Raw genomic sequence first — 57,671 nt, forward strand, 5'->3', positions numbered from 1 at the left:
TGCTTAGCTAGCTCTGTTTTTCCCACACCTGATTCACCCGTAATTAACAGAGGCAGATCTGTATCAGCCACTTTTTCCACAAGTTCATAAAGCGTTTGCATCTGACTGCTATGATAGTCCAAAAAATTCGACTTCGTTTCCTCACTAATTTTGGCGTTTAATTCCTTTTGATAATGTTTCGCCGCCGCCTGAGCGGATCGTAATTTTTCGTGAAGTGTTTCCAGTTCCGTAATATCGCGAACATTTGATAGAACACGAATAATTTCTCCCTGCCGATTCTTCAGCGGGGTACTTGATACCATCGTTTCTTTTCCTTGGGGAAACGTAACAAAAGAGCTTTCGCTGTTGCCATATTCTAGTACCCGCATCATGGAACAATAGGGAATTTGTTTATTTTTCGCCAGTTCATAGACGCTTTTCCCGAGAAGGTCTTCTTTATCGAGCCCGGAAACAAGACAAAAAGCTTTATTTAGCGCCCGCACAGTTCCTTCGCCATTCGTAATAAGAATCCCATCATGGGAATTATCAATGAAAGGCTGCAGCCGAATCAAGGAATCTTCTACCTCACACCACAAATGCATCAGATTGCGATACTCATCAGTACTTTTAAATAGCAAATAAAAACAAAGATCGTCCTTCGAACGAATAATGCTCATAAGTAGCTTCCCACTCGGCGATGTCTTCACAACCCTGTCGCTTGTTTTTCCGGTAAGCCATTCACGCCGAAACCATGGCAATAACATCATAATCTTACAATCCAAAGTTAAATTTTTAAAATAAAACTGCGCTTTGTCATTAAACCCACGAATATCATATTTTTCATCTAGTTGAATGACAGCAAAAGCTGTAAAATCAAGTGGATTCAGCATACAAGAACTGTTCACAAACACACCTCCCGCCTTATAGCACCCAACCGTTCGAGCCTTAATATTTCATCCTTATTTGCAATTATTCTGCGGCTATTCCAAAAAAGCCTGTAAATATTAATGGAATTTTCGGTCTTTTTTCTAAAAACGACTGCCTTCTATCGCAAATCATAATGAATTTACAAACATAGAAGGCAATCGTATCGTGTAACTATTCAAGAAAATTTATCGGATTACTTCACGACTAATCATAAATTTCTCAATGGCTGTTTCATTCACTGCATAGCGAATATCGTTCGTTTCATCAGGCACAATCAAAGTACAGCGCGACGTAATATCTACAATAGGCGTTGTAATATCATCAGCAAAATACCGATTGCTTGCGGCAATATCATGGGCGAGGAAAGCAAAGTTTGGCAGACTGGCAAAAGAAATATTTTGAACGCGGCCAATCCCGAGTTCCGTCATACCGCCCACCCAAATTGGAATATTATGCTGCTGGCACAAATCATGAATCTTAATCGATTCATGGAGTCCGCCGCAACGGCTTGATTTAATATTAATGATTTTGCAACTGCCTAGTTGAATCGCTTTGCGGGCCGTTTCGACCGAAACAATACTCTCATCAAGGCAAATTGGCGTTTGAATCGCTTTTTGCAAGACAGCATGATCGACAATGTCATCTTCCCCTAAGGGTTGTTCAATATACTGCAAATTAAATTCATCCATAGCTTTAAACAGCTCTATATCATCTAGGGTATAATCAGAGTTCGCGTCCACAGTAAGGGTAATATCAGGATAGTGGCGGCGCACCTCTTTAAGTACGTCAATATCCTTGCCTGGCTTAATCTTGATCTTGGTCCGATGATAGCCTTCGGCAAGATATTTTTCAATCTTTTTCAACAGTTCCGTTGTTGTCGCCTCAATGCCGAGACTAACGCCGACCTTGACTTCTGTCTGCGTACCGCCAAGTAGCGTTTTTAACGACTTTCCTTCACGCTGCGCGTAAATTTCCCAAAGCGCATTTTCGACGGCTGCTTTCGCTAAACGATTTCCCACAATAAAAGAGACCTTAGCCATAAAATCGGCTGGATCCACAATGTCTTTATGTAAAATCACTGGCGCAATCATATTTTTGATGATGTGAAAACAAGTTCCGTTATCTTCCGGATTATACAAGGGGCCATAAAAAGCCTTACATTCCCCATAGCCGATGAGATCTTCTGAGTAGATCTTGATGAGCAACGCATCTCTTTCTTCAAAGCGGGTAAAGCTCGTTTCAAAGGGATGAATAAAGGGAACTTTTACGCGAATTATATCAATACGGTCAATAATCATAACATGCAGCCTCTCCCTTAAATGAAATTTAATAAAGCTCGATCCATTTTTATGTTACTTTTTACAATTTTATTATATGATTAAAAAATTCGACTTAAAATAGACTCTATTTTGTCTCAAACCCGACAAAAATAAAAAATCCAGAAAACTCCTTTGAGTCTTCTGGATTTTTCACCCATTATAAATTGAAACAATCCGACACTTGATGTAATACGTTAACACCTAGCCGATTACTTTGCGGACCACATCAATGATTGTTCCATCACGATACTCTACCAGAGCTACTACTTCATCACTTGTAGCAATTTTTTTTGGCGTACCGGCAATTTCTTCGGCCAAGTCTTTAAGCTCTTCAATGGAATAAACGGGCAGCCCTTTTTCCAATAAAGCGGCTTTAATCTCTGGTCTACGAGGATTTACAGCAATACCTTGTTCCGTCACAAGTAAATCAACCGTTTCTCCCGGCGTCGTAACCGTCATAATTTGATCACGTACAATCGGTAGCCGACTGCGCAGTAAATTAGCTACAATAACGGTCAAGCCAGCCCCAGCTGCCGCGTCACTATGACCGCCAGAGCCCCCCATAATCATGCCATTCGATCCGGTTGTCACATTCACGTTAAAATGAACATCAATTTCTGTGGCCCCTAATACGACACAATCTAGTTGATTGACCACGCAGCCCTTAGTATGGGGATTCGCATAATAGCTCGCGCTAATCTCTCTATGGTGAGGATTTACTTTTAAAGAGTCAATCGCCCGTTGGTCAAAACATTGTACATCGTAAATTCGTTCGAACAGTCCAGCGTCCAAAAGATCCACTAAATAGCCTGTAATTCCGCCCATAATAAAACTGCCTCGCAGCGACAATCGCTCCATCTTTTGCCGCAAATAATGTGCTACAGCAAGCGAAGCGCCGCCGGCGCCAGTTTGAAAAGAAAAACCCGGTTGCAACACCCCAGCCGCCTCAATCGCATCAGCAGCCAAAGCAGCGATCCGCAATCCTACGGGATCGCGCGTAATCTTGGTCGTACCAGAAACAATGCCGCTAGGATTGCCAATTTCCTGAAGAACTAAAATATAATCAACCTGCGTCATGGGAATAGAAAAATCCGCTAACGGCATTTCTGCCAAATGATCGGTTACAGCAACAACAGTATCAGCATATTCAGCGTCAACCATGGCATATCCGAGCGAACCACATGCCGCTAGTCCATCTTTGCCGGAAATATTACCAAACCGATCCACTAGGGGTGCGGCAATAAAGGCAATATCGATTTTTAGACTACCTTCTTCAATCGCCCGCGGACGACCGCCATGGCTCCGCATAATTACAGGCGTCGACAAGTAGCCGCGGCTTACCGCTTCCGCTACAGGCCCATTCATATAATTTGTATCAATTGCTGTAATTGTACCGTCTTTTATTAGCGCCACAAGTGGTTCATGACAGGGAAAAATACTACTAAGGGCAATCTTTAAATTTTTAAGACCCATTTTTTGAGCGGCAGCCATTATGGTATTCACTACATAATCGCCATTGCGAAAATGATGATGGAAGGAAAAAGTCATACCATCTTTTGCCTGCAATTTTTGCAATAAAGCCTCGGCTGATTCCACAAGTTTCTGCTGTTTTGGCGAAAAACTGACGAGTCGCCGCGTTGCACCTTGCAGCGTCTGATTCCATTTGACCCCTTGAAAAGCTGTAACAGGACCCCAACCTTCGATATAGTCAGGCAACTCTCTGCCATCTACTGTTTTCATAGAAACCTCCTCAAATAAGCCTAGCTGACTTGGCAATATCAAGTAATCGTGTTGCCCGTAGCATAATTGGCAAATCGATCATTTTATTATCTAGCGATACAGCACCTAGACCGCGGGCTTTTCCCGCCTCTAAAGCTTCGACGACTCGCTGCGCCCAAATAATTTCTTGCTGCGAAGGCGTAAATACTGCTTGGATTGCCGCAACCTGCCGTGGATTAATTGCCAGTTTCGCCGTAAATCCCATTTGCTTAGCTAACATAGTATCAGCAATTAAACCTGGTTCATCATTTACATCTGTAAAGGGAGTATCAATCGCCTGTACGCCAGCAGCATAGGCAGCCGTCACAAGTGCCGCACGGGCATAGGCAATTTCAGCGCCTGCTTTGGTCCGTGTTGCATTAATTCCCGCTGTAAAATCTTCTGCGCCCAGAGCTAACGCCTTTACCCGAGAATTTGCCTTGGCAATAGCAAGAGCATTGCTAAGGCCTAGTGGTGTTTCAATCAAGGCAAAGAGAGAAATTTCTTTGTTCAGTTGATGCTCTTGCTCCAAGCGAGAAAGTTCTTGGCTCACTAACTCAATATCGCGAGCTTCCTGCACTTTAGGCAATAAAATCGCGTCAGGTGCAGCCGGGACAATTACAGGAAGATCCTCTTTAGCGTACGTTTCCAAAGGATTAATGCGAACAACGACTTCCGTATGGCCGAATTTGACTCTTTTTAATGCATTGGCTGTTAAAAACCGAGCAGCATCTTTTTCCGTAGGCGCTACAGCATCTTCTAAATCTAAAATCACCGTATCACTGCCTAGAATCCCGGCATTTTGCAACATATTAGGGTTACTCCCCGGAATAAACAGCAACGTGCGTCTCAACATATTCTTCACTCCTTTGAAGCGCGAAACAGCGCTGTCTGCAAGCGGCTCTCTAGCACATAGTCCAGCGCGCCACGATCTTGAATAAACACCCTAAGGTCAGTTACTTTTGCCTGCTGTAAAAACTTTTTCACGGTCGCTTCGATTTGATCGCCATATTGGGCCTGCACGATACTTTGAATTTCGATAATAGTACCACTATTAGGTGACTCAGGCTGAATTTGAACCATGACATCACTTGATTCCAACGTGCCCGCCTGGGCAGTTCTCAATAAATTCATAACGATCCTCCTACTGAATCATTTTCAAAAGAACACACGCGCCAATTACGGTACAACCGCCGCCTAACCGCGTCGATACTTGGGCAAAAGGCATAAGCGACATCCGATTGGCACTGGAAAGAATCGCTACGTCGCCAGTTCCTCCCAGACCGCTATGGCAGGCTGTTACAATCGCAGTTTCAATTGGGTACATATTCATCATTTTGCCAACGAAAAATCCAGAAGATACCATCGTAATCACAGTTGCCACAATCGTAATCACATAAGCTGGCGAAACAGCAGCCACAACATCTTGCCACGGCGTGTAAAGTACACCAACGCCCACTAAAAGCGCCCAGGTTAGCGAGGAAGCTACAAACCGATACAAATGATAGGCGCCTTGCTCCATCGAAGCAGGCATAATACCAATCGCTTTAATAATAGCAGCCGAGAAAATCATAACAATCGGCCCAGGAATATCAATAAACTTATTTACTAATCCGCCAAACACAAAGAAGGTAGTTGCTAAAAGCAGTCCTGCTCCCATTAAAGCAAAGTCAACAGGCTTTTCTTCGGACTGAGCCTTACGCAAAAACTCATCATTTCCTGTTTTAACAAGCATTCCTTCGCCGGAGAATTCCGGTCGTTTTTGGCTTAAACGCTTTAATAATCCCGCCAGAATAATTGCACAAAGGTTACCAAGCATTGCCGCAGGCATAAGCTGCGGAATCAGCTGTGTATTAGACACATTAAGTATCTCAGCATATCCCACGGACAGCGGCAACACACCTTCACCGACACCGCCAGCAAATACAGGAATAATAACAAAAAACAAGGCCTTATAGGCGCCAAGACCCGTAATCGTGCCAACGGCAACCCCAACAAGAGATGCACAAATGGTTCCCACCAACAGCGGTACAAACATCTTCAAAAAACCTTGAATCAAAACAACGCGAAGCATCCCAAGAATACTGCCTGTAACTAAGCAAGAAATATAGAAATACAAAAAGTTAGAACCTTTCATAAATGCTGTAATTGCTTTTAATGAGGCCGGATCAAGCAGTTTATAAAAAACCATAATACTAGGAACAAACACGGATAGAATAGCCGGTCCGCCAATATCGCGCAAAATTGGAACTTTTAACCCAATATCGCCAAGGAGCATTCCCATAACAACCATGACGGCAATCCCGCCAATCATATCGGCAGGCAATTTACCATAATGAGCCCCGGCAAAAATAATCGCTACGACCACCAGGTAGATTGGCAGCGGCATTGGCCCCACTTTATATTTTGTAAATACATTTACGTCCTTTTCGGACATAAAAATCACCTCCGTTTTTATCATAAACGGAGGCGGCCTTTTTCTGTCTATTTTGGAAATTTCGAATATAATTTAGTTCATATTGTTCACAGCTGCATATTTGCAGACAGGCCGTCCGACACTGCCATAAGAAAAGTCTTTTTGTACTTCGTCTCTACTTACGAGATACTCCAAATAGCGACGAGCAGTAATACGAGAAACGCCCAATAAGGCGCCTGCTTCCTCGGCCGTAAAAGGCTCTGTCAGCTGCCCCACCAGTTCTCGTACATGCTCTAAAGTAACTTTATCTAGTCCTTTGGGCATTTCCGGTTCGGTCGGACGATGCAAAAGATAGCGATCAATCGCTTTTTGATCCAGCTCTTCAGTTTTGATAATCCGCCGTCGGCTTTGGTATGTTTCAATTGCTTCACAAACACGAGTATACTCAAAAGGCTTCACTAAATAGTCAACCGCCCCTAACCGCAGCGCTTCTTGAATATGCAGGGAGTCACGGGAAGCGGTAACTACAATCACATCAGTCTTCGCATTATTTTTCCGTAATATCGATAAAAATTGCAATCCATTGGTATCAGGCATATAAATATCAAGCAAAATTAAATCAATCTTTTTACACTGAAGAACTTGCAACGCTTCTTTAACAGATGCCGCCAAAGTAATTGATAAAATTCCTCGCAACTTCATCAGATACCGACGGTTTAACTCTGCCACCATGGGATCATCTTCTACAATCAATACATGAATATCAGACATTATTTACCTCCCAAGTGGACTGTAAAAACACAGCCAAAATCCGTATTGGCAAATTCTAAAACGCCATTATACTTTTTTACAATCTCATCAACTAAAAAGAGGCCCACGCCGCGTTGTCCCCCCTTTGTAGAAAAACCCCAATCAAAAATCCGCTGAGAAACATCAGCTTCAATTCCCTGGCCCGAATCGCAGATTTCTAGCATAAATTCAGTCTCATCACCTTGCAAAAACAAATGAACTTCCCGCTTATCCTGAAACCGTACCGCTTCAATGGCGTTATCAAGCAAGTTTCCTAATATGGTAATTAACTCAGCGTTCACTAAGCAAGTTTTCTCCGCTAGCGTAGATTCTGGATCAATGCAAAGACTTGTTCCCGCCTCGCGCATCGTGGAAAACTTAGCAATGAGTAGTCCAGCAACAGCAGGATTTTTAATGCGAGATATAACAAATTCCGCTTCTGTTTCGGCATGTGATACGATCGAGCGAATATAATCAGTCGCTTCGCTATAACATTCTAGTTTTACCAACCCCCAAACCACATGAAGTTTATTCATAAATTCATGAGCCTGCGCCCGTAAAGCTTCCGTATAGGTGCGAATTCCCGTCAATTCATCAGCCAGTTCTTTCATTTCTGTTATATCGCGAAATGTAGCAACAGCGCCAACCACTTGCCCGCGAACAAGAATTGGAATCCGATTTGTAACAATTCGCTTGCCCTGTAAATCTTGTACTTGGTTATATTCAGGACACCCTGTCTTAATGACCTCATTAAGCCGTGTATTTGGTACAAGCTCTTCTACTGGTTTTCCTAAATAATCGCCTGCGCCTAATAGCTGCAGGCTAGCTTCATTAACTAGGGTAATCAAACCCTCGCGATTAATGGCAATAACGCCTTCCTTAATCCCTTGTAAAACAGCATTCCGTTCTTCTAGTATTTTGGCAATCTGCTCTGGCTCAAGGCCAAATAAGCCTTGTTTAATATTGCGTGCTAAAAAATAGGAACCGATCGCCCCAATCAACAGGCCAAAAATCATTACTGCAAAAACAAATTTACGACTTTGCCAAACTGCCGCTTGCAAATTTTCCATCAAGACACCAACAACGACTCCGCCAATAATCTGCCCATTTTGGCTATGAATGGGCGTAAACGCCCGCAAAGATTCGCCAAAAGTACCAACACTATGAGAAAAATATTCCTGCCCCTGCAAGGCCATACCTTCATCACCGCCTTGAATGGGTTGGCCAACTAATTCTGCCACAGGATGAGAAAACCGAAAGCCCTGCGTATCGAAAATAACAATATATGTCGATCCAGTTGTCGTACGAATCCGTTCTGCCATTTCCTGAACACTTTGCCGATCGCCTAGCTCCATCGCTTCGATAATTGCTTGATTGTTCGCAACCGAACGAGCCACGTTCATACTACTGTTCCCGAGATTTTCTTTAATTGTCCCTTCTATATAATTGGACATGCCAACAGCAGTCACAACTAAAGAAATCGCTACAACAAATGAAACTAGCAGAATAATTTTTGTGGTTAATCGCATGATAAGCTCCTTATACAGGTAGAAGTACAGTGAAATTTAAGTCCAAAAAAGCTCTTACCGCCCCTTTAGGGGGACAATGAGAGCTTCTTACGATTGGATTTCCTGCGGTTGAAATTCTTCAAGATGCTCCGCGCCAAAGCGATGCATCATGGAAAGAATCGAAAGAAACTTCTCGCCTTCTTCCGTCAGGCTATATTCTACTTTTGGCGGAACAACAGGATATACTTTTCGATGAATCAAATGATCCTGCTCTAAGCTTTTTAGCTGCCTTGCCAGCACTTTTTGTGTAACTTGCGGTAATTTTCGCTGTAAATCGCTAAACCGCAAGGTGCTATAGCCTAAATACCATAAAATGAGAATTTTCCATTTTCCTGCTAGCATATTCTGCACAATGATCATAGGACACTCATCATATTTGGCGCATTTATCGCGCATGAAACATTCTTCATGGCGGCTTTTTTCAGTCATCATATAAAGCCCCTCGCTTTTTATAGTGACATTTTAGTCACTATATGACAATAAAGTGCGTTCTTGTGAAAACTTTTTTTCTCCCTTACTATAATAACATACTCATAAAAAATACGCACTTGTTACCAAAGAGCGTATGAATCGGCTTTATTATTTACTTTGAGGGGGCGTTTTACATGACTATGATTCAACCAGATAAACATTATGACCTTTTTATTGACGGACAATGGACCAAAGGCAGTGTTGGTAAAACCTTTACTTCGGTCAACCCTTCAAACGGCGAGCCACTGGCTACCTGTATTGACGCCACGAAAGAAGACGTGGATCAGGCTGTGACCGCCGCCTGGAAAGCTTTTAAAACCTGGAAAGATGTCAGTCCACAAGACCGTTCCAGAATGCTATTAAAAATTGCTGATCTCATTGACGCCAATGCCGAGCGGCTGGCGATCATTGAAACTCTTGATAACGGCAAACCAATTCGTGAAACCAAAAATGCCGACGTACCGCTTAGTTCCGATCATTTCCGGTATTTTGCCAGCGCCATTCGTACCGAAGAAGGCGAAGCTGTTCTGATTGATAAGAACAATCTCAGCCTAGTTCTGCGCGAGCCTATTGGTGTTGTCGGGCAGATTATCCCCTGGAATTTCCCCCTGCTAATGGCAGCGTGGAAAATTGCTCCAGCCTTGGCGGCTGGAAACTGCATCGTTATCAAACCTTCCTCCAGTACTTCACTCAGTCTTCTGGAATTAACGAAACTCCTGGCACAAGTATTGCCGCCAGGTGTTATAAATGTCATTACAGGTAAAGGCTCTGTGTCAGGCAATTATATTTTAGAGCATGAAGGCTTCAGCAAGCTGGCCTTTACTGGCTCTACCGAAGTAGGCTATACCGTATCAGAGGCAGCAGCTAAACGGCTGATTCCTGCCACACTCGAATTAGGCGGAAAATCAGCTAATATTTTCTTTGCCGACGCACCTTGGGAAAAAGCGATTGAAGGCTTCCAGATGGGCATTCTCTTTAATCAAGGGCAGGTTTGCTGCGCTGGATCTCGCGCCTTTGTCCAGGAAGAAATTTACGATAAATTTGTCGCAGCGGCTATTGAAGCTTTCTCTAAAGTCAAAGTAGGCCTTCCTTGGGAAAAAGACACGCAAATGGGCGCTCTCGTAAATCCCGGACAGCTCAAAAAAGTTCTCGGCTACGTAGATATTGGCAAAGCCGAGGGTGCTAAAGTGGCGTTCGGCGGTGAAAAGATTACGAGTCCTGAACTGGAAAAGGGATCCTTTATTCAGCCAACCATTCTGACTGATGTGAATAATAGTATGCGTATTGCCCAAGAAGAAATCTTTGGCCCTGTCATCTCCATCATCAAATTCAAAGATGAAGCAGAAGTGATTCGCTTGGCTAATGATAGTGACTATGGCCTTGGCGGCGCTGTTTGGACCAAAGATATCAACCGGGCCTTCCGTGTTGCCCGTGCTGTAGAAACAGGCCGGATTTGGGTCAATACCTACAATAATCTGCCTGCCCATGCGCCGTTTGGCGGTTATAAAAAATCAGGCATTGGCCGTGAAACGCACAAAATGATGCTTGATCACTATAGCCAAAAGAAAAATATTTTCATCAACTTATCAGACAGCAAAATGGGCCTTTACTAAAAGACCTTAGCAAAGTCTATAAAAAGTAAACCGAAGCAGCGCTTCTCGCTATTGAGAAACGCTGCTTTTTTTATAAACAATTTTCTTGCTTTAGCTAGTCCCGCAATCAGCTGACAAGAAAAATTAACATAATAACAGTTTCGCATATTAAAAACGCTAAAAAATTTACAAAACAGCAGGGAAACAGGAATAAATAGAGTATTAATGGATAGAAAACGTTTACAGAACAGGAGACGATAGAATGGTAAGCGCAATTACACGCCAAGAAGCACTTGATCTACTGAAGACTTATAATAAGGAACCGTTCCATCTTCTTCACGCTCTCACAGTCGAAGGCGTCATGAAGTGGTACGCCACGGAGCTAGGCTATGACGAAGAACTGGACTACTGGGGAACTGTAGGTCTGCTCCACGATATCGATTTTGAGGAGTATCCCGAGGAACACTGTAAAAAGGCGCCCGAATTATTAAAACAAGGCCGCGTAAGTGACGAAATGATCTACTCAATCTGCAGTCATGGCTATGGTCTCTGCACAGATATTGAGCCAAAGCATCAAATGGAGAAAGTTCTATTTGCCGCCGATGAACTGACAGGTTTAATTGGCGCCGCCGCTAGAATGCGCCCCTCGCAAAGCGTAATGGATATGGAACTTTCTAGCCTAAAGAAAAAGTTTAAAGATAAAAAATTTGCCGCCGGCTGTTCTCGTGATGTTATCAAACAAGGCACCGAACGACTCGGCTGGAGCCTTGACGAATTGCTTGAAAAAACGATCTTAGCCATGCGGTCTTGCGAAGAAACAGTAAACAAAGAAATGGAAACTCTCTAAAAACCAGCTTATTGCAAAACAGGAGCAGAGTATTTTCTCTGCTCCTGTTGCTGTCTAACTCCGCTATATTCAATGATGTCCAAAGCGAATCAAGTTTCTGTTTTTATAAATTTCTTTTATTCTAAGTAGCTTTTTCCCAAAGTGTCAGCTGCCAACAAAGCATCATACAGCTGCTCAGGTGTTACATCGCCAAGCATATTATGGATCGATTCGCCCGGAAGGCAAGCTTTTTCAGCCGCAATTTTCACACGGCTAACATCGGAAACTCCCACTTCTGCCAATGTAACAGGCAAGCCGACAGAGAGGCAAAAACCAATAACTTCCGTAATTTCCTCCATTGGCGCATTTTCTAAAATAAGCTGCGCAATTGTGCCGAAAGCGACTAGATTTCCATGCATGGTTGCTTCGCATTCTTCTAAAGCAGTAAAACCATTATAGACAGAATGAGCCACAGCCAGCCCACCATTATCAGCGCCAACACCGCTTAGATAGGTATTTGCTTCAATGATGCTTTCTACGGCTGGTGTAAGCAAGCCTTGTTCAACAGCCAGCTTGGCCTTATAACCATCAGCCAAAAGAGTTTCGTAGCATAATTTACACAAAGCCATTGCGGATTTTGTAATGCCGCCGTTTTCTAAGCTAGGTGAATTCGTCTTTACACAAGCTCTGGCCTCAAAATAAGTGCCAAGCGCATCGCCCATACCAGCTACCAGGAACTTCACTGGCGCTGCGGCAATAATCGAAGAATCAACAATAACCGTTTCCGGATTCTTCGGATAAAAAATATATTTGCAAAACGTGCCATCATCATTGTAAATTACCGAAAGACCTGTGCAAGGAGCATCAGTAGCCGCTACAGTCGGCATAATCACAACAGGACGATTTTCATAATGAGCTGTCGCTTTCGCTGTATCAATGGCGCTACCGCCGCCAATGGCGCCAATCACTTCAATCTTATCGTCCCGAACAATCTGACGCATCCGTTCTATTTCACCAGTCGAACTTATGCCATTAAATACTTCAAACCGTAATGTAGCCGCCGAGTCTTTAAAGCTCTGCTCAATTTTGGGCTTAGCTGTCTTATAACCACTGCGACTGCAAATAAACAAAAAAGATGATCCTAGTTCTTTGGTGTTTTCATATGTTTCTAATAATGCATCCTTTCCCTGAACATATTTTGCAGGCGCTCTCATTAATTTCAACATACACGTAACCCCCCTAGACTCTTTTTGTTAAAAAATTCACATAAACAAAAATTTACCTTTGTCTATGTATAATAAATCTTCTCTGATTTCTGTCAGAATCCTGCCATACAGAAAAATCACCTTTCGCTAAAGTTAAAGGGTAGGGCAATGAAGCTAAGAATCGCTCCGTTGACCTACCCTAACATTTACTCTTTGTGAAAGACTCTATATTAAAAGCTTGAGCCAAGGCTGAAAAAGATCCCGCGCAACTCAACGCGTTTTTTATCATCATCATTCTTCGCGGTTTGCAACCGTTCGGCACGATACCCAACCTTTAACCCCAACTGATTTCCCATCGGAACTTTCATTCCGAATTCATATTGCCAATTGCCGCAGTTTCCCAAAGTCACAGGCAATACTTCTGCAAAATAATTCACACCTCGCGCATTTACACTCTCCCAACCCCAACCGATATTGAGACAATTCAAGGCATCATCAGATGTCCGATTCAAGGCGGCTGTCGTATCGGTTAAACGAGTCTTAATATTACCGTGGTTATACTGGTAAATTGTCGCGATTTTACCACTCTCTGTTACTTTTTCATTGCGAAAACCAAAATGCAGCACATTCACCTTCACTTCGCTATCCACATGATTGCCCTGACCAAAAACCCCGCCGCCATAAGTAAAGTTCTGCGAAAGCTGCTTTGATCCGTTATACTTTACATCTGTATTGCTAAGGAAAAAGCTCTGATGATCCTCATTGCTATACTTCAGGGTCAAACCAGCAAGGCTTTTTTTCTCGGAAAAGCCCAAATCATTTTTCAAATGAATCGTCGATCCCTTGCCTGATCGAATTGTGCTGTTATTCGTTATCGATGGTTGCCAAACATCGGCATCAACAGCAATCGCATTGGCGCCAGCAACCCCCACCGAACTGCAAGATACAATTGCCGCCGAAAAAACAGCAGCGATCTGTTGTAATTGTTTGTCTCGTTTCATTCTTTTTGACTCCTTTGTCTGTTTTTTATGCTTCACTGTAATTACGACAAAGGAGGGCCTTTGGTTCACGGTAACCAATCTTCCATGCGAAAAGCAAAGAAAGACAAAGAGAGCGGCGCTTGTTTTTTAACCTGATCTTGATTGTCTAATTGTGCTGCAAGCGTTTGCTGACAACGAGTCAAAGTTAGCTTTTCCTCTGGACTCCAGGAAACTTGCGCCGTAGTTTTTGCCAAAGCCGTTGAAAACTGCGCCTCTGATAAAGTTCCTGTCTGGTCATAAACAACATAGAGTTCCTGTATAAACGCCTTAAACGCCCCGGAATCTTTTGTCTGCACTGCATCAAGAATCATAAAAACATTATTTGCTACAGGTCCGCTCAATAAAAAAGGCTCTACAAAATCGTCACGAGTCCCCTTGGGATAGGTCTTTTCTTGATGAAGGTTATATAAATAGGCCATAACAGCTTCAGGAATTGAACCACCACGCCACTGACTGCTCTCTGCCGTCATATCATTCTGCCACCAGCGCTGCAGCGCAGCGATAGTATACTTACTTTTTTGAATCTCACGCAAAAATTGGAAAGGCTTATAAATGCCATAGTCATTTTCGCCAATCACTGTTGTTTGATAAAGAGTAAGCTCCTTTATCGGTTGTCCAGCGCTGTTGGAGCCAAAAGATTGCGGTACTTCAATGATGGTACTTGGCAACGCCGCCCCGTCCCCGCCTTTGGCAATCCAGCTGTCATAAAACCAAGATGGCTCAGCAAGTTCCTGTAATGCTTCATTTCTTCGCATCTGATCCCAGGAAAAGGTATACACAGTGACCGGTGTTGCTTGCCCAGGAATCTCAGCTTCAGATTGTACATAGGGACCGGCAATCACAAATAAATTACGTCCCTTGGGCGAGTAAAACCGATAGCTCGTTTGATTCGCTGCCGCTTTAGTCTCTTGACCAACCAAAGGAAGGTTCGTGGCAATAATCAAATCACTGCGATCCATTGTCACGGTTAGCTGAAATGGCACGGCCTCATGGAAAGCAGGCTGCGCCCAAAGCGTCACCTCTTGCTGTTTCGTCCAGGGGTTTTCATAAGTTCCCTGTTTATAAAGCACCTGCTGTCCCGGTATAGGATACCAAGCATAGGCGCTGCGCAGCAACGAAAAATCACTGCTGATTCGGTTAATAACGCCGCGTGGCTGCGCCAACCGATCATTAAAGGACTCATCCACTCTACCGCCATAAACGATGGAAAGCGTCAACTCACCAGTTCCCTTCACTGCAGGCGGTACCTCTATAAAAAGATAGGCTCCCTGCCGCTGCCACGGTAAATCTCTGCCATCACTTGTTTGAACAGTCTGTACTGTTAAATAGGGTCGCAAGGTAAATACAAGTTCTTGCGCTGTCATTTTCATTCGACCGTGCATCGTCGCAGTAGCTGCTAAATGGCCTGCCTTGGTGTCAAGATTAAGCGCTAAATCATAAGACTCTAGCTGTAAGACGGCCTGGTCTTCTGCCGTTACTTCCGTAGCGGCTACTGCCACGGCTTGTCGAAAAGCAGCTTCACTTCGCTCAATAGCCGACCGTGTTTCAAAGCTGCCATAAAGAGCCATGCAACAAATCAACAAAAAGAAGCATCCCAAAATTCTCTCCTGGCGAATTGACTCCTGACGCCGCAGCATAGCCGCCAGAATGACCAGCCAAAGCGACAGAAAAGCTGCTGCAATTTGAGTAACAGCAAGAGAAAATATTAACTGCCAATCTGTAAAGAAGAGGCTCAGCGCCGACGGCGCCGTAGGCAACATCAGGCCAAATCCCCACAAAGCAAACCGTATGCTATAAGGTAAATAGCTGAGATTGTCAGCAAGAATCGTTCCAATGACCCAATAAAAAATAGCCAGTAAATAAAGCCAACCGCTTCTGCCGCCGCAAAGCGACGACAGAAAAAAAACAAACCCGATTGCACAAAAAACCATGATTGCATACTGGAAAGTGAGCAGCGCTAGTGCCATGGTATGCTGCAGAAAAAACTCAGGTCCTAACGGCCATAGGCTAATAACAATAACCATACAGGGCCATAAACATAACAAAAACAAAAATAAGACGGCAACGCGAATCGCAATTAGCTGCCACGCCTTGTAACTGTAAGAGTTTAGTAGAAAGTTTACGCCCTTGCGACGGTCTTCTGTTACACTTTGAATCACGAGTAGCTGCAGTAATAAAATCTCCGTACTGGGAAATAAGATAGCTACTATGGCCAAAACAGCCAGCAAACAGATGAGGCGATTTCGAATCAGCCGTTTATACTCAAAACTAGCTAAATCCTTTAAATATGCCACTTTTTTGCCTCCTGCAAAACAGCTTCATAGCCTTTTTCTAGCAGAAAAGTCCAATGTTCCCAGGAACCTCTTTGCTGTTTCATTCTTACCAAAGCCGTAAGTTCTCCCGCTTTTGCAGCCAATTCAACAACAGTCCCATCAAACCCAATTCGGCCCTCTTGCATTACAAGAACCCGATCTGACAAGAAAGCTGTCTGCACATCACTGTCAGCAATCAAAATAGCCTGCTGTTCCCCGCGCTTTACCAAAATTTTAGCCAATAAATTTCTTTCTTCCGGATCAAGACTCATAAACGGCGCATCGAGAAAAAGTAGTGGCTTACCAACGACTAACGCCTGCCCAACAGCAATTTTTTGGCGCATTCCCGGCGAAAAAGAGCTAAGCCGTTGCCCTTGCCTGCCGCTTATGCCCAATTCAGTTAACAACGCTGTAATGCGTTGCTTTCGTTCCTTGGCAGAAACAACGCCCTGTAAAAGAGCGCTATATTCAAGCATCTCTTCGGCTGAAAAAACATCATACAAGCCGTAATGTTGCGGCAAGTAAGCGCATAAATTCCGCCGTTCCGGTGCAGTTACCGCTTTTCCATCAAAAAAGATTTTTCCCTGCGTCGGCTCGCTTCCGCCTGCCAGTATCTGTAGCAAGCGACTCTTTCCAGCCCCAGGTGGTCCCAAGAGGAGCGTAACTCCTACATCCGCCCGTACCGTTATCGCCGCCTGCCCAACTTGCATCTGCACCTTTTCTAATCGAATTTTCATTACAAACGCGGCCTTTCTCTGCCTCGAATTTCTTGCAGCCAAAAAAAGTAGGCTTTTTCTAGCGACGGGTCAACAGCCTTTATACCTTCGATTGGCGGTTTCTCCCGACCAATAATCGTATATTGACAAATTTCACCGTAATACCGGACCAGACTTGTATCACCATAAACCGATTCCCAAAACAACCAATCTTCTTTTGGCATCGTTCCCGTCCAAACTGCGCCCTGCGCTTTGGCGCAAAAAAGATTGGCAGCGCCGATAAACTCTAAATTACCAGCTACCAAGAGCAAAATTCTGGCTATCGGCAATACATCAAATACATGAGTACTTAAGATCACCAATCTAGTTTCAGCCAGCCGCAGCAAAAGTCCATGAATCTGCATTCTTTCCTGCTCATCTAGTCCAGCATAAGGCTCATCAAGAATCAGAACAGACGGATCATTGAGCAGAGCCTGAGCTAAACCAAGACGCTGGCGTAGCGGCTGCGTCCAAGCAGATACTTTCCGATCCAGCCAAGACTCAAGTGAAAAAAGCTCAGCTACCTCGTTCACTCGTTGCACTACCATAGCTACGGCAAGACCTTTCAGTCTCGCAAAATAGCCTAAGAAGTCTCTTCCCGTCATATGCTCATACACACCAAATATCTGGGGTAAATAGCCCAGCTTTGCTCGATAGAAACGAGCTTGTTTTTCTAGTGAGCGACCATTCCACCAGATCCGCCCCTGCTGCGGTTGCAAAAGTCCGGCCAACAGCCGCAACAAAGTCGTTTTTCCGGCTCCATTGGGCCCTACTAGTATATATAAGCCTCTCTCTAACTCAAAAGACAAATGATCAATACCAAAACCACTCTTAGAAAAACGAAGGCTTACCTGATCCATAACTAACTGCCCAGATAAATACTTAGAATCATTCATTGGCCTCACCTGGCCCCACCAACAAATCACTGCCGCGTCGTAAAGCAGCGACAGCTAAAACAATACCAATAATACAACCTAAGCAATCAGCCCACAAAGCAGCCTGCTGCGGTAATAACAGCCGCAACAAAAACTCGCCTTTTCCAGCCGCTAACTGCCAGACCCAAAGCGCCATCGCTAAAATCATACCGCCAGTAACGCCCCAGCGAAGCGAAGCTGCCAGATTGACTCCTAAAATAAAAAATAATGGTCCTAGCCAGCTAAGTACCGCTTCCCCTACCATAACTCTTTCTCTGGTCGTTATCATTGGCATCGCCAAACAACTAATGATAATGGTATACCCCAAAACGACCACAAGACGGGCTGTTGCAATTTGCGCCGGCGTATAAAGACATACAGCCTCCATTTCAGCCATTTTGTTTTGTCTGGCCCGAAACTCATAAAAAACTGTTAAAATCCCTAATAAAGGTGATCCATTCGTCAAAAAGACAAGTTGATTTCCCGACAAATGACCTGTAAGCCAAAAACATAAGAAGAACAAGACCATCGTGACTAGCATAAAGGGCTTGCTAAGCAGAGCCGCCTGCGGTTGCAATAGACGAAATAGGTCATTAAGCCACTCATAAAACCCGCTTGAATTTACTTCAGATTGTTCCAACTGTTCAGCGGCAAATGTCGGCTTTAAAAAAGCAATTAAGTTCTTTGTATCGGCTTCAGATGGAGCCTGCAGCTTATACCGATCCAGTTGCTCCATCGTCTTGATTAATTCACGATCTAGCGGATCTTCATCTAATTCATGAAGAATTTGCTTCTTTTTATCGAATGGCTGCATCATGAAATATCGTCTCCTTTGCCAGTAAGTCTCTGACGCGATGCAACGCCGTCGACAACCGCGACTTGACGGTTCCCTGCGGTATATTCATCATTTGCGCGATTTCACTGAGTTTTAACTCTTGATAATAGCGTAGTACTAACACCTCTCGATGCATTGGGGCAAGAAAATCCAAGGCCTGTTCCACGATCTGTTTATCCTCCTGAGCTGCGACAAGGTCTTCTAGCTCTGGCTCATAATCAGGGATTGATTCTGCTTCATCAAACAATACGCTGTCGTGACGCACGTAAGCCTTTTTCAAGTAATCTTTAAAGGTATTGGAGGCAATTGTATAAATCCAAGGTCGAAACAGTCGTTGCGTCTCATAAGTATCAAGATTCCGGAAAACCTTAAAAAACACGTCTTGTACCAGATCCTGCGCCCGATGAAAATCGCAGCCCATCCGTACAACATAACTATGAATCGGCCCGTGATAGCGGCTTACGAGAGCCTCAAACGCCGCTTCATCACCATTTCTAATTTTCTGCACTAAAATTTCATCTGATATCATATATCATCACCCGTTCTACTTTTACTACGAGTTCCGATGAAAAAAGGTTCGGATAAGCATAAAAAAACCGCCTCTGCTACTACAAGCATAGTCGGTTTTTCCCCCATTAGCAATTTCTAGTACACTTTCGCTGACGGGGTACCTCCTGTTGTCATAAATCAGAAATTACTCGATTTATTATGATTTCTAAATGTGCAGCAAACCGTTGGTCCTGTTCTTTCGTACGCTTACTAGGCCCTTTAGTGCGACCACCGCCGCGCCGATATTTCGCTTTGATCTCTCGCTCTTCCAGTAAAAAATCAATGGTTTCCGCGCGATATTCTGTGCCGGTCGGACTAATACAAGCCGCCCCTTTCGCCAACACCATCGAAGCCAAGCCCCAGTCCTGAGTCACAATAATATCACCGGATTCCGTTAAATTAATGATTTTCAGATCGGCTTCCTGTGACATACTCCCCACCGTTATATGGTTAGGAGAAACAATATTATGATTAAAGCTCGCGACAGTCATTACATCAATCATATGTTTTTTCCCTGCCGCAAGACAACACTCCAAGACAGGTCGCGGACAAGCATCGGCATCTATTACTATTTTCATGGATTTCCCACCATTCTCACTGCCTAGCGAAAGACAGCATATGTAATAATTCTATCATTTTAATAGTCTGCTATTCTACAAACAACCTTGCTATATTATACCTAAGTTTACACTTCTAGAATACTAATTGCCGGAAATTTACCAAAATAAAGAGACAGCAACGCAATATATTTCGTTGCTGCCTCCACTGTATTGATGATCAATTTAGAACCAGAATCCAACTGTGAGTCCATAGGTTGTATCGAGTTTATCGCTTCCCAATTTTGGCGTTAAGGAACGGTCTGTTACTTGCAACCGTTGATAAGTGAAATTAACAGTCAAATTCTTTACAGGCACAAACTCATAGGCAAGGAGCCAGCCTTTCACATTATCGGTTCCATGTAGATATACATTATAAGGCTGGGATGTATAGGAAACAGCCATTGTATCAAATCCGCCTAATCCTAGCGGCGTGGTGCCTGACTGAACATGCCGATAGTTCACAAGCCAGGCGCTATCGCCAGCCTTGGCGACATTGGTAATTGGCGAATTATTGAAGAACATCTTCGCAGAAGGCCCGGTACCATTACTTAACTGCACAGACCAACCTTTTGGATTGCCCTCCATATTTACAGGTCGTTTCAATGTAGTTCCGATGTATTCACCTAAGAGTGTCACATCATCGAATTTATAGGAACCAAACAAATCATAGCCATGGGAATTTGCATAGGAGGCGCCATTTGTTGCTAATAAAGTTTGTCCCGAAGCGCTCGGGTTACTCGTTCCAGGAATATTCGCCCAGTAATACCCTACGCCGATCTTTGCATTGCTATTAATTTGCCACGCCGCCTGCCCGACAGTGAATTGATTTGATTTGCCAACGTCTGTTCCACTGCCGCTACCAGCGCTGCTGTCACTGTTAGGATTCCCAGTGAAAGCGCTGAACGTTACATCGCCGCTTTTTTTCTCCAGCCAAATCCCATCGACTGCCAAAGGCTTCCCAATGAGGCCATTGCCAGTAGCAAAATTATCCCGCCCTAATTTAATGCTATCTAACCCAATCACATGATTTCCTTTTACATTAAATACATCAAAATAAGCCGTTGAGCCATAAGATGAGTCCGTATTGCCAAAACGGTTACTCCAATTCGTAACAATTCTGGCATTTGCCGTAAATTGATCATTGATCGGACCGGTAATCCGAATACGACCTCTCCAATCAAACTGATCAGAGCCTCTTAATCTAGCTGTTCCTGGTGTTTGAGGATTGTCAGTGTGGAAACGGAATCGCATATCTCCGCCTATTTTCCACTCATTCTTCTTGGCCTCTGGCATAGGCGCCGCAGCGCGAACGCCCATTTTATTCAGCTCCGATGCAAACTCAGCCGATAATTTATCAATTCGCGCCTTGTCAGGATCACTGGCTTTTTCATACTGATCAATCGCATTCGCCACAAGAATTGCCGCTTCATAGCGATTCAAAATTTTATTGGCGCGATAGGAATCAGTCGATAATATTCCGTCTTTTTGCAATTGGGAAAATTCCGGATAAATCCAGTTGCCAGCTGGAACTGTTGCCAATGGCATGGCATAGGCGCTTGTCATAAAAGAAAGTCCAATAATCGTATTCGCAATGGCTCGTTTTGTGCATTTATTCATAATTTTCCAACTCCTTTAATGGTAATTCGGTATATTATGAGTCATCCTTTTAAGCCTTTCGCGGCATCCTGGCAAAAACAAGGGCAATAATTCCAATAAGCGCAATAAGCATATTCAAATAAAACGCCATTTCATAACTTTTAAATGTATCAAAAATTTTACCGCCAATCAGACCGGCTGGTGAACAGAACAGTGCCGATAGCATCATCGTGGTGCCATTGACCTTGGGAAAAGCCACCGGACCGTAAAAGTTCCCAATAATTGTGTTGAGACAAACAAATGTCCAACCAAAACCGATCCCATATAAGGCAGCAGCGATCAAGGCCCAGAAAAAGGTCTGTGAAGTGACTTCAATTGCTAGCAGCGATCCGCCAAAATAGCAACAGATTCCCAGCATAAAAACGTAGCGAGCTGATAATTTATCCATAAGCCAACCGCCTACTAGGCGTCCGCCAATTCCCGCCATCGTAAAAATCCCCATAGCCCACGCAGCATCAGCCGGTGAAATACCAACCCCTTTTAAATGAAGAACCCAATGCGCTGTAAAGAAAAAGAAAGGAAATTGACAAGCTACAGACGCGATCACTACCATCCAATAACTTCTTGTTTTATACGCCTCGGACGGCGTCCAACTCTCGCTAGTTACTAACGAGTTCAACTTTGCCGCCGACCCCTGCCCGTCTTCCTCCATGCCGCCATCCACTTCTTGTCCCAGATCTTCTGGCTTCTCCTTGACAAAGACCATGGCAATCATTCCAGCCAAAATAGCGATCCCGGCTACAATCAGCCAAGCTTGACGCCAATTACCACCGTTCATTGTTAAAATTTGATTCATAACAGGAGCACCCACAAATCCCGCAAAACCAGAAGCAGTCATCGCTAAAGCCATCGCTCTACCGCGATACCGTTTAAACCAGCGTGTTACCGTTGTTGACAGAGGAACTATCGTGCCAAAACCAATTCCCGAACCAATAATAACACCAAACCCCACTAAAAATTGCCAAGCTTCTTTCACAACAAAAGCAAGCCACAAGCTGCCCGCCAAAATCAAGCCTGAGCCGATCGAAAATGCCCCGCGCGTACCCCATTTGGAAATGGCCATAGCAATAAAGACAGAAGGAACGCCAATAAAAAAGTTTAAGAGAGTAAAAGCCATGCCGAAAGTACTGCGACTCATTTCCACTTCTTTTAACATATACGTATTAATGATAGCGCCACCATAAAGCGGAAATCCCATATTCAGCAAATAGAGAAACCACAAAGCCCCTGCTAACTTCCAGCCATAAAAAGACTTGGCTTTTGTCATATCGATAACCCTCCTACCTATATTGATTTACTGGGATCGTTCGGTATGTAAACCGGAAGCGAAGCAACCCCGCTTCCGGTTCGTCCTAGATATCAGCCAACAAGCTTTTCCACAATACTTTTTTCCGGATAGTCTGCTAAACGATCCTGAATGATCGTTCCTTGTACATCCCGGTATAGTCTGGATACAAGCATATCCTCGCTGTAGCCATAGCCGCCTTCTACTTGAATGATATCAATCAAAGCCGTTTGACCAATTTTCCCTGCCGCCAGTTTAACCATAGCTGCCGCCAGACTAAAATCTTCGCCGGCATCGGCAAGACGTCCGGCATAGTAAACAGCAAGGCGAGCCAAATGTATATTGGTAGCGGCCTCGGCTAACATCGTTTGAATGGCCGGAAAGGAACCGATTGGCCGCTTAAACTGTACACGTTGCTGCGAATAAGCTATCGCATCATCAACAGCCATTTGGGCAATTCCCACCATCTGCGCGCCTGCGGCGATAGCGGCAAAAGATGAAATCTCATCTAAAATTCCATAGCCCGCCCCTTCACTGCCTAAAAGGTTTTCCGCCGATACAACGACCCCGTTAAACGAGATTTCGGCCGACGGACAGCCGCGAAGTCCCATCTTTTCAATCTGACGCTCCACTTTCACACCTTCAGTTGTGGCGTCGACAAGGAACATGCTAAAAGCGCCTTGTTTCTTCGCCGCGTTATCAGTCTGCGCTAGTACAAGATATACATCAGCAACGCCGCCGTTGGCGACAAAGGTCTTTGTTCCCGATAAAATATAATGATTTTCATTTTTTACGGCAGTCACTTTCTTATCACTGTCTCCCGATGCGCCCCCCACCTCGCTGACAGCAAGTGCTCCGATTTTTTCTCCAACGCTTAATGCCGTTAAATAGCTTTCTTTTTGCTTCTCACTGCCAAATTTATATAGCCCGTAAGCCGCCTTAGCGCTATGCTCAATGACAATAGATGCAACTGAGCCGCTATAACGAGCCAACTGCTCCACAACAAGTAAGAAACTTACGACTCCCGCTTCTGCTCCGCCCGCTTTTTCCGGCAGATATAAACCCAAAAAACCCTGTTCTGCAATATTTTGAATTAAATCTGCCGGATATTTAGCTGAGCGATCTATTTCATTTGCCACACTTTCAATATACTGCTGAGCAAACTCGCCGGCTGTCTGCTGAATCAATTCCTGCTCTTCTGTAAATGAATGGCCCATTATATACCCTCCTAAAACGTTTGTTTACTTCAATAAAATTCCGGAAATGACAATACGCTGTACTTGATTCGTCCCTTCATAAATTTGAGTCACTTTGGCATCACGCATTAATTTTTCGACTACTGAATCTTTCGAATAGCCTTCCTGCCCCATCATATCAACAGCACTCGCCGCCACTTTCATAAACGTATCGGTACAAAAAGTTTTTGCAATCGCCGCTTCTTTCGTAAACGGTAGTCCCATGCCTTTCAGGCGCAGCGCATTTCTCACAACCTGCCGCGCCGCTTCTACCTGAATCTGCATATCAGCCAGCTTAAACTGAATCGCCTGATTTGCCGCTAAGGGCTTTCCGCCGTCAATATGCGTTTTGGCATACTTTACCGCCTCGTCAAGGGCGCGCTGTGCTCCGCCGACAGCCATGGATGCCACTATGGGACGAGCCATATCAAGCGTCATCATGGCAATTTTCATGCCTTCGCCTTCTTTACCAAGAAGATGGCTTGCCGGAATTCTCACGTCTTTTAGAATGAGTTCAATCGTGTTGGAACTGCGGATTCCCATTTTGTGCTCAACACCGCCGATAATCATACCTGCCCGCTCTTTTTCCACAATGAAAGCACTAAGACCCTTTACGCCTTTAGACGGATCGGTCGAAGCAAACACGACAAAAATAGCAGCATAACTGCCTGTAGTACAAAAGCACTTTGTCCCATTCAATACATATTCATCGCCATCGCGTTTCGCAAGAGTCGCCACGGATCCGGCATCTGATCCAGCATTGGGCTCAGTCAGAGCAAAGGCTCCCATGCCGCCTTCTACAAGACGGCTGAAATACAACTTTTTCTGTTCATCCGTTCCCGCAAGCAATAGCGGGTAAGCGCTCAGACCATTTCCGCCAAGAGTTGTGGCGACACCAGTACAACCATAGCCCCACTGCTCGACCACAACAGATTGTGTCAAAGAATCATAACCAGGACCGCCATATTCTCGCGGTACAGCCATGCAGTTTAAACCGACCTTTTTGTTTTCTTCTAAAATTTCAAGTGGAAAGTCACCGGTACGGTCATACTCACTGGCAACAGGAATAATATGCTTTGCCGTAAAATCCTCGGCTAGCTGCTGTAATCGCTGTTGTTGTTCCGTAAGTGATTTATCAATCATCGCTTCATCAACCTTTCTGTTTTGCTGCTATAATTTGGCCTAACTCTCCCCAAGATTCCTGGAAAATCCCCCGCGGCATTTCTCGTAACGGTTCGGCAATTTCAGGTTTAAAATCCATCTGATCCAAAATATCACGCTTTAAATCCACTCCGGGAGCAATTTCAATGAGAGTCACCTTGCCGTCAATTAATTCAAATACAGCCCGTTCTGTGACGTACGTAACCGCTTGACCGACTTTCGCCGCATATTTACCGCTAAAAGTAACCTGCTCTACATGATCAATAAATTTATGGCCTTTGCCTTCCTGCTCAATCACAAGCTGCCCTTCCTTCGCTGCAACAGCAAGTCCGCCAGCAGTAAAAGTACCACAATACACTACCTTTTTAGAGTTTTGCGTAATATTAATAAAGCCGCCGCATCCCATAGCGCGTCCCTTGAATTTGCTTACATTGACATTTCCCCAAATATCAGTTTGCGCCAAACCGAGAAAAGCCGTATCGACGCCACCGCCGTCATAGAAATCAAACTGCGAATGATGATCGACTGTAGCCTCCCCGTTATAAGATTGTCCGAAATGAGGCAGGCTTGCTGGAACGCCGCCGATACCGCCAGCTTCTGTCGTCAAGGTCATTAAGTGATCAATTTTTTCTTCCGCTGCTACAGCAGCCACATCGCTAGGAATGCCGACGCCAAGATTTACAACTGTATTTGGCAAAAGTTCCATAGCCGCCCGGCGAGCAATAATTTTTCTTTCACTCAATGCCAACGGCGGAATTTTGTCTAAAGACACTTTTAAATCGCCAGAAAAAGCCGGATTGTAATAGGTGCCTTCTGTCTGCCAGCAAGATTCCTGCTTTTTAGCTACTACAATATGATCCACAAGAATACCCGGAACTTTTACTGCCTTCGGATGCAGCGATCCGGTTTTGGCTAAATACTCAACTTGCGCAATCACAATGCCACCGGAATTATGCACCGCTTGCGCCAGTGGCAAAAGCTCCAAAGAAACGCCCTCATTGCCAATCGTTAAGTTGCCTTTTTCATCTGCCGTAGTCGCACGAATTAGCGCAACCTGAATAGGAAAACTCTTATAAAAAAGCCACTCTTCCCCTTCAAAATCCACAACTTTCACAAGGTCTTCCGTTGTTTTGCTATTCATTTTCGCCCCATCAAGACGCGGGTCGACAAATGTTCCTAACCCAACCTTTGTAATGAGTCCAGGACGCTTTGCCGCAATTTCACGATAGAGTTGAATAATAACCCCTTGCGGTAAACAATACCCTTCGATTTTCCCTTCGCCAACCAGTTTTGACATATTCGCCGAAGAGCCGATGTGAGCGCCAATCCAACGCTTAACGAGACCTTCTTTGCCAAGTCGCGTTGTGCCCCGCTCTTTCCAATCACCAATCGCCGATCCATGAATCAACGTAATATCTTTCGGCTGTGATGATTCTAAAAAGCGCTGCTCGATTGCCTGAGCAATTTCTTCCGGCCAACCAGCCAAACCAAATCCAGTAGCTCCAACTGTTGCTCCATCAGGAATTAATGCTGCGGCCTCAGCGGCCGTAATGACTTTTGACATCTCTTCGCCTCCTGAATGATTCTTTTTCATGCGCTTTACTTATTTTGCAAAAGTTATGCCAATATGTAGCCGCGCCTTACGAAGCCAATAGACAAGCGATTTCTTCTTTGCTGACCGCAAAAAGTTGCGAAAAAAATGTATCATTTTATTCTCTATTTTCAGAATAAAAAAAGCTTTCTGACATTCAATGTACTGTTTAAGGTACATTGTGCCAAAAAGCACTTACTTGCAATAAGGATTCTTTATTCCGCGGTATTCTGCCGCAATTCTTTTAACTTTCGATATAAAACAGTTCGATAAATCCCTAGCTTGTCCGCTGTTTTACCAATTTTACCGTCACAAGATGCCAGAACATATTGGATATACTGTTCTTCGATTTGTTTCATCACATCTTTTAATGGCCCATTTAAGCCCATCAATTTAAAAATATCGATTTTGGCCACTTCGTAGGATTGAGTTGCTAAAGCAACACGATCATCAGAAAAATCATGAAGATCACTTACGACAATTCGTTCAACCTCATTACGCAGTTCTCGTACATTTCCTGGCCAGCGATACGCCAAAAGCGCCGACACGGTTTCTGGCTTCAGTTCAACATCCAAATGATACTTCTGATTAAATCCGGCTAAAAACTTTGCTGAAAGAGCAATAATATCTTCTGGTCTTTCACGTAATGGCGCTATCTCTAAAGTAAAAACATTCAGCCGATAATACAAATCTTCGCGAAACAGTCTTTCCTCAACCAGAGCTGCTAAATCACGATGAGACGCCGCAATCAAGCGTATGTCCACTTTGTGATAAGAAGTGCTTCCCAACCGTCGAAGCTCACCTGTCTCCAGCACACGAAGCAACTTAGCCTGCATCGGCAAAGACAATTCTGCAACTTCATCTAAAAATAACGTACCGCCTTTAGCCGCTTCAAACAGACCAAGTTTTCCATCTGTACTAGCTCCAGTGAAAGCACCCTTTTCATAGCCAAAAAGTTCCGATTCGGCCAAAGTATCCGGTAAGGCAGCACAATTTATCGCAATAAATGATTCGTTTGTTCGCTTACTGTGTCTATGAATATATTTTGCCAAAACCTCTTTACCTGTACCCGATTCCCCTTGCAAAACGATAGTACTATCTGTCTGAGCCAGACGATGAGCTTTTAGTAAGACTTGCCGCATGGCTGTACTTTCTGCTACTATTTCATCTGTTTCTAGTACGCGACTGCGTAAATATTCAATCTCTCGTTTATATTGAGATACTTTTTCCCGCTCCTCTGGCGTGGAGCTCTTTTCCAGTTCGCGTAAGGATTTTCCCACAGTAATAACAGCAATCACTTCACCTGTTTCATTAAGAATAGGCGTACTTGTCGACATCATTGTGAAGTTAAGTTTTGTTTGAATGATGCCTTTTACCACACATTTTTTTCTTCCAGCCTGTACGGCATAAGATTCATTATAATAACCAAGCTTGACGACATCATTTAGATTTGACTTCAAAAGCTGATCAAGTGACATGTCCAAAGTCATTGCCGTCGAAGAATTCGACAATAAAACATTTCCATCTTTATCTGTAACAAAAATCGGATCAGGAAAACTATCAACAATTTTTTCTAGCGCACGCTTATTCATTTTAGCCTGGTTTTTGCCGATCGTCATATAACTTCACCTTCTTCTAAGAATCAAACAGTTGTAAATTCGAAGCTATAAAAAAACTGTTTTAAATAAATTTGAAATTTTCTTGAAACATCTTGTACATCCCCTATATTATATTCATCATGAAATGAATTCTGTCAAGTTTTTTCAAGGCTCCGCTCTGGTTATTACCGATTTGTCTGTTTCACTTTGAGTTATAGGAGATTTTTGATCAAAGTCTCTATGTATAAGACAATTGTTAAAACTATGTTAAGCTTCTGTTAAAACAGTCAATTGCCAGCAGGACTTTGTTTAACCTTGTCTAATTATACCTCTCACCGCATTTTTAACTAATTAAATCTATTAAAAGAGAGGTGTTATTCATGAAAGAGAGCTGGCAACGACTCACTAATGAAAGAAAGAAATTCCTCATTCAGTTTTCTATCGGTATTCTAATTTTATATTCCTTTGTTACTTTCTTTAGTGCGCAAACCATGTACCAAAATAAACACCGCTCTGATATGAATCATGCTGCCAGAATGAATCCGACTGGCGCCGAACCGGGAAAAACACCGCCTGATCCGTTGCCAGAAAGCAACAATTATGTAAATGTTACTGTTGGCACCTACATTGAAGATGTTGACAGCTTCTCCATTAAGGACTCCTTCTGGAGCACAAACTTCTACATTTGGTTCCGGTGGAATGGCGATAAGGCTTTAGACCCTGGGGGTAAATTCGTCCTTGTCGACGGAATGATTAATAAAAAAGAGCTCATTGAAGAATACCATGGTCCTGATGGAGTAAACTACCAGCGCTATCGTATTTCCGGGAAAATCATCAAATTCTTTGATACTTCCCGTGTCCCCATCGAAGATCATATGCTAAACATCTATGTGGAAGACGGTGCTCGCGATGGTGGCAAAATTCGCTACATAGCTGATGAAACTTCCAACATCAGTTCAAGATTGAATATCCCGGGATACAAAATTACTAAGTCCAGCAATGTAGTAAAAACTCATAGTTATCGCTCTTCGTACGGTGATCCGAGACTTGACCCCAACACGAAAAAAACGTTCTCACAATATATTGCTGCCGTACAAATCAGCCGAAATGACTATGGTTTTTACATAAAAATCTTCTTGTCACTCTTCGCTGCCATCCTCCTGACACTCTCCAGTTTTTTTATCAAACCCTCTGACATTGGACCACGCTTCTCGCTGCCAACTGGCGCTTATTTCGGCGCTGTGGCCAATTCTTACGTGGCCAATTCCATTTTGCCGCCATCTGGCGCGTTCGGGATTGCTGACCATATTGCCGGCATTGGCCTATTTACCATTGGGTTATCCATCATCTTATCCTTATGTTCCCATTACTACTATGTCCGCAAGGACGAAAAAGACCTCTCCATCGTAATGGATCGCCTAATGTTCTTGATTGTTGGCGGTAGCTGCCTGATCGCGAACATCCTGATTCCCTTGTGCGCTCGCGGTTAATCGTAAATACCACACACCTGTCTGGTATAAAAAGCAGCCCTTGGTTCTTCCGCAAAGAAGAATCAAGGGCTTGCTTTCTGTCTCCATACTATAAAGTCTCAGCGTAATAATTGATTAAACAGCCTGCCAAAAGAATCTTTCGCTCTTCCTCTGATAATTCGCCTAAACGTAGATGTAGCGGCATCTTTCCGCCAGCTTGAATCTGCACTGCTGTAATTTCTGTTTTGCCACTAGCAATACACTCTCTAATATTGGGAAGATAAATATAATCATCTAGCTGCAACTTATGACAGTCCTGTTCATCAATCAAGAATGGCAGCATCCCCCAATTAATCAAATTGCTCCGATACCGTTTCGTTGCATAGTCTATTGCTAAATTGGCGGCGCCGCCTAACACGCGCTGTGACGAAGCGGCTTGCTCTCTAGCCGAACCATCACCCGGTTTTCTGGCAAAAATCACACTACCTAAGGCAATTTGACTTAGCTCTTTAGGGGCGTCAATTTGCGCCAAAACAGGAGCTAACTCCAGGTGAAATTTATCAGGATAGTCCTGCCGCAGCTGTTCCAAACCTTGCAACTCTTTCGCTCTGGCAACATACTTAGGATCACGCCGCATTAAAGTAAATTCAGCTAATTTCAATGGATTGGACCGGAAAGAAGAAGCTTCTCCCGAAGGAATCAGTTCATCAGTTGTAGTAACAGGGTCATAAATTAAAGCTGACACTTTTAGCAGTAAGTGGTTGGTAAGTGGTGCAATCGTTGGCCATGGGGTAATATTGGGGCCAAAAACAATCTCTTTTTCGGCCTTACTGCAGCCAAAGCCTTGATATACGCACCGCTTATAGATCGCTGCATCAAAACAATAACTCTCTTTTTTATTGCTGACAGCAATCTCAGTGGCAGCTGTTAAGCGCCCGCCATTTCGCACCGTAGCGGCAATCGACCGAGCATCCATAAGCGCCACAAAGGCACTCTGCCCCTCGCTAGGAATCGCTCCTTCGCGGCTGGGAAAATTCCGTGTCGTATGACGGATACTGAGCCCGTTGTTCGCTGGTACATCGCCAGCGCCAAAGCAGGGACCGCAAAAAGCAGTTCGCAAAATCGCCCCTGAGGTAATAAACGGCTCTAGTTTATTCTGGCGTAGCAATTCCAAATGAATCGGCTGGCTCGCCGGATACACGCTGAACGAAGTACTATGGTTTTGTAAAAAAGGCTCTGCCAGAATATCGGCCATAGCTGCAATGTTTTCAAAGGTTCCGCCTGCACAGCCTGCCACAACGGCTTGGTCAACTTGGAGCCGTCCCTCAATCAATTTATCGACTAAAGAATCATTGCTAGTTTCTCGAAGAATCTCAGCGCCATAGCGATTCAGCTCAGCAATCGTCCAGACATTACTTGGATGGAATGGCAGCGCGATCATGGGAGAAATATCATGGAGTAGCACTTTGACGGCGCCATCATAATACGCAAGCGCCCCTGGCTCTAATTTCGTATATGCTTCCGGACGACCATGAACTTGATAATATTTGGCCACAGTTTCATCCGTACGCCAAATCGTTGACAAGCAAGCAGTCTCCGTCATCATGACATCAATGCCATTGCGATAATCTACTGAAAGATTTTTGATTCCAGGACCGACAAATTCCAAAATTTTATTTTTAACAAAGCCCTTTTTAAATACAGCGCCAATGATCGTTAGGGCAACATCTTGCGGCCCCACGCCTAGCAAAGGATCTCCCTCCAAATAAACGGCAATGACTTCTGGATAGGCAATATCATAGGTCTGCTTAAATAACTGCTTTACCAGTTCTGGCCCGCCTTCGCCAAAAGCCATCGTTCCTAACGCGCCATAGCGGGTATGACTGTCAGAGCCGAGGATCATTTTGCCGCAGCCTGCCATCATTTCTCGCATGTATTGATGAATAACCGCTTGATGGGGCGGCACAAAAATCCCGCCTAATTTTTGAGCAGCACTAAGGCCGTAACGATGGTCATCTTCATTAATCGTTCCCCCTACCGCACAAAGACTGTTGTGACAGTTCGTCAGTACGTAAGGCAGGGGAAATTCCGTTAGCCCCCCGGCAAGAGCAGTCTGAATAATTCCAACATAAGTAATATCATGGGAAGCTAGCGAATCCATCCGCAGTTTCAAATGCTGTTCATCACCGGAAACATTGTGACTCATTAACAGCTGATAAGCGATGGTGTTGCGCCGAGCAATTTCTTTAGCCGCCGAGTCGGTTTCCTCGCAAGTATACTGCTGCAAAGCCTGCTTTGTTTCCAGCAGTTTTTCTCCTTGCACTACATATACGCCATCCTGGATGAGTTCAATCATACGTCCCATTGCTCCTATCCTTTCAACTTGCTAATAATAGCATTTGTAAATTCTAGTGTGGTGGCTTTGCCGCCTAAATCGGCTGTCTTAGTGATTCCCTCTTGCAAAACGCTTTCCAAGGCTTTACGAATTTCTTGGGCCTTATCACTTTCCCCGAGATGATCAAGCAGCATCGTAGCCGATAACAGCATGGCCGTCGGATTCGCCAGTCCCTTGCCGGCAATATCCGGCGCCGTACCGTGAACGGCTTCAAAAATTGCACAGTTCTCACCGATATTAGCGCCAGGCACTACGCCTAAACCGCCAACGAGGGCCGCACAGAGATCCGATATAATATCGCCGTACAGATTCGGCGCTACCAGAACATCATATTTCTGCGGATTCATTACAAGCTGCATACAGAGATTATCAATAATCACTTCTTGATAAGCAATATCCGGATAGTCTGCAGCTACCGCTCTAACACATTCCAAAAAGAGTCCATCTGTACATTTCATGATATTGGCTTTATGAACCGCTGTGACGGTTTTTCGGCCATGAGCCGCCGCATAGGCGAAAGCCGCTTTCGCAATCCGCAGCGAAGCATCGGCAGTAATGGTTTTTAAGGCTACAGCAGCACTTTTTCCTAGTTTCTGCTCGGTTCCGGCATAGAGGTCTTCCGTATTTTCGCGAAAGATAACAATATCGACGCCTTCGGGATAGCGAGTAGCAATACCAGGCAGTGTTTTAACCGGACGTAAATTACAGTATAAATCAAAGGTTTGCCGCAGCGTCACATTGAGACTACGATAGCCAGCGCCAATCTGCGTCGTTAGCGGCCCCTTCAGTGCAAGCTTATTCGTGCGAATACTGGCAAGCGTGGCTTCTGGCAGCGCGGTTTCATTGGCTGCAAGCGCCGCTTGACCAGCTAAACAGGTCTCCCAAATAATCGGGGCTTTCGCCGCAGCAAAGATCTTTTGTACGGCTTCTGCAATTTCGCTACCGATGCCATCACCGGGAATTAATGTTACTTTATGCATAGTATAATCGCTCCTTCGATTCGTAACTTCTACTGGCTATTTTTATTTATTATGTTTATTGTAAAGGGTCCTGCTCAGCGATCTTCTAGGTCAAGCCAGGCAATTTCTGACTTACCTTGATAAAACGCTCGGGGCCGAATCAATTGATTGTCGTCATGCTGCTCTAAAATGTGAGCGAGCCAGCCGCTAGTGCGGCTGATTGCAAAAATGAGTGTAAATAAATCACTAGGAATATGTAAATAGGTATATACAGAAGCAGCATAAAAGTCTACATTTGGCAATAAACCAATTTTTTTATGAACAGTTGCTTCAATTTCCGTAGACACTTCATACCAATAGGGCTCTTGACGCCATTCAGCCAGCTGTTTGGCTAAATTGCGCAAAATAGCGGCGCGCGGATCGCCTGTTTTATAAACCCGATGGCCAAACCCCATAATGCGTTCTTTTCGTTTTACTTTTTCTTCAATATAAGCTTCTACACGATCCTTACTGCCAATTTCCTGCAGCATATTAGCCACTTGTTCATTGGCATTGCCGTGTAACGGGCCTTTCAGCGTACCAATCGCTGACACAATGCCTGAATAAAGATCTGACATAGTTGATGCAGTGACACGAGCAGCAAAAGCAGATGCATTCAATTCATGTTCCGCATGGAGAATCAAACACTGATCAAGCGCTTTGACTACGAGCGGAACCGGTTTTTCACCTGTTAACTGCCATAAAAAAGCTTCGGATAAAGAGTCATAAGCCTGCACATCCAGTTCAACTGGCTCCAAGCCCTTACGGATTCGCTCAATTGCTGCAACAATGGCCGGTATCCGGGCCATAATCCGAATCGCCTTACGATGGTCTGCCGCAAAGGAACTATCGGTTACTTCATCATCAAAATGAGTTAAAAACGATACGCATGTGCGAAGCTTCGCCATGGGATTTCCCCAGGGTGCATATAAATGCAGTAAATCATAAATTTTCTGCGGGAGTTTAGCCTGCTCTGCCAAGTCTTGTTTCAAAGCTTTCAACTCTGTTTTATTGGGCAAACGGCCATACCATAAAAGATAAATCGTCTCTTCAAAAGTTGCCTTTTCTGCTAAATCCTCAATAGAGTACCCACAATAGCGCAAGACGCCTTGATCGATAGAAGATATTGAGGTCTTACACGCAAAATCCTGTACTGCTGCCATCTTCCATTCCTGCTCCTCTCTACCCGCGCCATCTTCAAAATACATTAATACATGTATACGTGGGTTATGAAATGCATTATAACACTATTTCTTGCCTAGCGCAACGGATGATAAAATATGCAGAATTTTTGTATTTTATCATCACGAACTGGAAGCAAATAGGGAAAACCGTTGCGGAGTCACCCAATTACAAAAAAACAAGAAGACCTCTCAACGAAATGAGAAATCTTCTTGTTAGCAATTTATATCTATTACGGTACAAAAATGTTTTTAGCTGGTGCGCCCGAGTGGATTCGAACCACCGGCACGCAGTTTAGGAAACTGCTGCTCTATCCACCTGAGCTACGGGCGCATGATCTATTTTCAACGTTAATAAGTATATCATTTCGCCTTTCGAGTGTCAATTCAGCGGCAGAGAGGAAGCGACTCAGAACCCGCTTACTTTCTGGCTTCCTGCTTTGCCTCGAGATACAAAATCTGAACAAATTTCTTCATATTAATCTTAGAATCAGAAATGGAAGACTTCTGATTTTTCTGCAGGCATAGCATGATCTTTCGGACTTCTGTAAAATCAAAAAACTTCGGTGCGTAATTTTCAAAAGACGGGTTCGTATAATCAATAATTCCGAGCGAAGCTAAATGCGTCAATCCCTGAAAAATGGCTCGACGCACTCTCTGTTCTAACGCTTTTGCCTCTTTTTTTACGGCAGCCGCTTCAGCCTCAGTAGCGGCCACATGCTTCATGGCTACGTTTGTAAAAATATCCTTTAGCGAAGGAAAAGCGGCTTTTTCCGGCTGTTCCTGCTCATAGGCCTGCACATATTCAAGCATATCGAGCAGATCCTTGCAACCGCTTTCGCCGATCATGCCAAGTTCGCTCAGTAAAAATTGCCCCGAAGTTAACAGAGCCACTGATTCATTTTTCAGCTTAGGACCCGCAACGGCTTTTCCCCCTACCAATCCGTGTAAATTCTTTTCAATATTCTGGATGACATTTTGCAGCTGAATATGCTCCATTACATTTTGAATAATACTAATGACTTCAAGGCGATTAATTGGTTTTGTAATATAATTATTGACTCCTAAACCGTAGGCATTGCCGATCGTCTCCTTATCTTCCACCTGCGATAGCATAATGATTCTCCCCGTAAAAGCCGCTCTTAAATCTTTCACAGTTTGTATTCCATCTTTAATCGGCATTAGAAGATCAATAATCAGAATATCGACCGCTTTAGCGGCAAGCAGCATGGCATTGACTTTAGACCCATTTTCAGCCTCGCCAACCACTTCGCCAAGCTCGCAATCTTCAATAATTTCAGCAACCATGGACCGGATAACTTCATCATCGTCTACAATAAAAAAACGCATTGTCTTATCCTCCCTGTGTCAAATTCCGTAGCGGCAGCGTAATAATAAAAGCTTTTTCGCCCCTATCCCGCAGATCTTTTAAAAGGATATCGCCTTGTAGCTGATTGGTCAGATACTTTACGTACGGAAGTCCCATCCCAGTAGACGGATTCCCCGCTTGATCAAATTTCGTCGTATAGCCAGGCTGAAAGATCAGCTTTTGTTTACGCGCCGTAATTCCTGGCCCATTATCAGTAATTTGTATCTTTAGAGCACCTTCTACCTGCTCAAAGTTTATACGAACAACCCCTGCCGTTTCGATGGCCTCTACAGCATTTGAGACAAGATTATTGACAAGCGATAAGATCGTATATACATGAAGCTGCGGCAGAGAAGGCGTCACTTGCAACTCAAATTGTATTTCTTTGTTCAAAGAACGACTGTATTTTATATGAGACTGAATGATCATATCCGCTAGGTCAGGAGCGGCCATATACTCTTTCACTTCCCCATCGGCAATCAAGCGGGTCAAGCTCGCATAAATCCGCTGATTGTCTTTTTTTATGTCATGAACCTGACCGGCTATCTCCAGTAATTTTTGGGCCAACGCACTTGGGTTAAGCGAATTCTGGTTATTCTCCAGACTCTGATACAGTTGATAGCAGTCTTTAGTAACCAATTCGGCATTCTGCTGTGACTTAGTCAGATGAATCAGCTCTTTGTAAAGACTGGCTACGAGTAAAAGCATGTGCTCATTCTGTTCCTTTTGCTGCTCTGCCATAAACTCAGCTTGATGGAGTTTCATTATAAAGAAAAAGCTGAGCACAAAAAAACTACGGATCACGGCAATCAATAAAATCTTGCCGACTACAGGCCAGGTAATTGCGACCTGCGAGATGGGATAGTGCAACGTAAATAACAGTTCAACAATACTAGCCGTCATTTCCGCAGCAATGGCAACACAACCAATCCAGACTGGACGATTGTAAAAATGCTTGATTCTTATGCCGTAAAAAACGGCTGAATACGTTACATAATAGAAAAAAGCAGGAAAGTGAATCATAAAAGTCTGTGACAAACCAGCGCCGCTTACTAGCCAATCTAAAGTAATACGAAAAACTAATACGGCGGCGCCAGCAGTAAAGCCTGCTAAAAAATAAGCCTGACGCTGCGTCCATAGTAAAAAGAATAAAAAGGCCGGCGATCCTAAACAAACTCGAAACGTGCCGAATACACCGTCAAAAGGATGGAACTGCAATTCCCCCGCTAGCGGTACAACAAGAATCATCAGGAACAGCCACAACCACTTTTTCCCCAAAAAAATCACATCCTCCGCTGCAGAAATCATTTCTGATCATATCCTTATCCATTGTACAGAATAGCATAAAGATTTTTGATATTCCATAGATCTTGTCTACTGATCTATTTATTTTTTGTTCTTTTTGGGGAGACTTATAAAGTTTATGTAGATTTATATTGGATTTTATAGATTGCATGATACATTTTTAATAGAATTTACTGAAAAAAGCGACAACAGAAATTTTTACAAAATTTTGTGCGAAAGGGATGATTTTATGAAGAAACTACGTCTCGGTTTGGGAACTCAGATCTTAATTGGCCTTATTTTAGGCATTACCGTTGGCGGCGCCTTTTACGGCAATCCCGCTGTAGCAAGTTACCTCAACCCTATTGGCGATACCTTTATCCGTTTAATTAAAATGATTGTAGCTCCTATCGTACTCTCTTGTCTCGTTGTTGGAATCGCTGGCGTCGGCGATACAAAAAAACTGGGGAAAATCGGCGGCAAGACAATTTTCTTCTTTGAAGTTGTTACCACTATTGCAATCTTTTTAGGTCTTCTCGTTGCCAATCTGGTGAAACCAGGAGTTGGGATCGACAATAGCGGCGCTCTGGCCAAAACTAATATTTCTTCTTATCTAAATACAGCCGAATCAGTTGGTCATCACAGCCTGGCGGACACCTTTGTCAATATTGTTCCAAGCAATATTTTCGAGTCTTTAGCCAAAGGCGATCTCCTCGCCATTATTTTCTTCTCTGTTGTGTTCGGGTTAGGCGTTGCCGCAATTGGCGAAAAAGGCAAGCCTGTACTGCGATTCTGTGAAGGCGTAGCAGAGACCATGTTCTGGGTTACAGGACTTGTTATGAAATTTGCCCCCTTCGGTGTTTTTGCCTTAATCGGTGTAACTGTCTCTAAGTTCGGCTTGCAATCGCTCATTCCCCTTGGCAAACTTGTATTAACTGTCTATGGCGCCATGGCTCTGTTCATCTTTGTTGTCTTCGGCCCGATTGCCAAAGCCAGCGGAATTAGCATCATTGCCTTAATGAAATTTATTAAAGATGAATTAATTCTGGCCTATACTACAGCTAGCTCCGAAGCAGTTCTCCCCAATATTATGAGTAAAATGGAGCGACTGGGGTGTCCCAAAGCGATTACTTCATTTGTAATTCCTACAGGTTATACCTTTAATTTGACAGGCTCTACTCTTTATGAAGCAATTGCCGCTATTTTCTTAGCTCAGTTTTACGGCATTGATATTTCCTTGAGTGATCAGATCTATTTAATGTTTGTCTTGATGATTACCTCTAAGGGAATTGCCGGTGTTCCAGGAGCCTCTTTTGTCGTCCTCTTAGCTACTTTAGGCTCTGTAGGCATCCCCGTCGAAGGTCTTGCTTTTATTGCTGGCATTGACCGTTTCTTGGATATGTCCCGTACGGTCGTGAACGTTATCGGCAATGCCCTTGCGGCTATCGTCATTGCTAAATGGGAAGATCAGTATGATGAAGAAAAAGAACAAGAAACCATTGCACAAATGGCCTATGAATCTCATTAATAAACATCAGTTGAACATGAAAAAAGCAAAGACTTCACGGTCTTTGCTTTTTTTGAAATTTTGCCCATAGAATGCCAGGAGCATGGTATCGTCGCATATAGCGAGTATGGCACAAGTAGGAAAATAGCTTCCTTATCGGCTTATACCACATAGCTTGATGCAATAGCCAATAGGCGACTGCAATAGCTAAAAAAGCATAGCCCGCCTGGAACAACATACCAAGATAAGACGGTATATAGCCCCCAACCAGATAATGGCTTACGTAGGTAATTAGCGGCACTGTTATTAAATAGTAAAAAACAATTACAAATAACGGACTGACTTCGATCGCCTGACTCGGACAGTAATTCATACAAGCCATGCAACTATCACAAGAGAAACGCCAATAAGGGCGTTTTTCTTGTTTTCCTCGCATCATAATAGCTTGCTTAGGACAAAACTGCGCGCAGAGCCCACAGCCGCTGCATTTTTCTGAGCTAAAGAAAAGCTTTGCCAAGAAAAACTGTCCAAGCAAAAGATAAAGCAACGAAACCGGAACTAACATTAAGCCCATCACGAGCGGAATGATGCCTTGAAACGAAGCCTTGCCCGCAACAATGAAACGTACAAATTTTTTCACCTTTGCTTCGGCCCTATTGATCAGACTACTAACATTTTCTTCACTCATGCCCCAGTGCAGCGCCGTCCAATTACTGGGCATGTCGATGCCTTTCACACCACGAACTTGATAGCCTTTTAAGGACAAAAGCAAAGCAACTAAATAGCCCGCTGTCCCTTCCATTCCCGGCAAAGCAACTCCCTGTACTCTCGTGCCAGCCCGTGACGGCAATACTACAGCCCTAGCATGATTGCCGCGAGGCAACCGCCAAATCGCCCGAATAACCTGCCACGGCGCCGTAAAGCCATGGGTAGGAAAGGCAAATACACATAAATCCGCTGCGTTAAGGGGTTCACCAGCTTGAGTTGCTGCGAAACCCTTGGAATCAAACAAACTATAAACAGTCGCAGACAGCCCTAATGATTCACCTAACTGAGCGCACCATAACGCCACTGTATAGGAATTCCCTGTTCCGGTCATATAAAATATAGCGAGTTTTTTGATCATAAAAAACCACCAACACTTTATCGGAATTGCCAAAGGCAAGAAAAGCTATATATCATATTCCATGCGTTTCGCTGTGTGCTGCCTAGCCTCTTCCCCTAGCAGCCGTTTTACAATATGAAGCGACATGACAATGCCTGCCGCAATACCGCCAGAAGTAATAATCTGGCCCTCATCGACGAATTTACTGTTTCGTTCTACCTTGATACGGGGAAAGTCCATCGCTAGCTGCTCCAAATCCATCCAGTGGGTTGTCGCCCTTTTCCCATCAAGCAGTCCTGCTTTCGCCAGTAAAAATGCGCCAGTACAGACAGAGGCAGTAATTTCCCCTAATATATGCTGATTTTGAATCCAAGCAATCAGATTTTTATTATTGATCTCAATTTCTTCAGCACCATAGCCGCCAGGAATAATCAAAATATCCAGCTTCGGCGCTGTGGCAAACGAAAATCCTGGTTGTACTAGTAGCCCGTTTCTTGCCTTAATCATTTTTCCCTGCTCGGAAATCGTATGTACAGAAAAAGGTTGAAACTCACTCTTAGGCTGTCGTGCCAAGGAAAATACTTCAAAGGGACCGGCAAAATCAAGCACTTCTACTTCATCAAACAGCAAAATTCCAACTTGACGTGTTGTATGCTCCACATTCTCTCCCCCAACCTTATGGCGTTCACTTCGCTCATCTTCTACTACGACACTCCCGCAGGAAATCCTCCCCTTTCCCTTCTCATCTCGACTGAACAGGACGCTTATTTGACTTTCAGTCGTGCTTTCGTTACAATGAGTTTGTTTTAACATTTTTTTCATGAAGAAATATTGTAAGGAGAATCACAATGACAACTTATTTAGCCTTATTGATTTCGGTAATTGTAATTTATTATAGCTGTGAACTCTTTGTAAACGGCATTGAGTGGGTCGGCAAAAAACTCAATATCTCACAGTGTGCTGTCGGCACGATTCTCGCAGCGCTTGGCACAGCTCTGCCGGAAAGTGTCGTTACCTTAGTCGCTGTAGCTTTTCAGGGTAGCAGCGAACAAAAAGACATTGGCGTCGGTGCGGCGCTAGGCGGACCGCTGGTACTTGGCACGCTAGCCTACGCCGTTGTGGGCCTCTGTATTATCTTGTTTCGGAAAAAACGCGATGCTGGTCTTGAAATTGACATTGACGGCCACAAATTATCGCGAGATCAGCTATGGTTTGTATCTATTTTTATCTTTAAAGTACTGCTTGGTCTCGTTCTTTTCGCCTATAAACCGCTCATGGGATTTGTGTTTCTGGGCCTCTATGCTTTCTATTTTTACCGGGAATTACGCGCCGAATGTCTTGAGGAATGTCTGCTGCCAGAGCCGCTAAAATTCCAACCTAAGCGGCAAGAGCCAACTATGACAGCGACATTTTTCCAGACGGGACTAGCCCTTGTGCTGATTTTTGCCAGCTCTCATGTCTTTGTAACGGAACTGGAAGTACTCGGTCGCTCTTTAGATGTCTCACCTTTAATCATTTCCTTATTATGCAGCCCGATCGCTACGGAACTACCGGAAATTTTAAATGCTGTGATTTGGGTGCGGCAAGGCAAGGAAACGCTGGCCCTTGGCAATATCAGCGGCGCCATGATGATTCAGGCAACGGTCCCCAGCGCCTTTGGACTCTTCTTTACCCCCTGGCTCTTCGATCTCCACCTGCTCTGGTCAGGCATCGTAACCTTACTTTCCGTAATGTATCTGCTCATTACGCTGAAAGAACACAAACTATCGCCCCATCGGCTGCTTTACGCAGCGATCTTTTATTTGCTCTTTGCCGCCATTTTTTTCTTCCCAGTAACCAATTTTTATAGCTTATAATGACTTATCCACATAAAATAAGGAATAAATTGTCACTCATCCACATAAAAGCTCATGTGAAAAATCCCGCAAATGCCGAAATTCAGCGACTTTGCGGGATTACTTTTTTGCACTTATGCACAATATCAACAGGTTTGTGAATAACTCTGTGGATAACTTGACTTATTCGATCACAGGATGACTCCAATCCACCAAAACCTGTGTATGATTATAAAGACGCGTCAAAACTTGTTTGAAAAAAGCAAGGCTTTCTGTTGGCAGACCTGTCTGATCAGCAAAATCACGAATTGTGGCGCCACTGGCAATATGAATGGTTTGTTCTGTCGATAAATACGTCTCAATTTCGCGGCGTTTTGCTTCATTAGCAAGCTTTACGCAAAAACTTTTATCCGCTTCGTTATAACGGATGGAACCATAGTCATTTTCATAGTGAATACAAACTACAAAATCTGTGTTCATTCTGTCACCTCAACGTTCTTTTTCATTACTTGAGAGCTATTCCTTACGATACAACGGTTTTAACCGATGCTCTAAAGGAACTTGCGGCAACTCGGCCGCCTTTTTCGCAAGTTTACAAAGCTCTTCTTGGCTTTTTACGACCTTCCCGCGTTTTGCCACGCGGCGATAAGTACCGTCGCTGCACATGCTGTGCGCCTTCTGATTGTCGGCAAGCATAAGCTGTAAAATCTGCTTAATCCGTTCGATATGTTGTTCGGCTTCCACCGGAAAAAGCAACTCAACTCGCTCATTCAGGTTTCGTGGCATCCAGTCTGCACTGGATAGAAAAACTTTTTCATCATCATCATTGGCAATATAGAGGATGCGATGATGCTCTAAAAACCGGCCAATAATACTGCGAACTTTAATGGTTTCACTAACTCCAGCTATTCCGGGCCGTAAGACGCAAATACCACGAACAATCAAATCTATTTTAACACCATATCCAGATGCTTCATATAGTTTTTTTATAATATCCTTATCTAACAGCGAATTCATCTTCGCCGCAATATAGCTGCGTTTCCCCGTTTTAGCGACTTCAATCTGTTCATCAATTAACGCCACAAGCTTTTGGCGCAAACCTAGCGGCGCCACTGTGATCTTATTCCAAACTGGCGGATCAGAGTAGCCGGAAAGCACATTGAAAAAGGCTGAAGCATCTGCGCCAAATTGATCATTGGCGGTAAAAATGCCCATATCAGTATAAAGCTTTGCCGTCGAATCATTATAATTTCCGGTTCCCATATGAACATAGCGCTGAATCCCGCGCGCTTCCCGCCGTACCACGAGAATCATTTTGGCATGAGTCTTTAAACCGCGCAGGCCATATATAACATGACACCCTGCTTCCTCTAACCGTTTGGCCCATAAGATATTGTTTTCTTCATCAAAACGCGCTTTCAGTTCCACTAAAACCGTAACCTGTTTGCCATTTTCCGCTGCCTGCGCTAACGCGCGAACAATCGGCGAGTTACCGCTCACCCGATATAAGGTCTGCTTAATGGCCAAAACAGCCGGATCCACAGCGGCCTGCTGAACAAACTGTACGACAGGTTCAAAGGATTCATAGGGATGGTGCAATAATACATCACTTTCGCGAATTCTGGCAAACAGATCGGTGCAACCGACTAAGTCCTTGGGAAGCTGCGGCGAAATCGGGGGAAGTTTTAGTTCCTCCAAGCCAGGCAACCCGATAAATTTAAAGAAACAAGTTAAATCAAGCGGTCCGTTAATATCATATACCTCTCGGTCTAGAACATGCAAGGAACTGACAAGCAGCTCTTTTAAGGCAGGCGCCGCCCCTTTGCCGATCTCCAATCGCACAGCCTGACCGCGTTTTCTCTGACGCAGCGACTTTTCTACTTCTTCTAATAGGTCCTTGGCATCTTCCTCATCAATAAATAGGTCCGCATTACGAGTAATCCGAAACGGGATAACGTCTTCGACTTGATACCCATAAAATAATTCTTCACAGTAAGCTTCAATGATCTTTTCTAAAAAAACAAAGCGCCGTTTTCCTCCTTCAGGCGGAATTTCTACAATACGAGACAACACGGCAGGCACTTGAATGACGGCGAGTTTTTTTTCGTCTTTGCCTTTACGGCTAATTTGCAGCGCCAAATTGAGACTGCGGTTTGATAAAAAGGGAAATGGATGGCTGGCATCGACAGCAACGGGTGTAATAACTGGGTAGATGGTACTGCGAAAATACTCATAACACCATTCTTTATCAGAATCACTTAACTTATCCATAGCGGCGAAAAAAATCTTTTCTTCTTCCAAATGATACAAGACATTTTTTAAGATGCGATATTGGAGATTTACAAGCCCGTGAACTTCAACAGCAATATCAATCAGCTGCTCTTCTACGGTCCGACCTGAAATATCGAGTTTATGGACGCCGCTATCGAACTGATGCTTAAGACCGGCCACACGAATCATAAAAAACTCATCAAGGTTCGAGCTGGTAATCGCTAAAAAATTAAGCCGATCTCCTTGCGGTCTATTCTGACTACCGGCTTCCTGTAGCACCCGTTCATTAAACTTAATCCAGCTTAGTTCGCGATTCAGAAAATACTCGCTACTTTCAAACATATATCTTTTCCACCCTTTCCAAATTGGCGCGAATCCCGAAAACATCTTCAAAAAAATCGGCTTTATCGGCAAAAGTCCATTCTTCCAAGGAATAATCTTCATTCACTTTCACTTGTATGTTTAACTCATTATTCTTGAAAACAGCGGCAGCCGCAATGGCCTTTTGCCGATGGCTCCGGTCCATAGCATCAGCCAAGCGCAGTATGGCCGAAAGCTTCGCCACAGTAACCTGGCTCTTTTTCGTAAGAATGGAATAGTTGTAATGATGATTGTCAGGAATCCCTTGCGAATGATAGTAGGCTACATTAGCCATTACCGCTTTTTCCTTCTCTGACAGTCCCAAAATATCAGAAGAACAAATCAGTCGATAGGAATAATAGGGGTGGGAACGAAGGCTCACGAACTTCCCAATATCATGCAGAATAGCCGCCCCCTGCAATAAAAGCCGTTCACGATTTCCTAGGCCATGAATTCTGGCCATGCGGTCAAAAATCAACAGGGAAAATTGTTCTACCGCCTGTGAATGCCGTTTATCGTACTGATAGCGCTTCCCAAGGGTTCGAATTAGACTAAAGACCTGATCTTCCATCGTTTGCAGCCACGAGTCTTGCTGTTTTCCTGCCAAATACAACAGCGTAATTCCGTCCATAAATTGATCACAAGGAATTACAATCTGCTCAATCGTCGTTAACGATAAAATCTGATGGTATAAAACAAGCGTAGGTAAAACCATCGCTGCGTCATCTGGCGAGAGCGAGAAAATTTGCTGAAGTTGCGATAAGTTCAATCGCTTAATTTTTTCATATAAAGCCCTAAATTCGCTCAAACTGACAGGACAAGCTTCGACTTCTCCCCAGGTCTTGCCAAGCATTTTGAGCAGCAGTTCCGTTTCCCGGCCTGATAGACATAAATAATCAATGTCAACATGACCTAGATGGGCTTTTACTGGTTCAATGGCGGCATAGATAAACTCTTCTAACGCTTGATGAAAATATAGGGAATCGCGCTGCGCCGCCGAAAAGCTTTCTTTAATCCGTAGCGCCCCCATTTTTAAATTTTGCTGATATTTAATCGCGCCGTCCTGCCATAAGGTCATGCCGAGTCCGCCGGAAGAAATATCGACAAACAGCACGGCTTTCTTAGCTTCGAGAAAACCCTGTTCTGCTAGTTTTTTATAAGATGAAACGTATTTGTAAAAGATCTCCTGCGGTACATCCACTACTTTCACATCAAGACCTGTTTTTACTTTAATCTGATCAATAATATATTTCTGGTTTTCCGCTTCCCGTACTGCCGTTGTTGCAATGAGACGATAATCACGGACGCCATATTCAGCAAGCATCCGACGATAGCCTTTTAAAAGCTCACAAACCTCATTTAACGTACCAAAACTAATTTTATTGGTCTGAAAAGCCTCCTCACCTAAATCAACGGCGCGGCTGGCTCGGTCTATAACCTTCATATTTTGAAGTGAAGTATATTCGACAATCTGCATACTCACTTGCTCAGAACCTAAGTGAATCGCGGCAAAATAGTCTGGCATTTTATCTGCCACAACGTCGCCTCCTCTATCATACCTGCTCTATCTGCTCTATCTGCTCTATCTTATCTTTCTTATAATTCGTGTTACTTTCATTTATTTTCCTGCTTAAATAATCCTCTTTATGTTAAGTAATTATTAAATTTTACGGAGCTTCGACTGAGAAAGGGACTATCAGCTCATTAAAAGTTAACCTTTCATATTTTTTAGGTTTACATTGGCTGTAAAGTATTTTAGAATAGAGACAGAATTGATTAACAAAGGAGATTGTAATCCATGAAACTTCCTGTACGTGATATGATCCTCATTGCTTTATTTGCTGCCTTTACAGCGGTCGGCGCTTTTACTAAAATTCCAACTCCCATTGTCCCCTATACGCTGCAATTCTTATTCTGCGCCTATGCCGGTTTGTTGCTTGGTTCAAGAAACGGCGCTTATTCACAGCTTCTCTATGTAGCGCTCGGCCTAATCGGAATTCCCGTTTTTGTAAATGGCGGTGGCCCTGCTTATGTATTGCAACCGACCTTCGGCTATCTAGTCGGATTTATACTCTGCGCTTTCATCATTGGTAAATCAACCGAAGGATTCACAGGCAGACCCTCTTTTTTGCGTCTCTTTAGCGGTATTTTACTAGGGCTCGCTTGTCTGTATCTCATCGGCGTCACCTATCTTTACGGCATTGTAAATTTATATCTCCACAAAGAAATGGCTGTATTAAAAGCAATTGCTGTAGGGTTCACACCATATATTTTGCCGGATCTTCTTCTTAGTATCATCATTGCTTACAGTGGTACTAAAATTATACCGATCTTAAACAGTCTGGGGCTTCGTCGCTAGATCCTACCATAAATTACTGTCGATTCAAAACAGAAAGGGGAATGGAAAAATAATCCATTCCCCTTTCTGTGGTGTTCAGCCGACAAAGAGCGTGATAAAATAAGGGAAGTAAGATTTCTTCAGGAGGCAGTATATGACAGAAAGTGTAGCAGTTATCGATCTTGGCTCCAACTCAGCGCGTCTTGTCATTTCGAATATTTACCATAATGGCGCCTACAATCTTGTATACAATCAAAAAGAATCGGTCCGGCTCAGCGAAGGCATGGAAAAAGACAATTGCCTGCAGCCTGCAGCAATAGAGCGAGCGATTCGCACCTTAAACGCCTTTGCCCACATGTGTCAAATTCACAAAGCGGACAAGATTATTGCCGTAACTACGGCAGCAGTACGCAATGCCCGCAACGGACAGGAATTTATCCAACTCGTAAAAGACAAAACAAACATTGATTTAGAAATTATCAGCGGCGAAAAAGAAGCCAAAATCGGTAGTATTGCCGTCACCAATACAATTGATATTCGCGATGCGCTGCTCTTTGATCTTGGCGGTGGTAGTACGGAACTTACCCTGATCCGCGATCATAAGGTAGTCGAATTAATCAGCATTCCTTTTGGCGCCATTACTTTGACGGAAAAATTCAAAACCCAAGACAAAGTATCAAACGAAAACCTTACGGCCTTAACGGAATACATCAAAAAGACCTTTGCCGCCATCCCCTGGCTGCAAAATCTGAAACTCCCTCTTGTGGGCATTGGCGGCACCGCTCGTAACATTGCCAAAATGGACCAGAGACAGAAAAACTATCCCTTCCCGAAAATCCACAATTATCGTATGGGGATGATTTCTTTTGAAAATCTCTGGCAAACGTTGATTCGTACAAATCTCAATCAGCGACGTAAGCTGCCGGGTCTCAGCAGTGAACGGGCTGATATTATTATAGCTGGCATCAATATTGTAAAAACCTTGTTTGAGGTTGCTGCCGGAACGCAATTTATTGTCAGCGGCAGCGGTCTGCGCGAAGGATTGTTCATGCACTACTATCTGCAGCGGGAAAATCAGCCTGACGTTCTGCCTGACATTCTAATGCACAGCACGCGCAATATGTTGCTCTTTTATAAAGGGAATACCCTCCATGCCTACCACGTCTCTTATCTAGCTTTGAGCCTCTTTGACGGCTGGAAGGATCTCTTGCAGCTTACCGGACGTGAACGCACTTTATTAAAGGTTGCCGCATTTCTCCATGATATCGGCATAACGATCAATTACTATGATCATACGCGCCACACAGCCTACCTCGTAGAAAACGCCCGTCTATTTGGCCTGACCCACCGCGAACAAATGCTTGTTGCCGTTGTAGCTGGCTGGCATCACGGCATGAGCGGCAAAGCCGTTCGCCGCAATTATTATGAATTTCTTGATGAAGCAGATTGGAGCACAGCTCGCAAGCTCGCTTTACTGCTCTCTCTGGCGGAAAGCCTTGACGAAACGCAAATGCATCGCATCCAAAGTGTCAGCGCCACTATCGAGAACGATAAAGCCAAACTGACGCTTAAGACGTTCGAAGAAGATGCGCTGATTGAACGACAATCCGCGGAGAAACACACCAAGTGGTTCCGTAAAGAGATGCAAATTCCGCTAATTATTGAATAACGCCTCAGACTCCTACCCATTCGCCTAAACCGGCGAAACGGTAGGAGTCTTTTTATGGTCGCTAAGCATAAATACAAAATATTCCTGGATATACTGACAACAAGAGCCGCTCTTGACTCACATACACACACAACTACTTATAAAAACCAAAGTGAACAGCGGATTCGCCATGAAATAAAGGAGCGTATGCATCATGACCTCTTGTTTAAGCAACTGGCCCCTGCTCTTACGCCTAATCGGGCAAAATTTTCCCCTCGTCAAACAAAAATTAGCTTTTTGGCAAAAAAGCGCCTGCGAGCAATTAGAACCCCGCTTGCGCCACGAAGCGCTTAGCAGTTTACGGCAAAAGCAATTTCACTGTCTTGGCGGCAGTGTCTTCAGTCTTTATCCTGGTGTAAAGCGCCAAGAACTTACCGAATTTATTGTGGCTTTTCAAACGATCAGCGACTACCTTGATAACTTATGCGACCGTCTTGGCCCCATGGAAGCAAAATGCTTTGCCCAGCTGCATGAAGCCATGTTACGAGCCGTCACACCAAAAGCGCCACAGATCGATTACTACGCTTTGTATCCCATTACATGCGACCGGGGCTATCTCTATGACCTTGTCTCAGCCTGTCAAAAAGTTTTGTCGAACCTGCCTGCCTACGACCAGGTTCAACAAGATGTCTATGAATTTACCAGACTGTATGTCGAACTGCAGACCTATAAGCATTTAACCGTGGGAAAACGGGAACCAGCGCTGACTGCCTGGAATGAGCAGCACAGCAACACTTATCCTGAATTGATTGGCTATGAATTTGCCGCAGCAGCGGGTTCTACATTAGCAATTTTTTATCTTTGCGCTTTAGCATCACAGCCCGCCTTACCGCGAGAAAAAATCACAGCTGCTAAAACACTCTATTTCCCCACCATTTGTGCACTCCATATTTTACTAGACTATTATATTGATAGAGAAGAAGACCGCTTGCATAATGACTTGAATTTTTTCAGCGCCTATGATTCACTTCTCCAGGGCGAAAAACGACTTCACTTCTTCGTAACCGAAGCGTACCGCCAAACAGAATCGCTCCAGACAATGATGGCTATAACCCCGTCATCATTGTCCGTCCCACTATCCCGTAAAGAAATCTTATTTACGAAAACAGTAATCAGCGGCTTGCTTGCTCTCTATTTGTCTGATGAAAAAATCAGCACAAAACAAGAAAAAGCGCTGCGCAGCAAGCTGCTCAGCGCCTCTTCCGAAGCTAAATTCTTTTATTATCTTTGTTTAATACTGCGTCGCTGCCATAAACTTTAGCCTGCGCCCGACTAACGATCGCTGAGCCAAAGCGTTCCTTTAAGGAATCGGTTACAGCAGCGATTTTTTCCTGTCGCTGATTGGTCTGAAACAAATCAAAAGGCCGACTTCCCGTAAGATGCGATACGGTAACACCTAATAATCGCACAGGCTGTAATATCTTTAATTTATTTAGTAATTCGACTGCCGTCTGATAAATCTCTTCATCCAGCGAAAAAGGCTCGATCGTTTTGCTGCGCGTCACCGTCTCGAAGGACGGATAGCGAACTTTAATCGTTACTGTCCTGGCAAACAGGCGTTCCTGCCGCAGCTGCCAACCTACATCTTCCGCTAACGCCAAAAGATAGCTAAACAATTCGTCTGGCCCGGTTATATCCTCAGAAAAAGTAATTTCCCGACCAATAGAGGCCGCTTCCCGGTGCGGCTCTACTGGCCGATCATCAATGCCCTGCGCCAAGGTAATCAGCTTAGTCGAAAAATCGCCAAGTTCTGCCGCAAGCAGTGCGGCATCGGCTTTCGCCACATCATCAATCGTGTGAAAACCATAGCGATGCAAAATATCTGCAGTTCTTTTCCCAACACCCCAGATCCGCTCCAAAGGAAGAGCGGCAATGCTCGCCGCTTCCTCCCCCGGATAAATAACCTTAAGACCATCAGGTTTATTCATATCAGAGGCGACTTTGGCAAGAAATTTATTGGGAGCAAGGCCCACTGACGCGACAAGTTGCACTTCTTTCGCTATAGCTGCTTTAATTTCCTGGGCAATTGCCACTGGATCATCGTACAGAAGCTCCATGCCCGAAACCTCCAAAAAGGCTTCATCTAAGGAAAGGGGCTCAACAATGGGTGAAAAGCAAGCAAAAATTTTCCGTATCTGATGAGATGCCGCTTCATAGCGCGCAAAATCCGGTCGAAGATAAATCCCCTGAGGACAGCGGCGACGCGCCTCTGTCATAGCCATAGCCGAGTGAACGCCAAACCGCCTTGCTTCGTAGGAAGCTGTCGCCACAACACCGCGGGCGCTTAAGCCGCCTACAATAACGGGTTTACCCTGATACTCAGGATGATCTCGCTGCTCAATCGCAGCAAAGAATGCATCCATATCGACATGCATAATCCAGCGACTCATAGGTGAAATTTCTGAATGGTCTCTTGCAATTCCTGCGCTAGCAGCGCTAGGCTTTGACTACTTGCAGCAATTTCTTCCATAGAGGCGGATTGTTCCTCAGTCGAAGCGGAAATCATTTGCGCTTGTTCCATAATATTACGGCTCATCTTTTCTACATCATGAACATATTGATCAATTTTGACTGTACCCTTGCCCATTTCCTGGCGCATCTGAATGGACTCTTGATTAAGCGTTACTACCTGACGCACAAGCGTGCTGATATTTTCAAAGGCGCTGCCAGTCTGCTTGATCACTTCCGATCCCTGCTTCGCTTCCTGCGTGCCTTCTTTCATAACAATGACGGCCTGCTGTGTATCAGCTTGAACGGATCGTATGAGATCAGCAATTTGTTTCGCTGCCTCCTGAGATTGTTCTGCTAGCTTTCTTACTTCCTCAGCCACTACGGCAAAGCCTTTTCCTTGTTCTCCGGCCCGTGCGGCTTCAATTGCGGCATTGAGCGCCAAAAGATTCGTCTGACCGGCAATGCCGGCAATCGTATCAACAATATTACCGATTTCTTGGGACCGTTCACCCAGCTTTTCAACCACACCAGCTGAATGATTTACGGAAGATTCAATGCGTCCCATCTGATCCACCGCGGTTTCTACCAGACGATTGCCTTCTTCTGATGCCGCCGCCGTTTCCTCAGATACTTTCGTAATCGTTTCAGCCTTCTCACCGACGGCTTTACGCATTTCACCTGTTTCTACAATAAGTCTTAGCGTTTCTTCCACTTTGTCAGCCTGCTGCTGGGCCGCAGCAGCCGTTTCCGAAGTCGAACCAGCAACTTGGGTCACTACATCAGCGGACTGCTGGGCTCCTGCAGTTAGCTCTTCCGAAGAAGCAGCAACTTGCTGGGCCGAGTGAGAAGCCATGCGAATCAGTTCCCGCAGATTTTTCAGCATAACATTGACAGCCACGGCCACTTGGCCTGATTCATCGCGTGACTGAATGGCAAGATCAGAAACACTTAAATCGCCTTTGGCCACGGCTTCAACAACGGTTACAACCTGCTGCAGCGGTTTTACAATCAAACTGCGAATCAGCCATCCTACAGCAACAATGAGGATAAAGGACAAGATATTTAATGCGACCATTAAGAAGGTGGCTGTTTTCTCTTGCTGAGAATTTCGTTCCGCTGCCTCTGCCGCCTTCTTTTCGGTATAATGCGCTAGTTCCTCAAGTTTTTCACTAAAAGCATGAGCGTGAATTTGAACCTTACCTGTATATAAAACATAAGCTTCTTGATTTTTATTCTGCATAGCTAAATCAATGACAGGGCTTCGACCATCACGATAATTTTGCAGACTCTGTTTTACATCTAGCAAGGCGGCCTTTTCTTTTTGATCTAAGGGAAGTTTCTCGTAATTTGCTAACGTTTCATTAAACCCTTTTACCTGGGCGTCAATATCACTTTTCAATCGCTTGTTTTCTGCATCATCGGTCGTAACCATCAGCGCAAAAAGATCACTTTCAATCTGTTTGGCAGCCGTCCGGCCCGTATTCAGCCAATCAATGGCCAAAAGCTGCTCTTTATACATACTGTCAATAGCCCGGTTGGACTGGGACAAGTAATAATAACCAGTCAACCCGACCAGAAAGACAAAAACAACGGCAATACTAATTAGAAAAGATATTTTCTGGCCAATTTTTAGATCGCGAAAAAACTGCATACACTTCTCTCCTGTCTCTCTCAATATTGCGGCAAACTGCCGCAGCCTTTACTTGCGCAAATTTCTTCCTATTATCTTACTGTTCATCATAACATAGCTCTATAATCGCAACAACAAAAAATCGCCTAAGTATTTAAAATACTACAAAAAGTCCCACAAAAACATCAAAATTTCAGATGCCCCATATAGTCAATAAAGACCTGTGCGGCCTTTGATAGGAAACGATCTTTTTTCCAGGCCAAGCCAATTTCAATTTTCATGCTTTCTGCCAAAGACACCGACTGGATTTTATGATCTTGTTGAGCAATGGCATCAAGCAAAAAAGAAATCCCCACACCTTTTCCCACAAGCCCCCGTACTGTTTCAATCTGACTGGAAGATAAGACGATATTCGGTTCAAAGCCATGCTTGCGACACTCTTCCAACACGACTTGACGGTGATAAGCGTCTTCTTTGAGCAAAATAAACGGTTCTTGCTTGAGATCATCAAAAGACACAGCAGTCTGTTCCGCCAAGGGATGCAACGGTGATACGCATAAAACAATTTCCCCTGTCGTGATTGGCTGCGTTTTTAATAAAGAAGATGCGAGCGAAGTAATGACCATACCTAGATCGAGCTCATCCTTTTCAATCAGTTCCCGCACAGCAAGAGATCCTTCTTCGATCACAACAAGATTCAAGTCAGGATATAGTTTCTGAAAACCGGCAAAAATATGGGGGAAAAGATAGGACCCAATCATGGGCGGCACGCCAAGTTTGATTCGTCCGCGCCGCAGCTCTTTATACTCGTTCATTTCCAAAACAGCATCTTGGGAGCGCTGCAAAATATCCTCAGCTCGTTCTAAAAAAACCCGACCTTCCACGGTTAAGGTAAACTGCTTCTGACTGCGCTCAAAGAGACGCACGCCTAACTCTTCCTCCAGTTTTTGAATCGCCACAGAAATAGCCGGCTGCGCTACATGCAGCCGTTCTGCCGCCCGTGTCATATTATTGAGCCGACAAACCATCTGAAAATACTCTAACTGCCGTAAATCCATCAAAGAATCACCTCGCTATGGCTTAAAGTTTTCCATACATTAAAATTATTATAACATAAAGAAAGTCTATTTCCCTTTTTTCGTCAATTCTCTTACACTAAAAGTAATCGAATGATCCCAAAACATTTACAAATAGGAGTGATGTTCTGTGAATACAAAAGTTACCCGCCTCTTAGGCATCCAATTCCCACTGATTCAGGGCGCGATGGCCTGGATTTCTGAAAGAAATTTAACTTCTGCTGTATCGAATGCCGGCGGCGCTGGCGTGATCGCGGCAGGCGGTCGCTCCGCCGACTGGGTCAGAGAAGAAATCCGCGCTACGAAAAAATTGACCGACAAGCCTTTCGGCGTAAATGTCATGTTGATGGCTCCCAATAAAGACGAAATCGTAAAGGTCATCTGCGAAGAAAAAGTCGCTTTTGTTACCCTTGGCGCCGGCAACCCCGTTCCCTTTATTGAAACATTTCACCAAGCAGGTATTAAGGCAATTCCTGTCGTCCCTAGCGTAAAATTAGCGAAACGCATCGAAGCAGCGGGCGCTGACGCCATCGTCATTGAAGGTATGGAGGCAGGCGGTCATATTGGTACCCAAACGACCATGGCGCTCCTCAGCAATGTCATCCCTGAAGTAAGTCTGCCAGTAATCGCTGCAGGCGGTATTTCTGACGGTCGGGCCATGGCAGCAGCTCTGCTCATGGGCGCTGATGGCGTTCAGATGGGTTCACGCTTTTTATTAACAGAAGAATGCACGGTTCACGACAAAGCCAAAGAAAAAATTATTGCCGCCACCGACACTGATTCAGCTGTTACAGGTTTCTCCCGCGGTCATGGTGTACGCGGTTTAAAAAATCAGTTTACTGACCGCTTCCTCGATCGGGAACGGAGCGGCGCTCCCCAAGAAGAATTGAATGATATGGCTACAGGCACGAATAAGCTAGCAGCGATTGACGGCGATGTCGAAAACGGCCTCGTACAAGTCGGTCAAAGCTTAAATCGTTTGACTAAAATCCAGCCAGTCCGAGAAGTTGTCACCGAGTTGATCGCTGAAGCTCTAGCTACGCTAAAATTAGCGCCGGAAAAAGCGAAATAATTGCTAAAGGAGTGATCCCCATGAGTGTATATGAACGGTCTCTCGCACTCCATAAACAGGCGCGGGGAAAAATCGGGATTGTCAGTAAACTTCCCTTAAATAATCTTACCGATCTGAGCCTGGCTTACAGTCCTGGCGTAGCCGAGCCTTGCCGCCGCATCGCGGCAAACGAAGCAGAGGTCTATGATTATACGTCAAAAGGCAACATGGTAGCCGTCGTTTCTGACGGCTCCGCCGTTCTCGGCCTTGGCAATATTGGACCGAAAGCCGCCATTCCCGTCATGGAAGGCAAAGCCATTCTCTTTAAAAATCTCGCCAATGTCGATGCGATCCCCATTTGCTTAGATACACAGGATACGGAAGAAATTATTAAAACTGTAAAATTCCTTGCTCCAACTTTTGGCGCTATTAATCTCGAAGATATTGCTGCGCCGCGCTGCTTTGAAATTGAAGCGCGTCTGAAAGCGGAACTTGATATCCCCGTTTTTCATGATGATCAGCATGGTACCGCCATTTGCGTCTTAGCTGGTCTGATTAACGCCCACAAGGTTGTCGGCAAAGATTTAACTGAGAGCGAAGTCGTCATTAACGGCGCCGGCGCTGCCGGTATCGCCATTGCCCGCCTGCTCCTCGCTTACGGCGTCAATCGTCTTATCCTTGTCGACCGCGAAGGCATTTTACATAAAGATATACCGCAAACACTCTTAAATGAAGGCCACCAGGCCATTGCACCACTAACGAATCCTCAGGGAAAACAAGGAAACCTAGCCGATGCTCTCCAGGGAGCCGATGTCTTTGTAGGCGTATCGCGGCCCAAACTAGTTACCAAAGAAATGGTCGCTTCTATGAACAGTCAGCCCATTATCTTTGCTATGGCCAATCCCGAACCGGAAATTATGCCTGAAGAAGCGAAAGCAGGCGGTGCGGCGATCATTGGTACCGGTCGAGCTGATTTCCCAAACATGATTAACAACGTAGTTGCTTTCCCTGGCATTTTAAAAGGCGCTCTATCAGTAAGAGCTAGTGATATTAATCAGCATATGTGTCTTGCCGCTGCTGTCGCTATTGCCAACTGTGTAAATGCCTGCGACCTAAACGCCGAAAATATTTTTCCTGATCCGCTCAACGCAAAAATTTCTTGCCTCGTTGCCAAAGCAGTTGCTAAAGCGGCGAAGCAATCCGGTGTGGCTAGGATCGAATAATTACAAATAAACAAGGACTGCCAGCAATCCCCTAACAAGGACTGCTGGCAGTTTTTATTGTCGCTCAATAATATCTATTCTATTTTAAGCTAGTTTAGCCAAGGAAAAACCGCATATAGTTTACGAAAAACACCCAGAAACCAAGCATCACCGTATAGATAAGGCAGTAGCCCACAGTAGAGCGAAGAATATCGCCTTCAATACCGATTTGATTCGTTGCGGAAGTGGCAATGGCTATACTTTGCGGTGAAATCATTTTTCCCGCTGTAGCGCCCGATGTATTAGAAGCAGTAATCCAGGTCGGATCGGCGCCAATCTGTAGAGCCGTCTGCTTCTGCAATGACCCAAAAAGCACATTAGCATTCGTGTCACTGCCGGTTACAAAGGTTCCCAGTGTCCCGATAATAGGGGCAATGAAGGGATAGGCGCCGCCTGTTGTCATGGCTAGCGCATAGGCGATATCTGAAATCATACCAGAATAGCTCATAATTTTAGCCATAGCTACAATCGTAATGACGGTCAGTGAAGTTTTCTGCAATTGCTTTAAGGTTTTACCCGTTACGTCACGGAGATCCTGCCAAGATGCTTTTTGCAGTCTAGCTGAAAGCAATGACCCCAGCAAAATCAGCGTTCCTGGAGTAAGAATCCATTCAATGGAAATCGGATTGCCACCGGGACCGGAATAAATATGAACTGTTGTACTAAGATTCCGTAAGACTTCATTTAAAGCGGGGAAAATGACTTCATTCGTACCCAGAATAAAAATAAGCAAGAAAAAGTAAGGCGACCAAGCAATCAGCTGTTCCTTAAGATTCGTCTGAAAAGTATCCTCACTTTCTAACCCAGCCGCAGTTTCATCAGGAAAACGCCAAACTTTTTTGGGCGGTGAAATTTTATTAATCACTACAATTGCCAGCATTGACATAATCGAACCGACGATAGAAGTCAGTTCTGGACCAATATAAGCTGCAATAAAGAGCTGTGGTACGGCAAAAAAAGCGCCAGCAGCGACAGACATCAGGAAAACGCCGCGAAAGCCAGAAGCTTTTTTGGTAATTAGCCAAATCAAAGCCAGCGGAATCACCAGGATAAACGGCGTAAGCTGAATCGCGCAATCCAAGGTTAAACGAAGCACATCGACATCGGCCACTTTCGCTAAAGTGATAACAGGCAAGCCTACGCCTCCAAAGGCAACCGGAACGGTATTGGCAATAAGACATACCACCGACGCAAAAAAAGGTGGAAAGCCTAAACTGATTAAAATAGCGGCAGGAATGGCTACAGCCGTACCAAAACCAGCTGCCGATTCTAAAAAAGCGCCAAATCCCCAGGCAATTAATAAGGCCTGAACCCGCCGATCTTGAGAAAAGCTGGCCATTAATCCTTTGATTTTATCCATAGCGCCAGTTTGTACAGTCATATTATAGGTGAAAATAGCAGAAAAAATAACGAGAATGATCGGCCATAAGGCCAAAACGACGCCATCAGCAATGCCGAGAAAAACAAGATTTCCCGGCATCTGCCAAACAAATAAAGCCAAGACAGCGCTGAGGATGAGAGCCACGAAACAAGTTTTATGTGCCGCCAATTTCCAGACACCAAGTCCTAACAGGAGCCAAGTAAGGGGAATCAGCGCCAAAAGTGCTGATACTTCTATTCCTAGGGGATGGGGAACGATTTGCCACATGTAGATCATCTCCATTCTCATAGTACAAAAAGTAAAGACTAATATGTCAAGTCTCAATATTTTGAAAATTTTTCGCAAAAATACCCTACACTGAAGTTATAACAACGTACCGGCCATAACCATACGCATAACCGCGTTAGAACCTTCTTGGATTTGCGTTAAAGCGGCCTCGCGCATAAAATGCTCGGCTCGATACTCTTCCTTGTAATTGAGTCGACTAAATAAATGCAGTGACTGCACAGCCGTTTCCACTAACGTATCTGCTGCATAAAGACTCGCGATCGCTGCTGACTTTACTAAAGCTTGATCCTGTAACTTCGTTGCGGCGGCCTCATATACGAGGGAATGAGTCA

The 57,671-nt window shown here is 44.3% G+C and carries 48 protein-coding genes and 1 tRNA gene (2 of these 49 cut by a window edge); 10 read left to right on the plus strand and 39 right to left on the minus strand.

Going from position 1 to position 57,671, the window contains the following annotated elements; all coding sequences use genetic code 11:
* From AC0NJP_RS14110 to AC0NJP_RS14150, 9 genes are all read right to left on the minus strand, one after another.
* On the minus strand, positions 1–884 hold the 5' portion of the coding sequence (locus AC0NJP_RS14110; protein WP_474700222.1) for a sigma-54 interaction domain-containing protein. It extends 880 nt beyond the left edge of the window; the window shows 884 of its 1,764 coding nt (coding positions 1–884); the start codon lies at positions 882–884; its stop codon lies off the left edge, out of view.
* Between the two features lie 207 nt (positions 885–1,091).
* Complete coding sequence (menC, locus tag AC0NJP_RS14115; protein ID WP_474700223.1) at positions 1,092–2,204, minus strand: o-succinylbenzoate synthase; 1,113 nt, start codon at positions 2,202–2,204, stop codon at positions 1,092–1,094.
* A 222-nt stretch (positions 2,205–2,426) separates the two neighbouring features.
* Entirely contained in the window at positions 2,427–3,965 is a 1,539-nt protein-coding gene (gene citF, locus AC0NJP_RS14120; protein WP_474700224.1) for a citrate lyase subunit alpha, read from the minus strand.
* A 10-nt stretch (positions 3,966–3,975) separates the two neighbouring features.
* Positions 3,976–4,839 (minus strand): HpcH/HpaI aldolase/citrate lyase family protein, encoded by an 864-nt coding sequence (locus AC0NJP_RS14125; RefSeq protein WP_474040783.1) that lies wholly within the window; start codon positions 4,837–4,839, stop codon positions 3,976–3,978.
* A 5-nt stretch (positions 4,840–4,844) separates the two neighbouring features.
* Positions 4,845–5,117 carry a citrate lyase acyl carrier protein gene (citD, locus tag AC0NJP_RS14130; protein WP_474700225.1) on the minus strand — a complete coding sequence of 91 codons (273 nt, stop codon included), beginning with the start codon at positions 5,115–5,117 and terminating at the stop codon, positions 4,845–4,847.
* A gap of 10 nt (positions 5,118–5,127) precedes the next feature.
* A complete protein-coding gene (locus tag AC0NJP_RS14135; RefSeq protein WP_474040785.1) occupies positions 5,128–6,420 on the minus strand; it encodes a 2-hydroxycarboxylate transporter family protein in 1,293 nt (430 codons plus the stop codon).
* 72 nt (positions 6,421–6,492) lie between these two features.
* A complete protein-coding gene (locus AC0NJP_RS14140) occupies positions 6,493–7,170 on the minus strand; it encodes a response regulator (RefSeq protein ID WP_474040786.1) in 678 nt (225 codons plus the stop codon).
* Positions 7,170–8,717 carry a DcuS/MalK family sensor histidine kinase gene (gene dcuS, locus AC0NJP_RS14145; RefSeq protein WP_474700226.1) on the minus strand — a complete coding sequence of 516 codons (1,548 nt, stop codon included), beginning with the start codon at positions 8,715–8,717 and terminating at the stop codon, positions 7,170–7,172. The genes AC0NJP_RS14140 and dcuS overlap by 1 nt, the downstream gene beginning before the upstream one ends.
* A gap of 87 nt (positions 8,718–8,804) precedes the next feature.
* Positions 8,805–9,188, minus strand: a complete 384-nt coding sequence (locus tag AC0NJP_RS14150; RefSeq protein WP_474700227.1) for a winged helix-turn-helix transcriptional regulator — start codon at positions 9,186–9,188, stop codon at positions 8,805–8,807.
* A gap of 173 nt (positions 9,189–9,361) precedes the next feature.
* Here AC0NJP_RS14150 and AC0NJP_RS14155 point away from each other — a divergent pair, with 173 nt between their 5' ends.
* Both AC0NJP_RS14155 and AC0NJP_RS14160 read left to right on the plus strand, forming a co-directional pair.
* Entirely contained in the window at positions 9,362–10,840 is a 1,479-nt protein-coding gene (locus tag AC0NJP_RS14155) for an aldehyde dehydrogenase family protein (protein WP_474700228.1), read from the plus strand.
* A gap of 241 nt (positions 10,841–11,081) precedes the next feature.
* A complete protein-coding gene (locus AC0NJP_RS14160; protein ID WP_474700229.1) occupies positions 11,082–11,666 on the plus strand; it encodes a hydrolase in 585 nt (194 codons plus the stop codon).
* Between the two features lie 116 nt (positions 11,667–11,782).
* Here AC0NJP_RS14160 and AC0NJP_RS14165 read toward each other — a convergent pair whose 3' ends face one another.
* The 14 genes from AC0NJP_RS14165 to AC0NJP_RS14230 all read right to left on the minus strand — a co-directional run bounded on the left by AC0NJP_RS14165 (position 11,783) and on the right by AC0NJP_RS14230 (position 28,401).
* Entirely contained in the window at positions 11,783–12,871 is a 1,089-nt protein-coding gene (locus tag AC0NJP_RS14165) for a glycerol dehydrogenase (protein ID WP_474700230.1), read from the minus strand.
* Positions 12,872–13,080: 209 nt separating this feature from the next.
* Complete coding sequence (locus AC0NJP_RS14170; RefSeq protein ID WP_474700231.1) at positions 13,081–13,851, minus strand: hypothetical protein; 771 nt, start codon at positions 13,849–13,851, stop codon at positions 13,081–13,083.
* A gap of 65 nt (positions 13,852–13,916) precedes the next feature.
* Complete coding sequence (locus tag AC0NJP_RS14175) at positions 13,917–16,184, minus strand: ABC transporter permease (protein WP_474700232.1); 2,268 nt, start codon at positions 16,182–16,184, stop codon at positions 13,917–13,919.
* Positions 16,172–16,939: an ATP-binding cassette domain-containing protein gene (locus tag AC0NJP_RS14180; protein WP_474040794.1), complete on the minus strand. Its 768-nt coding sequence runs from the start codon at positions 16,937–16,939 to the stop codon at positions 16,172–16,174. Before AC0NJP_RS14180 ends, AC0NJP_RS14175 begins: the two co-directional genes overlap by 13 nt.
* Positions 16,939–17,853: an ATP-binding cassette domain-containing protein gene (locus AC0NJP_RS14185; protein ID WP_474700233.1), complete on the minus strand. Its 915-nt coding sequence runs from the start codon at positions 17,851–17,853 to the stop codon at positions 16,939–16,941. Before AC0NJP_RS14185 ends, AC0NJP_RS14180 begins: the two co-directional genes overlap by 1 nt.
* A complete protein-coding gene (locus AC0NJP_RS14190; protein ID WP_474700234.1) occupies positions 17,846–18,688 on the minus strand; it encodes a hypothetical protein in 843 nt (280 codons plus the stop codon). Before AC0NJP_RS14190 ends, AC0NJP_RS14185 begins: the two co-directional genes overlap by 8 nt.
* Positions 18,669–19,235 carry an RNA polymerase sigma factor gene (locus AC0NJP_RS14195; protein WP_474700235.1) on the minus strand — a complete coding sequence of 189 codons (567 nt, stop codon included), beginning with the start codon at positions 19,233–19,235 and terminating at the stop codon, positions 18,669–18,671. Before AC0NJP_RS14195 ends, AC0NJP_RS14190 begins: the two co-directional genes overlap by 20 nt.
* 151 nt (positions 19,236–19,386) lie before the next feature.
* Complete coding sequence (locus tag AC0NJP_RS14200) at positions 19,387–19,833, minus strand: YaiI/YqxD family protein (RefSeq protein WP_474700236.1); 447 nt, start codon at positions 19,831–19,833, stop codon at positions 19,387–19,389.
* Positions 19,834–20,037: 204 nt separating this feature from the next.
* Entirely contained in the window at positions 20,038–21,471 is a 1,434-nt protein-coding gene (locus AC0NJP_RS14205) for a hypothetical protein (protein ID WP_474040799.1), read from the minus strand.
* 49 nt (positions 21,472–21,520) lie between these two features.
* Entirely contained in the window at positions 21,521–22,777 is a 1,257-nt protein-coding gene (locus AC0NJP_RS14210; protein ID WP_474040800.1) for an MFS transporter, read from the minus strand.
* A 92-nt stretch (positions 22,778–22,869) separates the two neighbouring features.
* Positions 22,870–24,012, minus strand: coding sequence for an acyl-CoA dehydrogenase family protein (locus AC0NJP_RS14215; protein WP_474040801.1), 1,143 nt, complete (start codon positions 24,010–24,012; stop codon positions 22,870–22,872).
* Positions 24,013–24,036: 24 nt separating this feature from the next.
* Positions 24,037–25,173 carry an acyl-CoA dehydrogenase family protein gene (locus tag AC0NJP_RS14220; protein ID WP_474040802.1) on the minus strand — a complete coding sequence of 379 codons (1,137 nt, stop codon included), beginning with the start codon at positions 25,171–25,173 and terminating at the stop codon, positions 24,037–24,039.
* Between the two features lie 7 nt (positions 25,174–25,180).
* The gene (locus AC0NJP_RS14225; protein ID WP_474040803.1) at positions 25,181–26,755 is read right to left on the minus strand and encodes an acyl CoA:acetate/3-ketoacid CoA transferase; all 1,575 of its coding nucleotides are present in this window, start codon (positions 26,753–26,755) and stop codon (positions 25,181–25,183) included.
* A 242-nt stretch (positions 26,756–26,997) separates the two neighbouring features.
* Entirely contained in the window at positions 26,998–28,401 is a 1,404-nt protein-coding gene (locus tag AC0NJP_RS14230; RefSeq protein WP_474700237.1) for a sigma-54 interaction domain-containing protein, read from the minus strand.
* A 359-nt stretch (positions 28,402–28,760) separates the two neighbouring features.
* On the opposite strand from AC0NJP_RS14230, the gene AC0NJP_RS14235 reads away from it, so the two are divergent.
* Entirely contained in the window at positions 28,761–29,870 is a 1,110-nt protein-coding gene (locus tag AC0NJP_RS14235; protein ID WP_474700238.1) for a hypothetical protein, read from the plus strand.
* An 88-nt stretch (positions 29,871–29,958) separates the two neighbouring features.
* Here AC0NJP_RS14235 and AC0NJP_RS14240 read toward each other — a convergent pair whose 3' ends face one another.
* The 6 genes from AC0NJP_RS14240 to AC0NJP_RS14265 form a co-directional block, all read right to left on the minus strand.
* A complete protein-coding gene (locus tag AC0NJP_RS14240; RefSeq protein WP_474700239.1) occupies positions 29,959–32,205 on the minus strand; it encodes a hydratase in 2,247 nt (748 codons plus the stop codon).
* A gap of 14 nt (positions 32,206–32,219) precedes the next feature.
* Entirely contained in the window at positions 32,220–33,224 is a 1,005-nt protein-coding gene (locus AC0NJP_RS14245; RefSeq protein WP_474700240.1) for an isocitrate/isopropylmalate dehydrogenase family protein, read from the minus strand.
* Between the two features lie 74 nt (positions 33,225–33,298).
* Positions 33,299–34,405 (minus strand): citrate/2-methylcitrate synthase, encoded by a 1,107-nt coding sequence (locus AC0NJP_RS14250; RefSeq protein WP_474700241.1) that lies wholly within the window; start codon positions 34,403–34,405, stop codon positions 33,299–33,301.
* Positions 34,406–34,680: 275 nt separating this feature from the next.
* Positions 34,681–34,757, minus strand: a tRNA-Arg gene (locus AC0NJP_RS14255).
* Positions 34,758–34,843: 86 nt separating this feature from the next.
* Positions 34,844–35,773, minus strand: coding sequence for a response regulator (locus AC0NJP_RS14260; protein ID WP_474700242.1), 930 nt, complete (start codon positions 35,771–35,773; stop codon positions 34,844–34,846).
* A gap of 4 nt (positions 35,774–35,777) precedes the next feature.
* Positions 35,778–37,100, minus strand: a complete 1,323-nt coding sequence (locus AC0NJP_RS14265; RefSeq protein WP_474700243.1) for an ATP-binding protein — start codon at positions 37,098–37,100, stop codon at positions 35,778–35,780.
* A 226-nt stretch (positions 37,101–37,326) separates the two neighbouring features.
* Here AC0NJP_RS14265 and AC0NJP_RS14270 point away from each other — a divergent pair, with 226 nt between their 5' ends.
* Complete coding sequence (locus AC0NJP_RS14270; protein ID WP_474040812.1) at positions 37,327–38,604, plus strand: cation:dicarboxylate symporter family transporter; 1,278 nt, start codon at positions 37,327–37,329, stop codon at positions 38,602–38,604.
* 34 nt (positions 38,605–38,638) lie between these two features.
* Here the strand turns inward: AC0NJP_RS14270 and AC0NJP_RS14275 are convergent, their stop codons facing one another.
* Both AC0NJP_RS14275 and AC0NJP_RS14280 read right to left on the minus strand, forming a co-directional pair.
* The gene (locus tag AC0NJP_RS14275) at positions 38,639–39,709 is read right to left on the minus strand and encodes an EFR1 family ferrodoxin (protein ID WP_474700244.1); all 1,071 of its coding nucleotides are present in this window, start codon (positions 39,707–39,709) and stop codon (positions 38,639–38,641) included.
* A gap of 45 nt (positions 39,710–39,754) precedes the next feature.
* Positions 39,755–40,348 carry a DJ-1/PfpI family protein gene (locus AC0NJP_RS14280; RefSeq protein WP_474040814.1) on the minus strand — a complete coding sequence of 198 codons (594 nt, stop codon included), beginning with the start codon at positions 40,346–40,348 and terminating at the stop codon, positions 39,755–39,757.
* Positions 40,349–40,536: 188 nt separating this feature from the next.
* Here AC0NJP_RS14280 and AC0NJP_RS14285 point away from each other — a divergent pair, with 188 nt between their 5' ends.
* Positions 40,537–41,544 (plus strand): sodium:calcium antiporter, encoded by a 1,008-nt coding sequence (locus tag AC0NJP_RS14285; protein WP_474040815.1) that lies wholly within the window; start codon positions 40,537–40,539, stop codon positions 41,542–41,544.
* A 162-nt stretch (positions 41,545–41,706) separates the two neighbouring features.
* On the opposite strand, the gene AC0NJP_RS14290 is transcribed toward AC0NJP_RS14285, so the two are convergent.
* From AC0NJP_RS14290 to AC0NJP_RS14300, 3 genes are read right to left on the minus strand one after another with little or no spacing between them, the layout of a single operon-like run.
* The gene (locus AC0NJP_RS14290; RefSeq protein ID WP_474040816.1) at positions 41,707–42,003 is read right to left on the minus strand and encodes a hypothetical protein; all 297 of its coding nucleotides are present in this window, start codon (positions 42,001–42,003) and stop codon (positions 41,707–41,709) included.
* A 36-nt stretch (positions 42,004–42,039) separates the two neighbouring features.
* Entirely contained in the window at positions 42,040–44,136 is a 2,097-nt protein-coding gene (locus tag AC0NJP_RS14295) for an RNA degradosome polyphosphate kinase (protein ID WP_474700245.1), read from the minus strand.
* On the minus strand, positions 44,129–45,691 hold the full coding sequence (locus AC0NJP_RS14300) for a Ppx/GppA phosphatase family protein (RefSeq protein ID WP_474700246.1): 1,563 nt from the start codon (positions 45,689–45,691) through the stop codon (positions 44,129–44,131). Before AC0NJP_RS14300 ends, AC0NJP_RS14295 begins: the two co-directional genes overlap by 8 nt.
* Before the next feature lie 261 nt (positions 45,692–45,952).
* On the opposite strand from AC0NJP_RS14300, the gene AC0NJP_RS14305 reads away from it, so the two are divergent.
* The 3 genes from AC0NJP_RS14305 to AC0NJP_RS14315 all read left to right on the plus strand — a co-directional run bounded on the left by AC0NJP_RS14305 (position 45,953) and on the right by AC0NJP_RS14315 (position 49,461).
* Positions 45,953–46,513, plus strand: coding sequence for a biotin transporter BioY (locus tag AC0NJP_RS14305; RefSeq protein WP_474040826.1), 561 nt, complete (start codon positions 45,953–45,955; stop codon positions 46,511–46,513).
* A gap of 133 nt (positions 46,514–46,646) precedes the next feature.
* Positions 46,647–48,161: an exopolyphosphatase gene (ppx, locus tag AC0NJP_RS14310; protein ID WP_474700247.1), complete on the plus strand. Its 1,515-nt coding sequence runs from the start codon at positions 46,647–46,649 to the stop codon at positions 48,159–48,161.
* Positions 48,162–48,354: 193 nt separating this feature from the next.
* Entirely contained in the window at positions 48,355–49,461 is a 1,107-nt protein-coding gene (locus AC0NJP_RS14315; protein WP_474700248.1) for a tetraprenyl-beta-curcumene synthase family protein, read from the plus strand.
* On the opposite strand, the gene AC0NJP_RS14320 is transcribed toward AC0NJP_RS14315, so the two are convergent.
* The 3 genes from AC0NJP_RS14320 to AC0NJP_RS14330 all read right to left on the minus strand — a co-directional run bounded on the left by AC0NJP_RS14320 (position 49,409) and on the right by AC0NJP_RS14330 (position 53,339).
* Positions 49,409–50,590 (minus strand): DNA polymerase IV, encoded by a 1,182-nt coding sequence (locus AC0NJP_RS14320; RefSeq protein WP_474040829.1) that lies wholly within the window; start codon positions 50,588–50,590, stop codon positions 49,409–49,411. The two genes, AC0NJP_RS14315 and AC0NJP_RS14320, sit on opposite strands and share 53 nt — an antisense overlap.
* Positions 50,587–52,302 (minus strand): methyl-accepting chemotaxis protein, encoded by a 1,716-nt coding sequence (locus tag AC0NJP_RS14325; RefSeq protein ID WP_474700249.1) that lies wholly within the window; start codon positions 52,300–52,302, stop codon positions 50,587–50,589. The genes AC0NJP_RS14320 and AC0NJP_RS14325 overlap by 4 nt, the downstream gene beginning before the upstream one ends.
* 164 nt (positions 52,303–52,466) lie before the next feature.
* Positions 52,467–53,339: a LysR family transcriptional regulator gene (locus AC0NJP_RS14330; protein WP_474700250.1), complete on the minus strand. Its 873-nt coding sequence runs from the start codon at positions 53,337–53,339 to the stop codon at positions 52,467–52,469.
* 148 nt (positions 53,340–53,487) lie between these two features.
* On the opposite strand from AC0NJP_RS14330, the gene AC0NJP_RS14335 reads away from it, so the two are divergent.
* A complete protein-coding gene (locus AC0NJP_RS14335; RefSeq protein WP_474700251.1) occupies positions 53,488–54,429 on the plus strand; it encodes a nitronate monooxygenase in 942 nt (313 codons plus the stop codon).
* 20 nt (positions 54,430–54,449) lie between these two features.
* A complete protein-coding gene (locus tag AC0NJP_RS14340; protein ID WP_474700252.1) occupies positions 54,450–55,631 on the plus strand; it encodes an NAD(P)-dependent malic enzyme in 1,182 nt (393 codons plus the stop codon).
* 94 nt (positions 55,632–55,725) lie between these two features.
* Here the strand turns inward: AC0NJP_RS14340 and AC0NJP_RS14345 are convergent, their stop codons facing one another.
* Together AC0NJP_RS14345 and AC0NJP_RS14350 are read right to left on the minus strand one after the other, a co-directional pair.
* A complete protein-coding gene (locus AC0NJP_RS14345) occupies positions 55,726–57,318 on the minus strand; it encodes an L-lactate permease (RefSeq protein WP_474700253.1) in 1,593 nt (530 codons plus the stop codon).
* A gap of 96 nt (positions 57,319–57,414) precedes the next feature.
* A protein-coding gene (locus AC0NJP_RS14350) for an acyl-CoA dehydrogenase family protein (protein ID WP_474700254.1) crosses the window boundary here: on the minus strand, positions 57,415–57,671 show its 3' end. Its footprint extends 847 nt past the window's final position; the window shows 257 of its 1,104 coding nt (coding positions 848–1,104); the start codon falls outside the window, past its right edge; the stop codon is at positions 57,415–57,417.

The organism is Pelorhabdus sp. sgz311002 (assembly GCF_056134285.1).

Coding starts and splice junctions, on each gene's coding strand:
- AC0NJP_RS14195 (WP_474700235.1), bottom strand. CDS start 19,235: ATGATATCAGATGAAATTTTAGTGCAGAAAATTAGAAATGGTGATGAA.
- AC0NJP_RS14165 (WP_474700230.1), bottom strand. CDS start 12,871: ATGTTGAAATTAATGAGAGCGCCTGCAAAATATGTTCAGGGAAAGGAT.
- AC0NJP_RS14345 (WP_474700253.1), bottom strand. CDS start 57,318: ATGTGGCAAATCGTTCCCCATCCCCTAGGAATAGAAGTATCAGCACTT.
- citD (WP_474700225.1), bottom strand. CDS start 5,117: ATGAATTTATTGAGAACTGCCCAGGCGGGCACGTTGGAATCAAGTGAT.
- citF (WP_474700224.1), bottom strand. CDS start 3,965: ATGAAAACAGTAGATGGCAGAGAGTTGCCTGACTATATCGAAGGTTGG.
- menC (WP_474700223.1), bottom strand. CDS start 2,204: ATGATTATTGACCGTATTGATATAATTCGCGTAAAAGTTCCCTTTATT.
- AC0NJP_RS14155 (WP_474700228.1), top strand. CDS start 9,362: ATGACTATGATTCAACCAGATAAACATTATGACCTTTTTATTGACGGA.
- AC0NJP_RS14235 (WP_474700238.1), top strand. CDS start 28,761: ATGAAAGAGAGCTGGCAACGACTCACTAATGAAAGAAAGAAATTCCTC.
- AC0NJP_RS14315 (WP_474700248.1), top strand. CDS start 48,355: ATGACCTCTTGTTTAAGCAACTGGCCCCTGCTCTTACGCCTAATCGGG.
- AC0NJP_RS14140 (WP_474040786.1), bottom strand. CDS start 7,170: ATGTCTGATATTCATGTATTGATTGTAGAAGATGATCCCATGGTGGCA.
- AC0NJP_RS14290 (WP_474040816.1), bottom strand. CDS start 42,003: ATGAACACAGATTTTGTAGTTTGTATTCACTATGAAAATGACTATGGT.
- dcuS (WP_474700226.1), bottom strand. CDS start 8,717: ATGCGATTAACCACAAAAATTATTCTGCTAGTTTCATTTGTTGTAGCG.
- AC0NJP_RS14295 (WP_474700245.1), bottom strand. CDS start 44,136: ATGTTTGAAAGTAGCGAGTATTTTCTGAATCGCGAACTAAGCTGGATT.
- AC0NJP_RS14190 (WP_474700234.1), bottom strand. CDS start 18,688: ATGATGCAGCCATTCGATAAAAAGAAGCAAATTCTTCATGAATTAGAT.
- AC0NJP_RS14125 (WP_474040783.1), bottom strand. CDS start 4,839: ATGTTGAGACGCACGTTGCTGTTTATTCCGGGGAGTAACCCTAATATG.
- AC0NJP_RS14220 (WP_474040802.1), bottom strand. CDS start 25,173: ATGATTGATAAATCACTTACGGAACAACAACAGCGATTACAGCAGCTA.
- AC0NJP_RS14225 (WP_474040803.1), bottom strand. CDS start 26,755: ATGTCAAAAGTCATTACGGCCGCTGAGGCCGCAGCATTAATTCCTGAT.
- AC0NJP_RS14185 (WP_474700233.1), bottom strand. CDS start 17,853: ATGAATGATTCTAAGTATTTATCTGGGCAGTTAGTTATGGATCAGGTA.
- AC0NJP_RS14285 (WP_474040815.1), top strand. CDS start 40,537: ATGACAACTTATTTAGCCTTATTGATTTCGGTAATTGTAATTTATTAT.
- AC0NJP_RS14135 (WP_474040785.1), bottom strand. CDS start 6,420: ATGTCCGAAAAGGACGTAAATGTATTTACAAAATATAAAGTGGGGCCA.
- AC0NJP_RS14250 (WP_474700241.1), bottom strand. CDS start 34,405: ATGGCAGCAGTACAGGATTTTGCGTGTAAGACCTCAATATCTTCTATC.
- ppx (WP_474700247.1), top strand. CDS start 46,647: ATGACAGAAAGTGTAGCAGTTATCGATCTTGGCTCCAACTCAGCGCGT.
- AC0NJP_RS14340 (WP_474700252.1), top strand. CDS start 54,450: ATGAGTGTATATGAACGGTCTCTCGCACTCCATAAACAGGCGCGGGGA.
- AC0NJP_RS14275 (WP_474700244.1), bottom strand. CDS start 39,709: ATGATCAAAAAACTCGCTATATTTTATATGACCGGAACAGGGAATTCC.
- AC0NJP_RS14215 (WP_474040801.1), bottom strand. CDS start 24,012: ATGGGCCATTCATTTACAGAAGAGCAGGAATTGATTCAGCAGACAGCC.
- AC0NJP_RS14245 (WP_474700240.1), bottom strand. CDS start 33,224: ATGCATAAAGTAACATTAATTCCCGGTGATGGCATCGGTAGCGAAATT.
- AC0NJP_RS14150 (WP_474700227.1), bottom strand. CDS start 9,188: ATGATGACTGAAAAAAGCCGCCATGAAGAATGTTTCATGCGCGATAAA.
- AC0NJP_RS14210 (WP_474040800.1), bottom strand. CDS start 22,777: ATGACAAAAGCCAAGTCTTTTTATGGCTGGAAGTTAGCAGGGGCTTTG.
- AC0NJP_RS14265 (WP_474700243.1), bottom strand. CDS start 37,100: ATGATTTCTGCAGCGGAGGATGTGATTTTTTTGGGGAAAAAGTGGTTG.
- AC0NJP_RS14230 (WP_474700237.1), bottom strand. CDS start 28,401: ATGACGATCGGCAAAAACCAGGCTAAAATGAATAAGCGTGCGCTAGAA.
- AC0NJP_RS14270 (WP_474040812.1), top strand. CDS start 37,327: ATGAAGAAACTACGTCTCGGTTTGGGAACTCAGATCTTAATTGGCCTT.
- AC0NJP_RS14200 (WP_474700236.1), bottom strand. CDS start 19,833: ATGAAAATAGTAATAGATGCCGATGCTTGTCCGCGACCTGTCTTGGAG.
- AC0NJP_RS14330 (WP_474700250.1), bottom strand. CDS start 53,339: ATGGATTTACGGCAGTTAGAGTATTTTCAGATGGTTTGTCGGCTCAAT.
- AC0NJP_RS14305 (WP_474040826.1), top strand. CDS start 45,953: ATGAAACTTCCTGTACGTGATATGATCCTCATTGCTTTATTTGCTGCC.
- AC0NJP_RS14170 (WP_474700231.1), bottom strand. CDS start 13,851: ATGAAACGAGACAAACAATTACAACAGATCGCTGCTGTTTTTTCGGCG.
- AC0NJP_RS14325 (WP_474700249.1), bottom strand. CDS start 52,302: ATGCAGTTTTTTCGCGATCTAAAAATTGGCCAGAAAATATCTTTTCTA.
- AC0NJP_RS14205 (WP_474040799.1), bottom strand. CDS start 21,471: ATGAATAAATGCACAAAACGAGCCATTGCGAATACGATTATTGGACTT.
- AC0NJP_RS14260 (WP_474700242.1), bottom strand. CDS start 35,773: ATGCGTTTTTTTATTGTAGACGATGATGAAGTTATCCGGTCCATGGTT.
- AC0NJP_RS14240 (WP_474700239.1), bottom strand. CDS start 32,205: ATGATTGAACTCATCCAGGATGGCGTATATGTAGTGCAAGGAGAAAAA.
- AC0NJP_RS14320 (WP_474040829.1), bottom strand. CDS start 50,590: ATGAGTCGCTGGATTATGCATGTCGATATGGATGCATTCTTTGCTGCG.
- AC0NJP_RS14160 (WP_474700229.1), top strand. CDS start 11,082: ATGGTAAGCGCAATTACACGCCAAGAAGCACTTGATCTACTGAAGACT.
- AC0NJP_RS14180 (WP_474040794.1), bottom strand. CDS start 16,939: ATGAAAATTCGATTAGAAAAGGTGCAGATGCAAGTTGGGCAGGCGGCG.